Below are 45,032 nucleotides of genomic sequence, written 5' to 3' on the forward strand. Positions count from 1 at the left end.
CGCGTTCATATCTGTCGTTGGTGCGAAGGCAGTTTGGTGATTTGAAGTTGTGGTGCTGATTATAACTAAGGTCTGGATAGGCAGAGGTGAGGTTGGAGTAACGCTTCAGTAATTCGCTAAGCGGGCACGTTCTTAAGTTCGATGATCACGATGATTGAGTTTTACATAACCACTTGAGCTATCGCAGAATCAATGTGACTGCTTAAATACGGCTACCCGCTGATGCCAGATTACAGGGTCGCTGTTTGGGCCAACTGTTGTTCGATTTGAAGCCCAATTGTATTCATGGTCGACCATTTGGCCTGGTTAGCGAACAGTACCATCGCCACCTTACCGTCCGTGGTCCCGATGTATAGACTGTACAGGCTATTGTCAGCCCCGCCAATGCGTAGGGTGCCATCCGGCCGGTAGTAAATGCCACCTGAATAGACGGGTTGTAGATGATCAGCTAATTCTTGGAAGCCCGCCGGAGTAACTACGTGGCCGTTGACTAGGCTGTTGATGAAAGTGTAAAAATCACCAACGCTAGCATACAGATTACCGCAGCCGAGTTCGCTTGAAAGCAGATTGGTCGAAATCGTGCGGGCGATGGTCACGCCATTGCTGTACGTGTACGGTTGCGGATGAACCGCATTTGCCGGGACTTGGTCGTAGATGAACGTATGCTGCAATCCCAGTGGTGCGACAATGCTTGTTTGTAAGTTATCACGATAGGACTTGCCTGTGAGCTGGTCGATGATGCCGGCGAGCAGGGTGAAGTTGGCGTTGGAATAAGACCAGTGATGCTGATTGGTGGAAGTCAAGTGACTCAACGTGAAGGCAATTGCTTGTTGGTCGTTCGTCAACGCTTGACTAGGTACCGGTTCGCCCATCTCAATCCCGGATGTATGGTCAAGTAGTTGCCGAATCGTGATGGATCGTGCGTACGGCACTTGTGGGTAAAACTTGGCTAGCGTCGTGTCCATCGTTAGTTTGCCAGCGTCGATCAACTGTTGAATCATCGCACCAGTCACTGATTTTTCCAGTGATGCCAATGGATATGCCTCGTCAGCGGTATTGGCGATATGTTGGGGCAGGTTGGCTGAACCGAATGGCAAAATGTGCACACCAGCAGGTCCGTTGTTCGTCAGTAGCAACGTGCCCATAAAATGGTTGGCCGTCATCAGTTGGTTGATGGTCTGCAAGGCTTGTTGGGCCGTATACTTGGGTGTCAATACCGGGGTGGCTGCGGATGCCGGTGTACTAGACTTGGACGCGGCGCTACTAGACTGGCTAGTCTGTTGGGACTGGCTGGAAACGCTTGAAGCTACCTGACTGGACGTAGCACTCATCGCCGATTTAGCCGTTGACTGACTCGTGGCTGGCTGCGTTTGAGAGGCAGTGCCGCTCTGACTCGTCAATGTAGCTTGACTAGTGGCATTAGCAGCACTGGTCGTTGACGGGCTTGCAGTGGCGTGACCCGTTTTTGTGAGCGCCACTTGACTCGTCGTTGGCCGGCCACTCGTTATCGGTTCGGCCTGACTAGCGACAGCGTGCTTGACTGGCGATGAACTAGCTTGCTGCACCGGATGAACGACGCTAATTTTATCAGATGCACCGTGCTCGCGATTCGGCAACTGAGCTGGCTTGTCCGCACTGCTAGCTTTCACGACCTTTTTCTGGGATATGGACGTCACAATGGGAACGGCTGCTGTTGACTGCAAAGCTGAGCTAGCCTGAGAAACCGCTGGAACACGGACTGTTTGTGGGCCGGTTGCCGGTGCATTACTAGTCTGAGTCGCGCCGGTTGGTGTGGCAACTGGATGGTTAGTGTGCACAATCGCTGTCGTTGCGTGCTTCGTCGGCGCTGTCGTGACCCGACTCCCCTGAGTGGATGGCGAGTTCGTTTGTTGACTGTTAGGTTGTGCCGCAGTGTGATTCAAACGAGGTGACGCGATGCTTGTCTGTGATTGTGACGTGCGACTAGGTGCGGCGGTCTTAGTTGGCTGCGCATGTGGTGTGACCTTTACACCGGGTGCAGGAATGGTGTGCCTGAGTGCTACTGGAGTCGTGAGATGCGCGTTAGTAGGTACGTGTTGACCTGCTGAAATCCCAGTTGTAGCATGCGGTGTGAGCGTGGTCGGGTTAGAACCGGCCGGCGTCGTAAGCGAACCAGCAGGCGTAATCGGGGTCCAGGCGCGGAATCCGTCTCGACCACTGAGTTGATAATATTGCCCATGGTTGGTCCAAATATGACTGGTGATTCGTAATCGGAGTCGTCTTAATTGTGTGGCTGTCAGTCGTTTAGAAGTGCTCAAGCGGAGATTCTTTGCCGAAATATTGGTCCAAAGTAATGAGCCAACTGGTGGGACAATCGAACCATGAATGGCGCGTTGTCGGGTAATAAACAGCTTCGACTGAATACGAACTGTCACAACTGGTCGCACGACCTGACGACGAACCCAACCTGTGGTATGCCCGCTGACAATGTGGAAATAAGTGCCACCAAAGCCAACGACGGGGTGTTCGAGTTTAAACGTGACGGTGCTCGTAAGGTGGGTGTGGTGGCCGCGTCGTAATTGCCGGCGACTGGTCGGAAGCTGCGGGTACAGCGTGATCGTCTGATGGCGACGGATTTGTCCATATAGCGGGCGAGTTCTTGCACTGGCGATACTAGTGAAACCAACTGAATTTAAGCTAATTAGCGTGAGCATGGTGCTTGTGGCAATACGCGTCTTGAATGTCAAAGTGAAGTCCTCCTGATTACGATTAGATGTGTCAAAGTTGTCCACTAATATAGGCCGTGAATTCCTGATTTGCACGTCTTTTCGTCGGGATGTTATATTTCCTAACCGTAATCAGTTATCCGCGATTGTTCTTTAAATGAACGTTGATGGTTACAAAAACCATCCCACACAAAAACCGGCCAACGCAAAACGCGCGTTGCCCGGTTACAAGTCAGTCAGCCACAACTAATCTCAAACGAACTAGTTGTCTTGACTTTCAGCGTATTTAGTTTTGATGTAATCGGCGGAGACTTGAAGTTTTTGCAGTTCTTCGTCTGTCAAATCAAGTTGGACTTGTTCGACCACGCCGTCACGGCCGACCACGGCTGGATATGACAAGTAGACGCCGTATTCTTCGCGGAAGTTGGAAACGGGGAGTTCGGTTAAGGCGTCGTTTAAGACGGTGTTCGCTAACCGTACCGCTGCCGTGGCAACGCCGTAGCTGGTGTATTTCTTACCATGGAAGACCTTGAAGCCGCCTTCACGTGATTCAGCATCTAGTTGATCCAAATCAAGGCCGCGTTTAGCTGCTAATTCGGTGATTGGGTGACCGAGGACCCGGACCGTCGACCAAGCAGTGAATTGGGAATTGCCGTGTTCGCCGAGGTTGTAGCCATCAACTGAACGAGAATCTAAGTTGAGCGCATGACCCACGGCGCGTTTCATCCGTGCGGAGTCGAGCAACGTTCCCGTTCCGATGACGTGGTTCTTTGGCAAGCCGGTCACTGCTTGGTAGATCGACGTAATCACGTCCACGGGGTTGGTGATGACGACCATGATGCCGTGGAACCCACTGGCCTTGATTTTTGTCGCAACATCCTTGACCTGGGTGCTCGTGAACGGCAATTCCAGAAAACGGTCGTTGGTTGGGGAGTCCTGTAGCTTGATGTTACCGATGGCAGAGATGATGACGTCGGTGTCGACCAGGCTACTGTAATCGTTGACGATGATATTGGTATGGTAAGGCAAGTTAGGCATGGCGTTTTGGAAATCAAGGGCGTCTGATTCAACCTTGCTGGTATTGGTATCAATAAGAACTAAGTCGTCAGCAAAGCCATTGGCGACGATGTAGTGTGCGGCGGTGGAGCCAACGTGGCCCATCCCGATAATAGCGATTTTACGTGACATAATTAAACGCTCCTTTAACAGTTTGTCGTTCATTAATTAAATTACCATTATTCTCATCAATTTTAAATAGATTTTGTGAGAAATTTCGAAATCATATTACTGGGAACTAAAATAGGGTATAATTGACGCATTAATACTGCATTAATAATTGCACCAAGAAGGGGAGGAGCGCGAGTGTTTAAGCGCCTAAAGGAGTCGTCCTTATTATTCTGGTCACTCGAAATTTTAATCGTTGCGACCTTGATCTGGGTCTGCACCAATATTGGCTTTCTATTTCAACCGATCGGCACGTTTTTGAGTGTCGTCTTCATGCCAATCGTGATTTCCGGATTTCTGTTTTACATGCTAAATCCGTTGGTCAAGTTGCTGACCAAGATCCATTATAAGAAGTTTCACATTTCACGGACCGGGGCCGTGGCAATTGTGTTTGTGCTATTATTCGGAATTCTAGCTTGGGGTGCCGTTTCCCTGTTACCACGACTGGTGACGCAGGTTACGCAACTGATTTATAACTTACCAAGCATTGCGACTGAGATGCAAAAAGTCGCCACTAAGATGATCAGTAACAGTTCGGTCTTGCAAAAAATCGACATTACCTCATATACCAAGCAGTTTAATGGCGAAATTAGCAAGTACGCGCAGAACTTCCTGTCCTCGTTGTCAAGCAGTGTCGTCACCGTCATTTCAACGATTACCAGTGTGACTATCATGGCCATCACGATTCCCGTCGTGCTGTTTTACATGTTGAAGGATAGCGAGAAGTTCATTCCGGCCATCAGTCGGTTTTTACCGAAGAAGCAGCGCCCAGAAGTCATTGGCTTGTTACAAAAAATGGGCGATACGATTTCTAGTTACATCAGTGGTCAGGTCATCGAGTGCTTATTCGTTGGGACCTTCACCGCGATTGGTTATATCCTGATTTCACAACCCTATGGCTTATTGCTGGGCGTGATTGCTGGGTTGACCAACATTATTCCGTACGTTGGACCGTACATCGGAATTGCACCGTCACTGATTGTGGCCTTCACGCAATCACCAATGCAAGTCGTTTACGTCGTCATTGTCGTGGTCATCGTGCAACAAGTTGACGGTAATCTGATTTATCCGAACATCATTGGGCGGACGTTGAAGATTCATCCGCTGACGATTATTATTCTTTTGTTAGCGGCCGGCAACATCGCTGGAATCCTTGGTATGATTCTGGCAATCCCGTTCTACGCGGTAGTTCGGACGGTGGTCATTTACTTGTACAACATTGTGGAACTGCGCAATGAGGAGCATCTCCGCAAACAAACGACTGTCTATCAGCCCCAACCGGCGAAGGCGACGCAAGCTAGCATCCCAGCTAATAAAAAGTCATCCAAGTCCTCGAAGTAAGGCGTGGGTATGGCAGGCATGCGCTGGATGGAAGCGACGTGATTTTGAAACGTGGCCGTTAGATGTTCATGATATCCAATGAGCCCAATTGAAACGGTGCGACTTTGAAACGTGGTCACCATGTTCACTGGCATCCAGTGACGATTTTCCATTAGTGCTTGGAAGTGGCACTGTGAGACTAGGCGAGTGACCAGTAGTTGCGTCGATTAAATCAAGTGGCCTCAATATCACCCGTTTCATGAGTATCACAAAAAAATCAGGTTCCCGAGCAAGGTCTCAGGAACCTGATTTTTTAGGATGACCGGTATTGCACCCACAGTGAGCCAATGCCCAGTCAGATTCAGTGGATGAGGTGAGTGGCCATGCCATTGTTAAAGCATCACGCACCAAACACCACCCACATTCAATGTCAGAAAATTAATGGAACACCGCGTTGAGTGCCAGCACACCACCGAGCCCGCAGACCGCGATGATCGTTTCTAGCACGGTCCAGGTCAGTAACGTCTGTTTGACCGTCAAATCGAAGTATTCGCGGAACATCCAGAAGCCCGCATCGTTGACGTGAGAAGCAGCCACACTCCCGGCACCAATCGCAATCACCATCAGCGCGGGATCAATACCGGCTTGCGTCATTAATGGCGCGACTAAGCCCGCAGCGGTCAGGGCCGCAACGGTCGCAGAACCCAGTGAGACCCGCAAGATAACGGCAACAAGCCAACCTAAGATGAGTGGGGAAATACTGCTGCCACTGAAGAGTTGGGCAACGGCTTTACCAACACCACCGTCAATCAAGATTTGTTTGAAGGCGCCACCGCCCCCGATAATCAGGAGGAGCATCGCAATCGACTTGGTCGCGTCTTCAACCGTGGCTGTGATGGCTTTATGGGACTTGTGTTGGTGAATCCCCATTGACCAGAGTGCAAATAATAGCGAAATCAACATGGCGATTCCGGGCGCCCCAATCAACCGCACGATTGAATCGATAGTTGACGGATTTTTAGGTGTGACGCCGTGGTCAACGACAAGTTCATAGACCGTTGTGATCGTCATCAAAATCACCGGGAAGAGGGCGGTTAAGACACTGAGGCCAAAACCAGGCGCTTCGGAGACTTTGAATTTGCGTTCAGAACTACTGAGTGGCATCTTAGGCTTGCCAGCAAAGGCGTCTGGCACCATTTTCTGGGCCCAACGTGAGAACAAGGGACCCGCGATATAGACCGTTGGAATCGCGATGATGATCCCAAATAGCAGCACGTGGCCGACATTGGCGTTTAACGTCGTGGCAATTGCCGTGGGTGCCGGATGTGGTGGTAGGAAGCCGTGGGTCACGGACAACGCTGCCCCCATTGGAATCCCAAGATACAACACTGGCACTTGCGCTTCGATGGCAATCGCAAAGACGATTGGAATCAGCAGGACGATGCCGACTTCAAAGAACAGGGCGATCCCAATGATGAAGGAGGCCACCACGATGGCAATTTGGAGCCGTTTACGACCAAAAATATCGATTAAGGTCGTCGAAATGGTATAAGCACCACCGACGTCAGCGACTAAGCGCCCGAGCATGGCACCGAACCCAAAGACGAGGGCCAGTTCGCCAAGTTGACCACCAATCCCATTTTGAATACTGGTGGCGATCTTCGTCAGCGGCATTCCTAAGCCGATTCCCACCACGACCGCGGTGACGATCAGTGCGATGTAGGTGTTCAGCTTGAATTTAATAATGAGTAATAATAGTAAGATTATTCCAAGTGTTAGAACAACGAATGGCATGGTGTACACTTCCTAACGATTAAGAGTTGCGATTTCGTGATACAGTGGCGCGAGTTGCGCAGTCACGTGGTCGAAAACGACTTGGTGTTGGTGATACAGTTGATGATTGGCTGCGTTGGGTTGATACGTTTCCGTTGCGCCAATCATCGCGTGGATCGCGTTTAAATCATCGATGTGTCCTAGGGCTTTCAGTCCAATCACGGCAGCGGCCAGACAAGAACTTTCGAAGCTGCTTGGAATCGTGATGGGTTGGCCGAGGACATCGGTCAAAATTTGACGCCAGAGACTAGAGCGGGCAAAGCCACCCGTGGCGCGAATCGCATGGACTGGTTCGGCTGCGGCAGTCAGTTGGAGCACGGTGTTCAAATTCATGACGATGCCTTCGAGCACGGCGCGTGCAATGTCGGCCTTTGTCGTGGTCGTCGTCACACCGAGCAGTGAACCGCGCGCATCCGCGTTCCACAGTGGGGCCCGTTCGCCACTCAAATAGGGATGGAATAACAGGCCGTGCGCACCAACGGGAACGGTGGCCGCAAGCGCTGTCAACTGGTCGTAGGGGTCTTGTTGGTGGTCGCGTGCAACTTGCGATTCCGTCGCAAACAATTCATCGCGGACCCAGCGGAAGACTTGACCACCGTTATTGATGGGGCCGCCGACGATCCAGTGATGCGGGGCCACGTAGTAACAGAAGAGCCGGCCTTCAGGGTCTAAGTAAGGTTGTTTCGTCATGACCCGTACGGCGCCGGATGTCCCAATCGTGATTGCGGCCACGCCGGGTTCGTCGGCGCCAACGCCCAAGTTAGAGAGTGCGCCATCGCTAGCCCCCATGATGACTTTGGTGGCCAAACGTAACCCTAGCTCACCAGCAGCAGTCGGCGTCAAGCCGTTGATCACCGCATCCGTATCAACTAACGGTGGGAGTTGGGCCCGCGTCACTTGGGCGTAGTCGAGGGCGGCAGGTTCCCAGTCAAAGTTATACAGGTTGAAGAGGCCGGTCGCGTTGGCCATCGAATAATCCATCTGCAACTGTCCCGTCATTAAGTAGATGATGTATTCTTTGATACCGACCACGTAGCGGGCTTGGTTCAATAAGTCTGGTTGCTGGTTGGCAAACCAGTGTAATTTGACTAGTGGACTCATCGGATGAATCGGGGTCCCGGTCATCTCATAGAGTTGCTGGCCGAGTGGTTGAGCCTTTAAGGCAGCGGCATCTGCGGCTGCGCGATTGTCCGCCCAGGTAATCACACGCGTAAGCGGTTGCTTATTGGCGTCTAATAAAATCAGGCTGTGCATTGCTGAGGAGAAGGCGATTCCTTCAATCTCGTCGGTGGCAATCCCGGCACTTACTTGGTGAATCGTGGCTTGAACGGCCTGCCAGATTTCTTGCGGATCTTCTTCCGCAGTCGTCACGGTATCGTGATAGAGTGGGTAGCCGACGTTTGCGCTGGCAATGACGTGGCCTTGATGGTCATATAAGACCGACTTAGTACTTGTAGTTCCTAAATCAGTTCCGATTAGGTAAGTCATGGTGCAGGTTCCTCCTATTCGTGGTCGACAGCGTGGCCGCCAAATTCGTTGCGTAATGCGGCAACAACTTTACCCGTAAAGGTATCATCCGTGGTAGACCGGTAGCGCATCATCAGTGCCATGGCAATCACCGGCGTGGCCACTTGTTGGTCGAGGGCGGTGTCTAGCGTCCAGCGACCTTCGCCGGATGAATGCATGACCCCTTTGATGTCGTCCAAGTTACCGTCTTTACTGAAGGCGTCTTGAGCGAGTTCCATGAGCCAACTGCGGATGACGGAGCCGTTGTTCCACATCTTGGCGACAGCAGCGTTGTCATAAGTGAATTGACTATGCTGTAAAACATCAAAGCCTTCACCTATTGCTGCCATCATACCATACTCAATCCCATTGTGAACCATCTTCAAGTAGTGACCACTGCCAACTGGGCCGGTGTACAAGTAACCATCGGGTGCTGCGATTGCTTGAAATAGCGGTTCGACGACTTTGAATGTCGCAGGATCGCCACCAATCATAAAGTTACCATTGTGGCGAGCACCAGCTTGACCACCGGAAGTCCCGACATCTAAAAAGTTGATGTGTTGTGCGCCGAGTTGTTCACCGTGGCGGATGCTATCTTGGTAGTGGGAATTGCCACCGTCTAAGACGATATCACCGGCACTCAGGCTATCGGCGAGCTGGCTGATGACACTATCCGTAGCTTTGCCAGCTGGCACCATGATCCAGATCACGCGAGGAGATGGCAGTTGTGCGACTAAATCAGCTAAGTCCGTCGCCGTCGCGATGCCTTGTTGGGCTGCCAGTTGTAAGTTATCGGGGTTAAGGTCCATCCCGACTGCAGTGTGTCCATTGTCTTGCATATTGAGTGCCAAGTTCATGCCCATTTTACCTAAACCAATCAATCCTAATTTCATCATTAAAACCCTCTTTTTTATGAAAATTATTAATCACTTTTTGTATTCGCTTTCATTGTAATAAAACTATTTACAAATTTCAACCATATTTATGTAAAAAGTTTTCAACTAAATGTAAATAAAGGCAACCAGCCCTAATTTGACAGGGCTGGTTGCCAAAATAAAAAATTTATTTAAATGGCGGACCAAGCTGTCGACCCGATACTTGGGAAGAGGGTGACAAGTTGTTCGCGTTGGGCAGGTGTCAGTTGATATTGAATGGCCGGTAGTAACGTGTTGATGGTGTTATCGGCTTGTTCACCCAATTCAGCCGCTGCAATTAAGCGCTGCTGGTCATCAGTCACGACCAGGTTATGTCCCTGGACGTCCCGCGTCGTCTGGCGGAACCAATCATCTTTCAAATCGCTGACGGTCACGTTGACGTCACTCGCATCGGCACTTGGAATCGTCCCAACTTGGGCGAGTCGTGGTGAGGTGAAGACGACAGATGGAATGGCTGGGTATTGAATCGCCGCGTTGGTGTCACCCGTGAATAAGTGGGTCAGGTACTGGGATTCAAAAATCGCGGTTGGCGTCAACTTGGGCTGAGACTTGGCAATCACATCACCAGAGGCATACACACCAGCGACACTGGTTTGTAAGTGATCGTCGACGGTGATACCGGCCTTGGTATAGGTCACGCCGATTTTTTCGAGTCCGAGGTTAGCAGTGTTGGGTTGCCGGCCAGTCGCATCGAGGACCCAGTCAGTCGTCACTTGGTCGTCCGCACTCTTGACAGTTAGCTGGTCGCCCGTTTGCTCGATGGCGGTTGGCACCCAGTCACGCCGAATAGCTAAGCCTTGGTCTTGCAATTCGGCCAATAAACGTTCAACGAATGGTTGGTGGAATTGCCGCAGCGCTTGGTCGCCGCGCATGAGGAGGGTGACCTGGCTACCAGCTGTCAGTGCCATGTTAGCAAATTCCAAGCCGATGTAGCCGGCCCCGATGACCGTAATCCGTTGTGGCAGGTCAGTCAGGTTTAGAAAGTCGTTGCTGTCATGGGCGAGTTCGGTGCCAGGAATGTCCAAACGGTGCGGATGTTGACCGGTCGCAATCACGATCTTGTCTGCGCTGTAAGTTTGGTCGCTGACTTGTAGCGTGTGGGCGTCCACAAATTCGCCGCGACCATGAATCAGCGTCACACCTACTTGCTCCATCAGACCGGCAATCATGTCCGGTAAGCCTTCGATGACGGCCCGTTCGTGCTTGAAATTGGCATTCCAGTCGATTTCAGGGCCACCAGTTAGGCTGTAGCCTTGAAAGTTCGCGACTTGGTTTTTGATAGCCACTGGTTGATCCAAAGTGATTTTGGCGTTGCAGCCCCGGTTCGGGCAGGTCCCACCAATCAAATCAGTTTCGATCACACCGACTTTTTTGCCACGGGCAGCGAGCGGAATCGCACCATCAAAGGTCCCATGTCCACTACCGAGATATAACACATCAAATTGTTCTGCCATACAAAACATCCTCCTCATTAATAGACTGATAGACTGCAAAATTGAACGTTTAAAACAATTACATTGTACACAACTTAATTCGCGAAACCAAACAAAAGGCCATATTATTTTTTTATTTGGCGGACTGAAACCGATTAATATCCGAATAAAACGCCTTTGTAAAGTGAATTTGCGATAAATCCAGCCTGGAACAGGGGTGGTACTGGATTTTTTGGTTAAATATCAGTAAAATATGTAAGGCTATGTTTTTTTACGGTGGAACGGTTGCACCGTGGACGTTGAATATAAAGGTAAGATGAAAGGAATTTTTAATGAATAAGACAGAATTAACCGCCGCGGTCAACACCCGGCGCACCTTTGCGATTATTTCTCACCCGGATGCCGGGAAAACGACGATTACGGAACAGATGTTGTTGTTCGGGGGCGTCGTTCGTCAAGCTGGGACCGTTAAAGCGCGGAAGAGTGGTAATTTCGCCAAGTCTGACTGGATGGAAATCGAAAAGAAGCGGGGTATCTCAGTCACTAGTTCCGTGATGCAATTCGATTATGATGGCAAGCGGATCAATATCCTGGATACCCCAGGGCATGAGGATTTCTCTGAAGATACGTACCGGACCTTGATGGCGGTGGACTCCGCTGTCATGGTGATCGACTCGGCTAAGGGGATCGAACCACAAACCAAGAAGTTGTTCCAAATTTGTAAAATGCGTGGGATTCCGATCTTCACGTTTATGAATAAATTGGACCGTGATGGCCGCGAGCCACTCGACCTGTTGAACGAAGTCGAAGAAGTCTTGGGCATCGAAACGTACCCAATGAACTGGCCAATGGGGATGGGTAAGGGCCTTAAAGGCTTGTATGACCGGTACAATCACCGCGTTGAGCTGTATCATAACGAAGCGAAGGGAGAAACGTTCTTACCGTTGGACGATAACGGCGAACTCGACCCTAGCAACGAACTGACCAAGGACAGCATTTACCGCGATACCTTGGACGAAGTGGAACTCATCAATGAAGCCGGCAATGATTTTGACGAAGCTAAAGTCATGGCTGGTGATATGACACCGGTCTTCTTCGGTTCCGCGTTGACCAATTTCGGGGTCGAAACGTTCCTGAAGACTTATTTACAGTACGCGCCTAAACCAGCGGCGCACAAGACCCGTGACGATGAAGTCGTTGAACCAACCGATGATGAATTTGCGGGCTTTGTCTTCAAGATTCAAGCCAACATGAACCCCAACCACCGGGACCGCATCGCCTTTGTCCGGATCTGCTCAGGCGAATTTGACCGTGGGATGGACGTCGTCTTACAACGGACTGGCAAGAAGATGCGCCTGAACAACTCGACGCAATTCATGGCGGACACGCGTGAGACGGTGGAAACGGCGGTTGCTGGCGATATCGTCGGCCTCTACGATACGGGGAACTTCCAAATCGGTGATACGATCTATGCCGGCAAGCACGCCGTTCAGTTTGAAAAGCTCCCTCAATTTACGCCAGAACTCTTCATGCGCGTCACTGCCAAAAACGTGATGAAGCAGAAGTCCTTCCACAAAGGAATCGAACAACTGGTTCAAGAAGGGGCCGTTCAGCTGTACACCTCGTACTCGACTGGCGACTACATCTTGGGTGCCGTTGGTCAACTGCAGTTTGAAGTGTTCAAGTTCCGGATGCAAAATGAATACAATTCTGAAGTCGTCATGGAACCAATGGGTAGTAAAACGGCGCGTTGGATCGACCCTGACCAGCTGGATGAAAAGATGTCCAGTTCGCGGAACTTACTGGTCAAAGACCGCTCAGGCGCACCGCTATTCCTATTCGAAAACGCCTTTGCCGAACGCTGGTTTGCGGACAAGTATCCGGATGTTAAATTGACGTCCAAGCTTTAATCACAGGTCGTTGGTTTGATGTTGATTGCACTGTTATTATTTGTTAGCTGACAGTAGGCCGTGGTAGAACTTTTAGACCATTTTGACTGTTTGACCGTTTTCGCGCGGGGTACCGTGTTTGTAAATTCTAATAATACAAAAGTAGTGGTATAGAAGTTATCCAATCGGAGCTTCTATACCACTTTTTTATTATCGAAGGTGAAGTGAGCAGTGAATTCATTTGAAACTGCCTGCATTTTACTCGTTGAGTTGTCATGAATCAGGGTTAAGGCATGCCAGGTGGGATTGTTGTTCGTCAGCCGGTGATCCCCTTATTCCGACTTCCGGGGCCGGCTGACAATGCTGGAACAGGGCGGACATCGATTTGAACTCACGCAGAAAACCACTGCGCAATTTCAAATACGAGTCTTCTTCTAGCCCGGGAAACCCACCCGGACAAGAAGAACTTCGCCCTTGAGCATTGTCAGCCAGCCCCTACAGTCGGGAAGCCGTTCGAATGGCGGATGAACGGCCACCTATCTGGGTATAATTGACCACCGAATATTAACTGACTGGTCCTTCAAGCAAATAATTAATCAGTATCGTTAACGCTTTATGGTACTTGAGTATTATTGACTAATTTTAATGGCGATTAGCTTTGAATTCAGCCGATAAAATTACCTTCGTTTATAATTTGAGGCTTTACTAACTCAGACGATCAGAGGAAGTTCTGACAGTTTCCGTGAAGCTCCTGATTCGAAAAACTGAACCATGGGAAAGAAAGTTTAGCGATTGTTAGAAAACAATCTAACAGTTAATGTCAAATTCACTCTATCTCAAGGAACCAACGACTAATCCAACAGAAAGTTGAGTCCGCACATGTCCGCCTTTCGAATACTGTCCCCGGCAGGAAGGTGTTCTGGGCAAGGCCAAGTGGTGAAATTTCACTTAGCAAGCGCCCTTTGCTTGGTTAGTGAAAGACCAGTATTTAAGACGTGGGCTATCGGCTTAAATCTGTGTCCACCGCGTTCCGGCCATTGCCCAGAATGCCTGGAAGCCGGACTAGGAAGCATCCACCACAGCAAGTTTACAGTAACTCGCACTGTTTCCAGCGGGTCTCAGCTGGTAGCACTTGACCTTAGAAAAGGGTATGCCTTAATCATCTTTAATGCCAAGGAATAACTAGCGCAGATTACGTTTTACTGTTAGGTACAGCCTCACAATGATCACGTAAAGTTACCATGTGAACCAACCGTTGCAATCAGCGGCCACACTGGACTTACGCTACAATCAGTGACAATGGATAATGGGGGCGATTAAGATGAAGCGAAGTATGCGGGGCTTATTGGGGTTATTGGTTGGATTGGGATTGTGGGGAACAACGACAGCGCATGCGGCACCGAATCTGGTACGGTGGCCCGTGGTGCAACCGTTGACGGCTCGTACTTGCACGTTGCAGGAGAAGCAGACGAAATTATATCAGTTGAACCATGCCACGATGCATCTGACGGCCGCCGGGACCGCTAAGCTGACGACGGGGTGGATGCGCGTCGGCCAAGTGATGGTGACGCAAAATGGTCGCTTAGTCACGTACTGGCAAGTGCGCAATGCACGTTTGCACCGCGCTGGCTGGGTCTCAGCCGATGCCGTTCATGTGCCCGGTACCTCATCAAAGGACATCGTCACCCCGAAACGAGCGCCGATGCCGGTCAAGACGACGTACCAACGGCGGGTTGCCATTACTACTGCGGGGACGTCCCACTATCTCTCACTGGTGGGTGCCGGTCGGTATACGCAACCGCGGGTGATTTTTCATCCGACGGCGGCCTATCTAGCCACGATGGGTGTGCAAAATAAGCCGGATACCTTGCTGCAGCAAGCCGGTTATCGCGACCACTACCACTTCAAAACGGCGTTGTATTTACCGCAACAACTGGGGACTCGTAACTTGGGTGATCCGCAGAGTGCCGCTTTTTCACTGAATAATCGCTATTTATACGTCATGTATGTCGATGACCAGCAACCGGGGCAAGCGTCACAAGCCGGCTGGGTCGTGCGGTACGACTGGCAACGGCTGCTGGCGCTGGGTGCTGGCCGACCTGGCAAAATGGCGATGTTACGGGTTGCCGCTGCGCACCAGTTTGATGGCAAAATGACGGCGTTTGACCGCCAAGTGTTAGCGGCGATTGAGGTTGGGCCCGAGTTTACTGCCGGACATGCACAGTCATTAGCGCTTAATCCGCGGACGAACGAGCTGTGGTTCATTTCAAACGCCGCACGCAACCAAGATGACACTATCACTCGTTTAAATACGCAGTCGCTCACCCCCGATGCGCGCGTAATCTTTACGACTGGCCGCGGACATCTGGGCGATGAGTTGGCGTTTGATGAAAACGGCACCGCGTATTACTGGACGCATGCTAGCCAGTTGCGGACCAGCAAAGTCGACTTGTATCGCGGGTCGATTGCGACGACGGGTGTACACTTCGAGGCGGCCACAGAAGGACTCGCCAATAATCCCGGCTTTTTTGCCCAATCGACGGGGTATGACGAAGCGACCGGCAAGCTATACTTGGTGGCAGATGAAAGTATCACCTCACTGCCTGTCGTGAAGTGGGGTCGTTGGACAGCGCACCAAGTCGGCGAGGCTAATTTTGCCGGCCAACGTGAATTTGAAGGGCTAGTATTCATGCATGGTGTTGATCAGGGCTTCTTGTTGACTAATCGCGGGACGGAATTGATGCGGATGGTTGTCGACAAGCAGTCTTAACGTATTGTGGGTGCTAATTTGTCATGAATCATGTCCTGGTACAATTGACCATTGAGCACTTGGAAACTGGACCATCAGGCGAGCTTTGGGTATGCTTAATATAATTGGATAGTGTGATTAAAAATAACTAAAATGATTTAGATTTAGAAGGGAAGAGACCGTTATCAAAAAAATAAGCTTTAACCCAAACTTCTTTAAGACATTGCCTTTTTGGCTAGGGATATTAACAGTAGTGGGATTGATCGGTGATCCCATTCTACATTATCATTCATCAACTGGTCCGTGGTTAGCGATAATTATTGCGATTATATTGTTTGTGGCAGCATTTCTACGAAAAAATAAATAAGCGGTCCGCGTTGTGCTAGTTAGCTCTAATTTTGCTCATTGGATGAATAAGCAAACGTTATGTCTGAAGATTAAAAAGGCAACAGTGGTGCACCCCCAAGTTTGGGATGCACCACTGTTGCCTTTTGACGTTGACTTCAGTTCGTATGTTAAGCAAACGGTGGATCCAATTGCGTCAAGTAACGCCCGGGCAAGTAACCTTGGTCTTGCAGGCGATACCAGACGACACCGTTATCGTCCGCTAACCGTTCGATTAAGTTGACTTGATCGCCGTGGGTAACAGTCGCTAAGTAGCGGCCATACGGTTCAATGTACGTATGCACTTGTTTACCAGGAACAAAGCTCACGATCCCAGTTTGCCGGACCGGACGTTGATTCTGCACGCGGTAGCCAGCCGGGAGCTTGAGTAAGAGTTGGTCGCCGGTGGTCAGTTGCAGATGGGTCTCTGGAATCCACTGGTCGTCGCCAATCGCGTACCAGGTCTCATGCGTCACTAAGCGCACGCGCATGTACGTTTTATAAGTGCTACCTGGCTGTAATTTAGTCAGATAGTTGGTGGTCGTTGCGCCTGGATAGGGGTAGACCGCGGTTTCGTGGTTGATTTGAATAAAACCGGTGCTGAGGTCGGTCTGTTGCCAGTTCTCATTTCGATAGAAGAACAGGACGGTCTTCGAAGTCGTCGTGTACTCTCCAGCCACGTCACCCACGGAGCGGAGTAGTTTAAACCCGGCGACGGTCGGTGCGCTGACTTCGTAAGGGGTTCCTAGTTTCCCCCGGTACATGGTCGGCCGACCAATCAGCTCGCGGCGGTCAATATCGTAGGCGTACATCCAGACGGGTTGACCAGCTTGGCGCTCGTAAGTGAGTGTGATGCTGGCCTGTGGTTTGGTGAACCAGCGCGTGAGACCGTCGATGTTAACAAGGTGGTAACCAGCAATACTGACAGCGGGCAAGTGGATTTCTTCACCAATGGTTCCCGCAATCATGTCGGCTGGTTGTAGCGTATTACCGGCTTGGTCTAAATGGTGGACCAAGATCAGTGCTTCGGTTTGGTTGGTCGCCAGAGTGTCTGCGCGCTGTGCGGTGATGGCCTGGGGCGCAGCTTCTTCCGTGGACGCCGCGGTAGTTTCGGTGCTAGCTTCGGTACTATTTAATGCGTGTAGCATCCCTTTTAGCCGGTCAAGAAACGACACGTGACCACTCCTTTCATTAATAAATTAATTATCACTAGTATAACGCATTCACCAGGCTTCTGACACGCCTTAAATAAATTGTAAACTTCCATTTTTCAGAGTCGTGTATACTAAGATTGTATGACGAGGGGGCCTGAAAAATGAATTTGAAACAATTACGCTATTTCTTGGCGGTGGCTGAAGAGGGGCAGATGACGGCAGCGGCCAAACGGTTACACGTCGCTCAACCACCATTGAGTTATCAAATCAAACAACTGGAGCAAGAACTCGGGGTGACGCTATTCAACCGGCTACCTCAGGGCGTGACGGTGACGGCTGCTGGCAAACTATTGGTTGGCTATGCCCAACAACTGACGCAATTGTCAGCGACGGCCGAAAATAAAGTCCGCGCTTTGGCACACGGGATTACTGGGACTATCAATCTCGGAACCGTGTCTTCTTCGGCGGGAGTGATCCCGAATCCGGCGCTGCGCAAGTGGTTACAGCAGCATGCGGACGTGCAGTTGTCCGTGACGGAGGGCAATACTTACGAGCTACTGGATGATTTGCACAAACGATTACTGGACGTGGCGGTGTTACGAACGCCATTCAACGGGCAGCATCTGGTGTGTCGCTACTTTCCGGCGGAGCGCATGGCGGCGGTGTTACCCAAGCAGTATACGCAGTTTACCCATCGGCGCCAGTTACGCTTGAGTGACTTAGCGCCGTTACCATTGATCAAGTATCGCCGTTTTAACGAGCTCTTTCACGTCGCTTTTTTGGAAGCGGGCTTAACGCCGCACTACTTGATGACCTGTGACGATGCGCGGACCGCGATGCATTGGGCCAGTCGCCAGTTAGGCGTTGCCCTGGTCCCACGCTCACTAGCAGAAACTTATGACGGCGGGGACGTGCTGATTCGGTCGTTGGCTGATCACCGGTTCGAAACGCATTTAGCCTTAGTGACGACCAACGAAGCTTTGGAAACGCCGTTAGTGGCCGGCTTTATGGCCCAATTTGAGCAAGCACGACCGTTAGACAACTTTCATTAATTAGCTATCTAAAAATTTAATTGCAATTAAAACAGAGATTGCCGGATTGACGCACTTGATGGCGGTTACAGCCAATTTCTCAGTGAGATGATTTATTTCAATGAAAATGTTGTTAAATGCTGTCATGTCGGTGTTTCAAGCCTGGATATTTAAAAATTAGATATGCCCTTAATTAAATGGTACACTTACTATTGAAATTTAAAGGGTGAAGGTGAGTAGGATGATTTATTCGTTGGCATTAATGCTCGGCGTCGGGGTGATTGCCGGTATTTTTGGGGCCGTCTTAGGGATTGGTGGTGGCATGATCGTCACGCCGATTCTGACGTTAGGCCTGGGATTAGATATTAAATATGCCATTGGCGCAAGTATCATTGCCGTGATTGCGACCAGTTCGGGTTCAACCATCGCTTATTTGCGAGATGAAATGTTGAACTTACGGGTCGCGATGTTTTTGGAAATTGCGACCACGGTCGGTGCCGTCCTTGGTGCCGTGTTGACCGGGGTGCTGCATGCGACCTTCTTGTACTTTTTATTCGGCGCGCTACTCGTTTTTACGACTTACAACATGATTCGCAAGTTGATGAGTAAGACGGGTGAGTTACCGACAGTCAAGGATGATGCCTTGGCAACTAAGTTGAATTTAAATGGCACCTACTATGATAAGGCCCTCAAGCAACAAGTCGACTATCAGGTCGAAAATGTGCCCGGTGGGTTTACAATGATGTTCGGTGCTGGGTTCGCCAGTGGCTTGCTTGGTATCGGGAGTGGGGCGTTTAAAGTCCTCGCCATGGATACCATCATGCACATGCCACTCAAGCCGTCTTCTGCGACCTCTAACCTAATGATGGGGGTCACGGCGGCTGCCAGCGCGATGGTTTACTTCTTTAATGGTTCTATCAAACCAGGGATTGCGGCGCCGTTAGCTATTGGTATCATCGTCGGGGCCTTGATTGGGTCGCGCATCATGACACGGCTGAAACCACGCCTGATCCGAATGATTTTTGTGCCAGTGATGCTCTATCTGGGCATTCAAATGATTGCTAAAGGATTCGGGGTGACCATCTAATGGATAAGCAAAAACCAACGAAAGAACAGGAAATGCACGCCGTTGAAATGATGATTGGTTACATCTTACGAATTGGCGTGATTGTTTCGGCGATTGTGATTATCATCGGCATGCTACTAATGTTGATGACGGGTAATGGCGGCTATGCAAATGGCATGGAGCCCCACACCGTTGCGGCTATTTTAGCTGGCGTAGTGGCCTTGAAACCATATGCCGTCATCATGTTAGGTCTCTTCCTATTGATTTTAACGCCGACATTGCGGGTCGCTGTCTCAATTTACGCGTTTGCCGTTGAACGTGACCGCCTCTATGTCTGGATCACGACCGTTGTATTGGTGATTCTGATCGTTGCGTCAATTATTGGCTATTTGGGAAATTAACTTTGAAAGTCAAAAGCGGCCAGCTGGGATTTGCTCGAAACACTGCGAGTTACTGTAAACTTTCTGTGGTGGCGACGTCCCACGCCGGCTTCCAGGCATTCTGGGCAATGGCCTGAAACATACTAAGCTTAATGGTGGACATGTGAAAGTTGTGTTCCGACAATTGTCATCCAGCCCCGGAAGTCGGACTAGGAGCTCACTAGCTGACGAACAGTAATCCAAACCGGCACAATTTGATTATGATTTATGCCCAATTAACTAGCACAATGTGTACAATTATAATTATTAAGAGAATGCTGATAAAAATCAGCATTCTTTTTTTGATCCAGGGGTTTTAGCTGTTTTGACTAACGCAAAAAAGTCAATTTGAGGGCAATAATTGCCAAATTAGAATTATTTATTAAGAAAATTTGCCGATTGTATTCGCTTGCTAATTCAACGCGCCTGTGCGATGATAAATCCTGATAAGACGGCGTTTCAAAGCGTCTTTATCAATGGGGATAATAGTCAAAAAACAGAACAGTTAAGATAATTATGACGAAATAATGATAAAAATTAGAGTTTAGGATTGATTTTAATTTATTTATAATATACAATTACTTTAACTTTTCGAGGGAAAAGCACACACAAATCATTTTAAGGTTAGGGGTTGGGTTTTATGAATTTTAAAACAGCTGCAAAAGTAACCGTCGTTGCTGGCGCATCCGTCTTATTCTTAGCGGCTTGTGGCTCAAGCAAGAGCTCATCAAGTTCGTCGAAGCAAACGGCCAATTGGACCGAATCAGCAGAATTACCAACGATGGATATTTCTAAATCTACCGATGTCGTTAGTTCTAATGCACTGAATAACACCAACGAAGGGTTGTATCGTTTAGGGAAGAACGGTAAAGTCACTCCCGGAATTGCAAAATCCACTAAAGTTACTAATGGTGGGAAGACATATACGTTCACTTTACGGAAGAACGCAAAATGGAGTAACGGTGATAAAGTTACTGCCAAAGACTTTGTTTATGGTTGGCAACGAACCGTTAATCCTAAGACTGCGTCACAATACGCATACTTATATTCAGGTATCAAAAATGCTGACGCCATTGTCAACGGCAAGAAGCCAGTTTCAAGCTTAGGGATCAAGGCTGATGGCGACTACAAGTTGACCGTTACCTTGGATAAACCAATTGCTTATTTCGACAAGTTAATGGGCTTTGTTAACTTCTTCCCACAAAATGAAAAAGTGGTCAAGAAGTATGGTTCTAAGTATGGGACAAGCAGTAAGGCAATGGTTTATAACGGACCTTACAAGATGACTGGTTGGACTGGGACAAACCTTTCTTGGACCTTGAAGAAGAATAACGATTATTGGGACAAGAAGAACGTCAAGATGGATTCTATCAAGTACCAAGTTGTCAAGGACGCTTCAACTGGTTTGAACTTGTTCAACTCTAACAAGGTCGACTTTACGACACTTTCCAACGAACAAGTTAAGAACTACAAGAATGACAAGAACTACTTAGTTCGGAAGACCGCTTCAACGTTCTACGTTGAATTCAATCGTGATGATAGTAACGCAACCTTGGCAAAGGCCTTCAAGAATAAGAAGATTCGTCAAGCCTTGTCACTCGCTATCAACCGGAAGTCTTACGTTAACAATACGTTAGGTAACGGTTCAACCGTTTCTAAAGGTTATGTTTCTGAAGACTTAGCCGAGAATCCGAAGACGGGTAAAGACTTCACGAGTGATGCCGCCGTTCCATCTGCCGTTGAATACAACTTAACCAAGGCCAAGAAGCTTTGGAAAGAAGGTATGAAGGAAATCGGCGAAAGTAAGTTGAGCATCAAGTTGCTTTCTGATGATACCGATGGCGCCAAGAAGTCAACTGAATTCATTCAAGGGGCTTGGGAGAAATTACCTGGTTTAACTGTTTCTAACCAAAATGTACCGTTCAAGACGCGTCTGCAACGGTCACAAAGTGGAAACTTTGACACGGTTATCTCCGCATGGAACGCTGACTTCACTGACCCAATTTCCTTCTTATCACTCTTTACGTCAGACAACTCATACAACAACGGGAAGTATGACAGTGCTGCATACGACTCAGCTGTGAAGAAGGCTGAAGGCGCAGACTCCAACAACAAGAGTGCACGTTGGGCTGATATGGTTGCGGCTGAAAAGCAATTGATGAATGATCAAGGGGTCATCCCAATTTATCAACAAGCTTCAGCAACGTTGACACGGAGTAATCTCAAGGGCATCATTTACAACACGGCTGGTTCTCAATATAACTTGAAGTACATGTCTGTTAAATAATGATGTAAATCTACAGTAATAAAATGTGTGTGCTTTAACTGAACGAATGTGAAACAAAGGGGTAAGGATTGACACATTGTTAATCCTTACCATTTTGTTTTATAATGAGGGATGTCATTATTTTTTAAGTCGATTTTAATAGAATGCGAGGAATTCTCATGAGAAAGTATCTTTTAAAGCGGATATTTTACTTGTTCCTGACATTATTCATTGTGGCAACCGCCACGTTCTTCTTAATGAAGTTAATGCCTGGGACTCCGCTTCAAAATGAAGCTAAATTGACGCCGAGTGAAAAAGCGTCGATTTTAGCCCAATATGGGTTGGACAAACCCGTTTGGTTGCAGTACTTCATCTACATTGGCGGCATCTTCAAAGGGAGCCTGGGGTTATCCTTCCAGTTCTCTGACCAAGCTGTCAGCTATCTGATTGGTAGTCGGATGGGCCCGTCAATGCAGTTAGGTGGCCAAGCACTGGTCGTTGGGATTATCTTAGGGATTATCCTGGGTGCCGTGGGAGCCATCAAGAAAGATACTTGGGCTGACCGCTTAGCAACGATTTTATCGATTTTAGGCATCGCGGTACCAAGTTTCGTCTTAGCCATCTTGCTACAGTATTACCTGGGCTTAAAAGTCGGTTGGTTCCCAGTTGCTGGTTGGGAAGGATTTGCTTACACAATCTTGCCAACACTGGCGCTGGCCGCAAGCCCGTTGGCCGAAACGGCGCGGTTTATCCGGACCGACATGGTCGATGTACTGAGTTCAGATTATATTGAACTTGCTAAGGCGAAAGGGCTATCGAAGTTTGGCATCGTTTATCACCATGCCTTGCGAAATAGTTTGATTCCAATGGTCACCTTGATTGGACCACTGGCTGCAGCGTTGATGACCGGTTCCATGGTTGTTGAAAACATCTTCTCAGTACCCGGGATTGGGGAACAATTCGTTAAGTCGATTTTGGTTAACGATTACCCAACCATCATGGGTGTGACGATTTTCTACTCAGCACTGCTTTGCTTACTATTATTGTTGACCGATATCGTCTACGGAATTATTGATCCGCGGATTCGTTTAAGTGGAAATGGGGACTAGTTAATGGCAGAAAATCCAAGTAGTATTGAAATTAAGCCCGGCGACTTCGAGCCGTTAGACAAGCAAGCGGGTCCTGATAATGAACGGATCGCAGCGCCTTCACTGACTTTCGGCCAAGACGTTTGGCGGCGGCTGAAGTCGAATAAGACCGCCTTTGTCAGTTTTATCGTGTTAGTGTTCTTGTTCTTAGTGGCTTTCGGTGGTCGAGCAGTGTATCACGTTGACCCGAACGCCCAAGCACCCAAGTACGCTAACTTACCACCGAAGATTCCGGGTGTGAACATTCATGGGTTGAATGGTCACTTGACGCAATCTGGTAAGGATGTCGATGCCTATGCCGCAGCGGGTGCTAAGTCTGATGTGCACTATATCTTAGGGACTGACTATCTAGGTCGGGACTTGCTTGCACGGATTATGTATGGGACGCGGATTTCCCTTGAAATTGCGTTGATTGCCACCTTGATTGACTTGACGATTGGTGTCGGGTTCGGGATACTCTCCGGTTGGAAAGGTGGGCGAGTCGATTTGTTCATGCAACGTGTGATTGAAATCCTCTCGTCCATCCCTCAATTAGTTATCATGGTGTTAATGGCAACGGCCTTCACGAAGACCGGGATGGCATCTATCATCGCAGCGATTGCGATTACCGGGTGGACCACGATGGCCCGTTTGACCCGTGCCCAGACGTTGCAACTGAAGAACCAAGACTTTATTTTGGCGGCGCGGACATTAGGTGAATCGCCAGTCAAAATTGCTTGGAAACACTTGTTACCTAACCTTTCAAGTGTCATCATCATTCAAACGATGTTCACGATTCCAAGTGCGATCTTCTTCGAAGCGTTCTTGAGTTATATCGGGATTGGGATCAGTTCACCACAAGCTTCATTGGGGACGTTGATTTCCGATGGACAGAAGAACTTCCAATTCTTGCCATACCAGATGTGGTACCCAGCCATCGTGCTGATTATCCTGATGCTCGCCTTCAACTTGTTAGGTGACGGGATGCGCGATGCGTTTGATCCAAAGTCGAAACGTTAGGAGGACGGCAGAACTATGGATAAACCGGAAAATGTCATTGAAGTCCGTAACTTGGAAATCAATTTCCACACTTATGCGGGCGAAGTTAAAGCCATCCGTGACGTTAGCTTTGATTTACGTAAGGGTGAAACCTTGGCCATCGTTGGTGAATCAGGGTCTGGTAAGTCAGTGACGACCCGTTCACTGATGGGCTTACTGGCACCGAATGCTGAAATTAAACGTGGATCGATCATGTTCCACGGCGAAGATATTATTAAGAAGTCTGAAAAGGAAATGCAGAATATTCGTGGTAAGGATATTGCCATGATCTTCCAAGATCCGATGACGTCACTAGACCCGACGATGCGGATCGGGATGCAAATCGCCGAACCGTTGATGAAACATAAAGGGTTGAAGAAAAAAGAAGCCATTGCGCAAGCTTTGGAAATGTTAAAGCTGGTTGGGATCACTAATCCTGAAGGCCGAATCAATGATTATCCTTACCAATTCTCTGGTGGGATGCGGCAACGAATCGTGATTGCGATCGCGTTGGTCTGCTACCCGGAAGTGCTGATTGCCGACGAACCAACCACTGCGTTGGACGTGACGATTCAAGCACAGATTCTGGATTTGATGAAGGACTTACAGAACCGTATCGATACTTCCATCATTTTCATCACTCATGATTTGGGTGTCGTGGCTGGGATGGCTGACCGAGTGGCCGTTATGTACGCGGGTAAAATCGTGGAATACGGCACGGTCGATGAAATCTTCTTCAATCCCCAACATCCATATACGTGGGGCTTATTGAACTCGATGCCGACGTTGGATACTGAAAGTGGTTCATTGTCTGCTATTCCAGGGACGCCACCTGATTTACTGGAACCACCAGTCGGGGACGCCTTTGCAGCGCGGAGTGACTACGCCATGAAGATCGATACTGAAAAGGAACCACCGTTCTTCAAAGTATCAGATACGCACTATGCGGCGACCTGGTTGCTTCATCCAGACGCACCTAAAGTCACACCACCGGCCGAAATCGTCCGGCGGCAACAAAAGTTTGCGGCGATGCAAAAGCCACAACCACCAATTCCAGATCCTGCAGCAAAGGAGTAAGTAGACATGCCTGAAGAACGTAAGAAAATTCTAGAAGTTCGCCATTTAAAGCAATACTTTAATGTCGGCAAAAAAGATGAAGTCCGGGCCGTTGACGACGTCTCCTTTGACATTTATGAAGGTGAAACGTTCGGTCTAGTTGGTGAATCCGGTTCAGGGAAGACCACGACCGGCCGCTCAATCATTCATCTATATGAACCGACTGATGGTGAAATCATTTTTAATGGGAAAGACGTCTCTAAATTACGCACGAAAAAAGAACGGCATGAATTTCGGCGTGAGATCCAGATGATTTTCCAAGATCCATACGCGTCACTGAATCCACGGATGAAGGTCAAGGATATTGTCGCTGAAGGCATCGATATTCACGGCTTAGCCAAGGATGACGACGACCGGACCAAGCAGGTGGAAGACTTGCTGGAAACGGTTGGTCTGAACAAGGACCATTCTAGCCGGTATCCACATGAATTCTCTGGTGGGCAACGGCAACGGATCGGGATTGCCCGGGCGCTGGCCGTTGAACCCAAATTCATCATCGCTGACGAACCAATCTCAGCACTGGACGTTTCGATTCAAGCCCAAGTGGTTAACTTGATGAAGGAACTCCAATTAAAGCAGAACTTGACGTATCTGTTCATCGCCCATGACTTGTCAATGGTCAAGTACATCAGTGACCGCATCGGCGTTATGCACTACGGGAAGATTCTAGAAATTGGTCCAGCTGATGAAGTTTATAATCATCCGCTACACAAGTACACTGAAAGTCTGATTTCAGCGGTACCCGTGCCAGACCCTGAGTTCGAACGTAACCGTAAGCAAGTGCCTTACGATGAGACGACCGAACACGATGGCAAGAAGCGTCGGATGGTTGAAATTGCCCCAGGACACTTTGTCCGGGCAACTGAAGATGAGGTGCCAATCTACACCAAGCGAGCAATTGACGCTGGTTTGATTACGGAATTCTCTGAATAGACACATTGAAACGGACGGCGAGCAAGGATGCTTCGCCGTCCGTTTTAGTTGCCATCTGATAAGCTTATTAATTAACAACCATTATAATTAACTCATGTTAACTTGAAATATAAATTTAATGTTTTTGCGATATTAATGCTGAGTGGCGTATAATGCTTGTATTGACAAGGGATAGCGGGGTCCCTTGCCGGATTCAACGGTTACCTGCAGTAAAAGTTATTTGTGTAAAACTTGTAATTATGTAATAATAATAACGTTAATAAAGCTTGTTAACGAACTATTCATCTTAATAATTGATTCGCACCATTTTTAAAAAAATAGTGCGAAACAGTTCTTATCATGTCAGTCTTTATGATACGTTTCGTTTAAACAAAAAAATAACAGTATCCACCGTGACCTCAATTAATTCAACGATGTACACGCAATATTCTTTTAAAAATCATGCGAGTAGGTTTTGATTTCTTTGGATAGTTGATGAGAAAGAGTGAAATTCAGGAAGGATGCTGTTAGTATGCAACAACCAATTAACTATATTATGAATATTATGCACCTGGAACGTGACCTTAAGCGGCTCACGTCTAATTGGTCGTCGATGACGGGATTGAGCTTAAACGAATTGCGAATCTTAGTTTACGTCGAACAGCGCCCAGGAATCCAAATCGGCGATGTCGCCACTGCTTTGAATGTGGCCAAAGCGTCATTAGCTCAAAATATTGGGACGTTGATTACCCAAGGTTGGTTGAAGAGCCAGCCAATCAAGCAAGATCGGCGGCTACGTGTTTTAACGTTGACGAAGACTGGTCAGGAGCGGATGAAGGCAGTTGATGAACAGTTGACCCAGTCACTGGATTCAGCACCAGCAACTCAATTAGCGAGTCAATTATCAACGCTGCAGCCCTAAGGCGGGGGCCAATGCGGCTAATTAAGCGAATATGAAAATAAAGTGCGGGACAAAGGGTTGATTCTCTTTGGCCCGCGTTTTTACGTTGAGCAATATTGACCTGGGGATGAGCATAATCCGTTAAAAATAGCAGGGGTTAGTTTAAGCTAGGTTAAGCAATTTGAACTGAATAAAATTAATTGAGGTGTAAGCGAGCGTATGCATTATAATGTAGAACCACTGCGGACGTCCCAGGAAATCGATGATTTTTTATGGGCCGTCTCGCAAGCGCGTTATGGGGAACGCAATCGGATGATCGTGCTAGTCGGCATCAATACCGGTCTGCGGATGAGTGATATTTTGAGGTTAACAGTCGGCCAAGTTCGGGGCAAAGAACGAGTCATGATCATTGAACAGAAAACTGGCAAGAAACGCTGGTTATTTTTGAAGAATCTCAAGTCAGAATTATTACATTTCACCCAGTACCGAGCTCCCAGTGAGCCACTGTTCTGTAGTGGTCGAGGTGGGGCGCTAACTGTCAACAGCGTCTACCGCATCTTTCAGACCGCCAGTGATTTTCTCGAACGAGATGACATCGGCACCCACACATTACGTAAGACGTTTGGTTATCATTATTATCAACAAACTCATGACATTGCCAGTTTGATGATGATTTTTAACCATTCCAGTGAGCAGGTCACCAAGCGCTATATTGGTATCGAGCGTGATAATATGGAACAACAGTTGTGGGACTTTCGGTTAGGGGTATAGGTAGTGTTGGCTAAAGGCTTGTCGGATGGGTTGTTTCGAAAAAGATGAATACGGGGGCCGAATAATGATCATGTATGTTGAATCAAATCTATTTGACAGTCCTGCTCAAGTGCTAGTGAATCCTGTCAATACCGTTGGCGTGATGGGAAAAGGGTTGAAATAGAATAATTTCGAATGAATACTTGGAATACACATTGTATTGGTTAATTTGTCATGGATCATGATTAAATCGTACTGTTTTGGATTGCTGTTCGTCAGCCGATGCGCGGCATAGTCCGACTTCCGGGGCCGGCTGACAATTGCTGGAGCGCAGCCGACATCGATTTGAACTCACGCAGAAGCCCACTGCGCAATTTCAAATACGAGTCTTATTCTAAGCCGGAGGAAGACCACTTCCAGCTAAGAATAATTTGGCTACTGAGCATTGTCAGCCGGTCCCTCCAGTCGGGAAGCCGTTCGAATGGCAGATGAACGGCCACCTATCTGGGCGCAATTGATCGCTGAACGTTAGATTACCTGAATGTTTTTCAATAATTCCAACGGACACTAGTCTTGAATTTAGTCCCCGAATTTAGTCAATAAACTCACCTGTGCATACAATTCGGGACTTTGCTATCTCGGGCGACTAGAGAAAAATCTCACATTTTCCGTGAGGACGCGTGTTGGGAGCATTAAATCATGGGTCAGTAAGCTTGGTTATTGCTAGAACTAGTCTGACAGTTGAATGTCAAAATGGCCCTGCAACGTGGAAACAACGACAATCCAAAAAAAGTTGGGTTCACACATGTCTGCCTTTCGAATAGGATCCCGGCTGGAAGGTATTTTGGACAAGGCCAAGTGGTGAAATTTCACTTAGCAAGCGTTTTCGGCTTGGTTAGTGAAAGACCAGTATTTAAGACGTGGGTTTCGGCTTAAATCATGTCCACCACGTTCCGGCCATTGCCCAGAATGCCTGGAAGCCGGCCTAGGACGTCTCCACAACAGCAAGTTTACGCTAAGTCGCACTGTTTCCAGCGGGTCTCAGCTGGCAGTTCTTGAACTTATAAAATGGCATGATTTAACCATCTTTAAGGCTAAAGAATAACTAGCACAACGCGTATTGAATATTAGATTTCTGTCCTTCAGGCAATTTTTTAACCGATATGATGATATTTTACAGCATCTACACGCACAACGTGTTTGCAAAATAAAAAAGGTAGGTCAATGCCGGACATAAATCCGGGCATTAACCTACCTTTTTAAAGCTTCAATTATTCAGCCTTAGTCTCTGCAGCTAAGACGATCTTGCCGTCTTCAACCTTAGCGACCATGTTTTTAACATCGCCGTGATCCAAATAGAAGTCAGCGATGCGGTCTTCAATCTGTTCTTGAATGACACGCCGAAGTGGACGAGCACCCATTTGTGGGTTGTAGCCCAATTCAACGAGTTTTTCTTCAACTGGTTCAGTAACATGAACGTGCAACCCTTGGTTAGCGAGCATGCCATTGACGTCTTCAATCATCAAGCCAACGATCTTCATCAAGTTTTCCTTGGAAAGGGCGTTGAATTGAATGATGTCGTCGAACCGGTTCAGGAATTCAGGCTTGAAGTAATCCGTTAACCGACTAGTAATGTCGTGCGTCTTACCTTCAGCCGCAGCACCGAACCCGACGTTAGCTTCACTGTCACCAGTACCGGCGTTAGACGTCATGATGATGATGGTATCCTTGAAGCTGACGGTCCGACCTTGAGAATCGGTCAAACGACCATCGTCAAGAATTTGCAGGAACATGTGCATGACGTCAGGATGAGCCTTTTCAACTTCGTCTAGTAAGACCAAGCTGTATGGGTGACGCCGAACTTGTTCAGTAAGCTGACCGGCTTCTTCATACCCAACATAGCCAGGCGGTGAACCAATCAACTTAGCCACTGAATGTGGTTCCATGTATTCACTCATGTCAAAGCGAATCATGGCATCCTCTGAACCAAATAGTTCCTTCGCTAATTGCTTAGCAAGTTCCGTCTTACCAACACCAGTAGGGCCGACGAACATAAACGAACCGATTGGCCGACCAGTGCCGTTCAAACCGATCCGGTTACGACGAATCGCGCGGGCAACGGCGTCAACTGCCTGGTCTTGACCAATGACGTTACTCTTCAAGTCAGGGGCCAAGGTCTTCATTTGCGCTTGTTCCTTAGCTTGTAAGTCACCGACTGGAATACTCGTCTTTTCTTCAACGATTTGTTCCATATCTTTGACGGTCACAGTGGCCGTGTCGTTGTTAGGCTGGTCTGCATTTTCGTCAGGCTTAGCCTTTTCCAACTTAGCGACTTGATCACGATAGTAAGCAGCTTTTTCGTAGTCTTCCTTCTTCAAGGCATCCTGCTTTTGCTTCTCCGCTTCGTCGATCTTTTCCTGAATCGTCTTAGGATCGACCGTCTTCAAAGTCAAGTTCTTACGTGAACCAGCTTCATCGAGTAAGTCGATGGCCTTGTCAGGTAAGAACCGGTCTTGAATGTAACGGTTCGATAACTTGACCGCAGCGACGATTGCATCTTCGTCGTACTTCACGTGATGGTAATCTTCGTACTTCTCTTGAATACCCTTGAGAATCTTGATGGATTCCTCGACGCTTGGTTCGTTGACCGTCACTGGTTGGAACCGACGGGCGAGGGCGGCATCCTTTTCGATGTCCCGGTATTCATTTAAGGTGGTTGCCCCAACTAATTGGAAATCACCACGGGCAAGGGCCGGCTTCAAAACGTTGCCAGCGTCCATACCGCCTTCAGCATTGCCGGCACCCATGATTTCATGGATTTCGTCAATGAAGAGGACGATGTTCGGATTGCTCTGAACTTCCTTCATTAATTGTTGCATCCGTTGTTCGAACTGGCCGCGAATCCCGGTTCCTTGAACAAGGGAAGCCACGTCCAAACGAATGATTTCTTTATCTAACAGTTTTTGTGGAACTTGACCAGCAACGATTTTCTGTGCTAAGCCTTCCACGACCGCCGTCTTACCAACCCCGGCTTCACCAATCAAAACAGGATTGTTCTTCGTCCGGCGATTCAAGATCTCGATAACACGGTTGATCTCGTTATCGCGACCGATGACCGGGTCGATTTTACCCTGCTTGGCTTGCGCCGTTAAGTTGAAGCCATATTGGCCAAGGAGGCCACCGCCGTTGTTATTGCCACGACGATTGCCGCCACCATTAGGACCAGCTGGCTGGGTCGGTGGGGTCTGTTGCTGCCGGTAAGCGTTATTGGAATCAACGCCGCCCTGCATTGCACGGAAAATGTCGTCAAGACCACCAAAACCGAATGGATCTTGTGCCATATCAGCACCTCCAACTCCGTTATTTGGTTGCTGTTCCTGATTCTTTAGCAGTTGATAGCAATTTTGACAAAGATTGATTTGTCGCCGCTGACCGTTGACGCTCGTATATAAATGGATCGTCGCTTCGTTCTTATGGCAATTGTCACAAAGCATTATGCTGTCACACACCTTTCGCATCAGAAATATAACTAAACCACTAGGGCTATAGTTAAAGGTTCAAGGATTTGTTTGACCTTTGTTGACCTTTGACTATTAGTATAGCGAATTTACGGACCGTTGCAAGCGAAAAGTCTCAAAATCAAAACTGGAAATTGTCTGACCAACTTGCGGCAGGTTGTATTAATTTAGTTATTTCCGAATAGTCTGGATAGTTGCAACTCATGGCTTGTCATGTAACCGGATTCGTTGTATATTAATTATCTGGCTAGTAACAGTCCGGATGCAACCGTCTGTCCATATTATAGTACAAAGCGGTTTTTTTGCATGGATTGCGCCTGACCAGTTTTGATGTTTTGAGCACGGCTTTTCATTAGCAGCCGTCAGCTGTTAGTGAGCGGCGGAAGGTCGGGTCTGAAACGTCAAAAGGATGGTGCAGCGATGGCTCAACCAGACTTTGAGGAGGTGGCAATGAATTGGCAACGGATTATACCCAATTAATGGAAGCGTTACGCACGGGTGAACAGGAAACGTTCACCGTGACGCCGGAAGAATTCATGGCTTTTCACGATGCGTATATGAAGTATGAGTATCGGAAGAGAGTGATTGGAACGGCGGACCTCGATGGCCGCATTGTTTACCATTTTGAGAAGGATGGTACAGCAACCAATTAATAGGCCTAGCTTGAATGAAAGGGCTTGTATTTTAATTGGATAATTGCTATCATCATTATTAAGGGCTCCTGAGTAGACGTGTTGGCGGCAACTCGAATTCACTCGGAACCAATTTTAAATTTATCTATCTTGAAGGAGATCGAATAGTTATGGAAAAGAAAGAATTTCACGTAATCGCAGACACTGGTATCCACGCACGTCCAGCTACTTTATTGGTACAATCAGCAAGTAAGTTCAACTCAGAAATTACGTTGCAATACCAAGACAAGTCAGTTAACTTGAAGTCCATCATGGGTGTTATGTCACTCGGTGTTGGTAAAGATGCTGACGTTACCATTTCTGCAGAAGGTGCCGACGAAGCCGACGCTATTGCAGCTTTAACTGAAACGATGAAGAAAGAAGGATTATCTGAATAATGGCTGAAAAGGTACTAAAAGGAATTGCGGCCAGTGATGGTATCGCAATTGCTAAGGCCTATATGCTAGTTGATCCAGATTTATCATTCGAAAAAACAACGGTCTCCGATACGGATGCTGAAGTTGCACGGTTACATGATGCTTTTGATGCTTCCAAGGCAGAACTAAAGGTCATTAAAGACAAAGCGGTTGAAAACTTGGGTGAAGAAGAAGCAGAAGTTTTTGAAGCTCATATCACCATTTTGTCTGACCCAGAAATGCTTGGACAAATTGAAGGTAAAATCAAGGATGATAAAGTCAATGCCGAAGAAGCCTTGAAGGAAGTTACGGATACTTTCATTTCAATGTTCGAAGCAATGACGGATAATGCATATATGCAAGAACGAGCCGGTGATATTCGCGACGTGACGAAGCGGGTCTTAAGTCACTTGTTAGGGGTTACCTTACCAAGTCCAGCTTTGATTGACTCCGAAGTTATCGTGGTTGCCCACGATTTAACACCTAGTGATACTGCTCAACTTGATCGTAAGTATGTTAAGGGCTTCATTACTGATATTGGTGGTCGGACGAGTCACTCCGCTATCATGTCACGGACGCTTGAAATTCCAGCGGTCGTTGGTTCCGAATCAGCCACAGCTGATATCAAGGCGGGCGACACGGTCGTCTTAGATGGAATCAACGGTGATGCTTTGGTTGAACCAACCGACGCTGAAGTAACGGATTACGAACAAAAGGCGAAGGACTTCGTGGCGCAAAAAGCTGAATGGGCTAAGTTGAAGAATGAAGCTACTGTTTCTAAAGACGGTAAGCACTTCGAATTAGCTTCAAACATCGGGACTCCAGACGATATGGATGGGGTTTTGGATGCTGGCTCAGAAGCCATTGGGTTATTCCGGTCAGAATTCTTGTACATGAATAGTTCAGAATTACCTGACGAAGAGACGCAATTCCAAGCTTACAAGAAGGTTGTCGAAGGCATGAACGGCAAACCCGTGATTGTCCGGACCATGGATATCGGTGGCGATAAGGAATTACCTTACTTGCCATTACCTGATGAAATGAACCCATTCTTGGGTTACCGGGCAATTCGGATTTCGCTTGATCGTGATGACATTTTCCGGACCCAGTTACGCGCGTTATTACGGGCGTCCCACTATGGTCAATTACGGATTATGTTCCCAATGATTGCCACTCTTGATGAATTCCGCAAGGCCAAGGCCATCTTCGAAGAAGAAAAGGCTAAGTTGGTCGCTGCTGGGACACCAGTTGCAGATGACATCAAACTTGGGATTATGATCGAAATCCCTGCTGCCGCAATTTTGGCTGACCAATTTGCTAAGGAAGTTGACTTCTTTAGTATTGGGACCAACGACTTGATCCAATATTCCTTTGCTGCTGACCGTGGTAACGAACAAGTTTCATACTTGTATCAACCATACAACCCATCGTTGTTACGTTTGATCAAGCATGTGATTGACGCTGCTCACGCTAACGGTCGCTTCACAGGGATGTGTGGTGAAGTTGCTGGGGACCAAATCGCGGTACCATTACTGATGGGCTTAGGCTTGGATGAATTCTCAATGAGTTCAACTTCCGTGCTTAAGACGCGTTCATTGATGAAGAAACTTGATACTAAGGAAATGGCTAAATTAGCTGATAAGGCACTTAACGAGTGTGTTACCAACGAAGAAGTCAAAGAATTAGTTGAAAAGAACGTCTTTGATAAGTAATCAATATTAAGCGATTCAGGAAAGAGTAAATCTGCGGATTTGCTCTTTTTTTGCATTTTCGGGCTGGCTTGCATTATTAGAGATGAAAGTGATAGTAGGAAGCTAGTTATTTTAAACTTGGAGACGTCATGGGCTAGTATGCTGATGTTGCAAGCCTGTCAGTGTATGGAAGCTGGAGTGGTATGATTGCCAATTATTTAAACGATTACTGCTTTCCAACCGGATTTGAAATTTAGACACGGCTTTGGTAAAATTCTAGCTCAGACGCAAATTATAATGGCGTATAAGTATATAAGTCGGATAGTAGTAGACGATGTGCCAACACGGGGGACTGAGACAATTGAGTATGCTGGATAGTATCGATGAATGATGCCTAAATCAATATCGTGGCGCAATAGCCACATTTCTAGATGAATACCACTAAGGTCATTAGGAATTTAGGCAATATGCTATTGTGATTTGTCTATTTAGTGGCTAATTCAATGGCAAACGTTAAGTCGGATTTGCGCTGAATGCTGCGTCACTCATAATTTCTGTAGGCCTATTTGGAATTGACTGAATTTTTTTCTTCAAAACGATACATCCGTATCCGTGGTGGCTGTTTGATGATGGCCTAGTTTTTCGTACCTGCTTAAGCAGACGATTTTTGAAAGCATAAATGCTAGGCTCAATAATCTGTGACGCCAATTTTGTTTTTCCTGCTGAAATTAGAGGTGGGTTCATCAGAATGAGACACCTTTTACGGTTAGTTCGCACAGACAGATGAATGCATGAATATGGACATGAATATTATTGATAATTTTAGAGATGGCTAAAATATGAAGCATCATCAACATCAATCAATCTGGATATTACATATTTCAGAAAATAACGATCATTCTAGTTATAGTTGGGTGCACCTATGTCTGCCTTTCGAATACTGTCCCGGCTGGAAGGTTTTCTGGGCAAGGCCAAGTGGTGAAATTTCACTTAGCAAGCGTTTTTTGCTTGGTTAGTGAAAGACCAGTATTTAAGACGTGGGTTGTCGGCTTAAATCTGTGTCCACCACGTTCCGGCCATTGCCCAGAATGCCTGGAAGCCGATGTAGGACGCGCCTCGTTCAGCAGTTTTACGCTAATTCGCACTATTTCCAGCGGTTCTCAGCTGGTCGCTTTTGACGTTGAATTTAACCTAAATACATTACGCCAATCAAAGTACAATCAACCCATGTGCACAAATTGTGCACATGGGTGGCAATATACATATCAGTATGAAAGACCGAGTGACAGGGGTCGTATTTGCGGGTCAAGATAGACTAGAACAATGGAAAGTCAATAAGCCCATGTATTTCAGCCTTAGCTAATGATTTTTAGCAAGCATTTGAGCTGTTCAGTGCCTGTCCGAACTCTTAATTTATATTAAGATTATTTGCAACTCGGATATTTAACCAATATAATGTTTATAATATAGCCATTGAGTCGTTTTCGTGGGGGCCGCAACAAACAGGTCCCATAACGGATAAGCAACATTAATCAGCGGTACTGTTGATTAATGAAATAAGGGGAGAATCTACGTGAATATCGGGATATTTACAGACACATACTATCCACAGGTGAGTGGGGTCGCAACGTCCATTAAGGTGTTACGCAATCAACTCGAACGGGCTGGTCATCAAGTCTATATCTTTACGACCACGGATCCCCATGTTGATAAGAATATTTATGAGCGGAATATCTTTCGATTTACCAGTATTCCGTTCGTTTCGTTTACCGATCGCCGGATTGCCGTCCGTGGGTTGTTTAAAGCCTACCAGGTGGCCAAGGACTTAGGCCTAGATATCGTGCATACTCAGACGGAGTTCTCGATGGGCATGATTGGTAAATTTGTTGCCAAACAATTAAAAGTGCCATGTATTCATACGTACCATACGATGTATGAAGATTATTTACATTATATTGCGAACGGAAAACTATTGAAACCATACCACGTGAAGGAAGCTACGCGCGCCTATTGTTACCATCTTAATGGAATTGTCGCGCCAAGTGACCGGGTCGCCAAGACGTTGACTGGTTACGGCGTCAAAGCGCCAATTCGGATTATTCCAACTGGTATCGACATCAACCAGTATGAACAACAGTCGACGGCTGATTATCGTAAACAACTGGGCTATCAACCGGATACGCCGGTGCTGCTATCGTTGAGTCGGTTGGCGTACGAGAAAAACATTCACGAAGTCATCGCGGCCTTACCAGCGATTTTAGACCAGGTGCCCGCCGCCCAATTACTGATTGTCGGTGATGGGCCAGCGCGTGAAACACTGGAAAATCAGGTGGAAGCAGCTGGTTTGAGTGACCACGTCCAATTTACGGGTGAAATCGATAATGATGCTGTTTATAACTACTATCAGATGGCAGATTTATTTGTTTCGGCTTCGAATTCGGAGTCGCAAGGGTTGACGTATATTGAGGCAATGGCGGCGGGTTTGAAGACCGTCGTGGCATCCAGTCCATATACGGACCAATTATTAGACGATCCGTCATTGGGGACGACGTTTACGAGTGAAGCTGGCCTGGTCAAGGACGTGGTGCGCTATTTGCAACAACCGACGACTTTCGATGATCCCAAACCCCGGCAAAAGAAACTGTATCAGATTTCGGCCGAGTATTTTGGCAAGCAAGTCATCAACTATTACCAGGATGTGCAACTGGCTTATTCGGAATCAACGGATAAATCAGCCAATATCAGCAATTAACGAGTGGGACCATGGGTGTTGAATTGCTGTGTCACATGTAAGGGGACGAATTATGTTAGACATTACCATGTTTTCAAAGGCCGATTCAGTTAAAGGCCAAGGCGTTGGTAGCGCCTATCTTGAATTGATGCGGTTACTGCAGACGCATTGGCAAGATGAGTTCAATATTAAGGTCAATCGGTACGGGCGTTCTGCGATCTCGCATTATCATACGGTCAACCCGATGTTTTACTTGTCGACATTTATGCCGAATCGGGGGCGCAAGATTGGTTACGTCCACTTTTTGCCAGAGACGTTGGAAGGTAGCTTGAAGTTGCCGTGCCCGTTTCAAGTGATTTTTAACCGCTACTTGATTTCTTTCTACAAACGGATGGATCACATTGTCGTGGTTAATCCGACGTTTATTCCGAAGCTGGAAGCGTACCATATCAAACGTGCGGATGTGACTTACATTCCGAACTTTGTTAGCAAACGCGAATTTTATGAAATGACCAAGTCCAAACAGTTGCGGTTGCGTCAGCAGTACGGTTATGATCAACACAAGTTCATGATTATTGGAACAGGGCAGATTCAGGATCGGAAAGGTGTGCCCGACTTCATCACCTTAGCGAAGCGCAATTCGGATATTCAGTTCGTCTGGGCCGGGGGCTTTTCGTTCGGTCGGATTACGGATGGGTATCAGGATTTAAAACAAGTCGTTGATAATCCACCGGCTAATCTATCGTTTCCAGGGATCGTGGCCCGGGAGAAGCTGGTCGACTACTATAATATGGCCGACTTATTCTTGTTGCCATCGTATAACGAATTGTTTCCGATGTCGGTGCTCGAGGCGTTTAGCTGTGGGACACCGGTACTATTGCGCGACTTAGATTTATACCGCGCCATTATTGACGGCTACTATCAAGCTGCGACAGACGTCGATGACATGCAAAAACAAATCGACCATCTGCGTAATAATCCTGCCGGGATGCAATTTTTACATGACAAAGCTGTCTTAGCCGCTCAGGATTACTCTGAGGAACGGCTAGCAAGCGTCTGGCATGATTTTTATTTGCAACAGGCAAAAGAGGGGTAGTCAATGACAAGAAAAAATATCTGGTCATTACTTATCATGGTTGCACTGGGTGTTGGGATCTCTTGGTACTCATTGCGTAACGTGAAATTGAGCAATCTGATGGATGATATCGTCACCTTGAATTGGTGGTGGCTACTCGTTGCGCTCGGTTGTGTTGGCCTCTACTTCGGGTTAGAGGCTGTCGTGGTTCAAAAGTTCGTTCGGCACCGTTATCGGTACTATACGTTTCGAAATGCCTTACGGGTGCCCTTAGCGGAACAGCTCTTTAACGGCATCACACCCTTTTCGTCGGGTGGTCAGCCGGCGCAAATCTTCGTGATGGCCCAGTCGGGTATCGATGCCGGCCGAGCGAGTTCAGTCGCGTTGATGAAGTTTGTCGTCTTTCAGGCAATGGTCGTCTTAAATTTTCTATTTTCAATGTTAATTGGGTTTCATTACTTGGCCGAAAAGTTGAGTTACTTGTCGTTGTACGTGTTACTCGGCTTTTTGATTCACTTTGGGGTGATCGTTGGCCTGTTACTGGTGATGTACTGGTATAATTTCACCAAACGCGCCGTTAAAATCGTTCTGATCCCAGTGGGCTGGTTTATGAAAGCCGAGCGTTTTGCCAAGTTTGAGCAAAATATCAGCGATAAAATCGATTCATTCTATGAAGAAAGTTTACGGATGACGAAGGATTGGCGGATGTTATTAGAAGTCAGTATTGTGACTTTCTTGCAACTATTCTTCTACTACCTGATCCCGTACTTTATTATGCGGGCGATGGGCGTGGATGACGTCAATCTGATTATGGTTACCAGTCTCAACGTACTGATTTTCTTAGTGACATCACTGTTCCCGATTCCTGGGGGCGCTGGTGGGGCCGAATTTGGGTTCACCGCGTTGTTTGCCAAGTTCATTCCGACGCACAGTAAGTTGATCTTAGCGATGCTGATCTGGCGTATTTTGACCTATTATCTCGGGTTATTCCTAGGAATGATTGCGATGGCGATGCACCCGGAGAAAGCCGAAGAAATTCCGATGACTGAAGATAGCCAGGAGACAGAACTGTGACTTTAATGGGCCGGGCCAAGAATCCGACCCATTTTTCGCGGTTAACGATATGTAATTAAAGGAAGGTACTATGTTAAAGTTAATCAAACACCGGCTAGCGACGGGGCTCGTGCTAGCTGCCGGCATGGTCGGCTTACTAATGGGGACGCCAGCGGTTCATGCGGCCAATAAAGCTGATGAAGTCAAAGCGGCTTATATTATGGATGCACAAAGTGGTCAGGTCGTGTATGCGCAAAATGCCGACCAGAAGTTACCGATTGCGTCGTTGAGCAAGTTGATGACGCTTTATTTGGTAGAATCAGCGATTCAGCGTGGTCAAATCAAATGGACAGATACGGTGCCCATTGACAAAAACGTTCGTAAAATGGCAACGAGTGCCACGCTCTCAGTGATGCCCATGCCGGCCAAGGAACATTTTACGGTGAAAGAACTGTTTGCTGCGACCTTAGTCGGCTCCTCGAATAGTGGTGCAATTGCCCTCGGGGAATACGTCGCCGGTAGTAACGCCAAATTTATTAAGTTAATGAACCAACAAGCCGCCAAGTGGCAGTTAGATGCGCATTTTATCAGTGCGTCCGGACTAGATAATACTGACTTGACCAACTATGACTTGAAAATCGCGGGCACTGGCGAGCAGGGCCAAAACATGGTCTCAGCCCGGGCGGTGACGACGATTGCGCGGCACCTGATCAATGATTATCCGGATGTCATCAAAGTTGCTGACCAACGTTCTGTGAAAATTCACAAGTACACGGTCCCGACCTCGGTTCAAATCTTGAAGGGTGAGAAGTATTATGACTACCGGGTGCCGGTTGACGGTTTGAAGACGGGTTACACCAACCAAGCCGGTGCTTGTCTCGTGGCGACCTTCCGTCAAAATGGTCGGCGGATGATTGCGACCACGTTGGGCGGCGCCTGGAAGTTTACCGCCAATAATAACCTGCGCTTGATGTTGAAGCAGACCGAACGCTATCAACAAGTCGCACCGAAAACGATCCAGTATCAGATTCCGGGAACGACGACCAAGCTGCAACTGGAGACGGACAGTCAGACGACTATGTGGCAGAATACGGACCATCCGATGACCCAGACGAAGATCGAACTCTGGCCGTTGCATCGGACGAAGCCTAACTATTTAGCCGCAGGGACGGCTGTCTTGAAATTGCGATTGACGGACCCATTATCGGGAACCGTCCATAACGTCATTTATCGCACACCTAAGGCTTTAACGATGCTCGGCCCAGTCCAATGGGCGACGCAAGTTAAGAAGTCGACCACGGTCAGTGCAGCCGCTTTTGCGATGGCGAAGTAGGACCGCACACCAACCAGTTGAATTGAATACAAACGCCCCGTTAACGAGTGAAAAATTCGTTAACGGGGCGTTTTTTAATGGTGTTAGTTAATTTGGTAGAACGTGTGCTAAATTCCGCGGTTAGTCTACGCGATTAGCAGGCGTTTGCATGTAGGCCGTGAGTCGGTCCATCGCGAGTTGTAGCTTTTCCATGCTGGCAGCGTAGCTCAGGCGAACATAGCCTTCGCCTTCAGCGCCAAACCCAGTCCCAGGGATAATCGCTAATTGATTCTTACGTGCTAGGTCCTTGCAGAAGGCCATTGAATCTTGTTCGAAGCCGGCTGGAATCTTAGCAAAGATGTAGAAGGCACCCGTTGGCCGGGCAATCTTGAAACCAAGCTTGGACATCGTTTGATAGACAAAGTCTCGCCGTGCTTGGTATTCCTTGCGCATTGGTAAGGCGTCATCGATCCCATTAGTCAGGGCTTCGACGCCGGCCTTTTGAGCAATGGTGGTGGCGGCGGTGACATAGTATTGGTGGACTTTCTTCAATTGGGCCGTCATTTCTTTGGAGGCAAATAGGAACCCAATCCGCCAACCAGTCATCGCGTGTGATTTGGATAAGCCGTTGATCAAAATGACTTCATTGGGGATGTACTTGGCAATCGAGACGTGGTCACTTCCGTAAGTGAGTTCGCTATAGATTTCATCTGAAACGACCCAGAGATTATGACGTTGGAAGCATTCGGCTAAGGCCTTGACTTCATCGGCGACGTAAGTGACACCAGTCGGGTTGTTTGGATAGTTGAGAATAATGCCCTTGAAGTGTTCGTCAGGATGGGCGGCAATGAAGTCATCGACCATCTTAGGTGTGATAATGAAGTCATTAACGCCGGTGTCCATGAAGAGTGGCCGAGCGTGGGCTTCCTGGATAATTGGAATGTAGGCTGGGAAGATCGGTGATGGCACGATGATGGCGTCGCCAGGATTGCAGATTGTCGTCAGCGCAGTTGCAATCGCTTCAGTGGCCCCCACGGTGACTAAGACTTGGTCTTCCGCGTCGTAGTGCACGCCGTACTTGGTTGCTTGAAAATTTGCGGCTGCTTGGCGTAGTTCGAGCAGGCCGGCCATCCCAGTGTAGTGAGAGAAGTTGTCGTCGATCGCCTTCTTAGCGGCTGCTTTGACGTGTTCTGGTGTGTTGAAGTCGGGTTCGCCCAAGGTCAACTTGACCATGTCAGGAATCGCGCTCACTTCTTCGTCGAATTGGCGGATAGTTGAAACTTGAATCTGACTGATCGTCTCATTGAGATCGTCTCTAAATAGTGTCATATGTCCAAACTCCTTTAAATTTATAAGTTGTTCTAATTTTAGCACAACTTCTCACCGTCTTAGCATCAAGTTAGGGTATAATTATAAGTGTGAAATTTTGTGGTAAAAATGGGCTTTCTACTAAAAAAACGTGTTATTAGTCCTATTTTTTGCTAGAATGTAAACAAAACTTGAAGGAGCGAGATTAGTATAATGGATAAATCTGAACTATCAGCAATTCTCAAACGATTAGAAGCCATGCGGACGACTGATGCGACCGAAGTGCAGTCACGGCGGTTCGAAAAGGAAGGCGTTCAACGTGGACAGGTAGCGTACGATCCCGCAACCTCGACGTATACGTTACAAGAATTCAATCCAGACCAAACGTTTGAATTCGATAACATCGACCTAGTTGCCATCGAACTTTACGACTTGTTAACGGACAACTAGTATTCCCCCAAAATCCAGATAGATTTTTGATAGATCCATATTATGACGCGTTGTAATGTTGAAGAATTTTTGAAGAAATCTTCAAGATATTGCTAACTAGTACGCAACCGTTATAATATGGATTTGTTAATAGCAATAACGGAGGAAGAAATTACCATGCCTAAATTTATAAAAAACACGGTTGGGAAAGTCAACACAACGTTGGGCTTTTACCTCCTGACCGTGGTCTTATTTTGGCTAAAGACATATATCGCTTATAAGAGTGAGTTTACTTTAGGGGTTAAGGGACCCGTTCAGGAATTTATCCTGTTTCTGAATCCATTTCCGACAGCCATCGTGTTGCTCGGTATTGCCTTGTATTTCCGGGGCCGTTTAAAATATTGGATCATGATGATCATCGACGCCATTCAGACGACGTGGTTATTTGCCAATATTTTATACTACCGGGAATTCTCTGATTTTATGTCGGCAGGGGTAATTAAGAGTTCTGGTGCTGCAAGTAATAACCTTGGGAAGAGTTTAGGGCAGATTATTCATGGCACCGACTTTTTGGTCTATGCGGATGTTGTGTTGTTGATCCTCCTATTGGCTTTCAAGGTGATTCGAATCGATCCGCGGCCATTTAAGATTCGATATGCGGCGACGTTGACGATGATTGGGGTCGCATTATTCGCAGTGGACCTCGGCATGTCCGAACACGACCGTTCAGATTTATTGACGCGGACGTTTGACAACAACTACATCGTGAAGTATCTCGGCCTGAACACATATGCGGGTTATAGTTTCTATCAGACTGAAAAGGAAAGTGCAACCCGCGCCCAGGCAAGTAGTAGTGATATGAAGAGTGTCTTGGCCTACCTGAAGAAGAATCAGGCCGGTGAGAACGTTAAGTACTTTGGTAAGGCCAAAGGAAAGAACGTCTTCGTGATTCACTTGGAAAGTTTCCAGCAATTTTTGATTGATTATAAGGTCGATGGCAAGGAAGTCACGCCGAACCTGAACAAGTTCTATCACGATAAGAGCACGCTGAGTTTTGATAACTTCTATCACCAAGTGGCACAGGGGAAGACTTCTGATGCGGAAATGATGATGGAAAACTCCCTGTTTGGGTTACCGACCGGTTCGGCAATGACCCAGTACGGGACTTCGAACACCTTCCAGGCAGCACCGGCAATCTTAGCGCAAAAGGGCTACACAACCGCAGCCTTCCATGGTGACGTGGCTAGTTTCTGGAACCGGGATAACACCTACAAGTCATGGGGCTATGATTATTTCTTCTATTCTTCCTACTATAAGGAGAAGGCAGATTATAACATCGGCTATGGCTTGAAGGATAAGATCTTCTTCAAGGACTCCGTGAAGTACCTCGAACAGTTACCACAACCGTTTTACGCTAAGCTGATTACGTTGACCAACCACTATCCATATGGATTGGATAAGAAGAACCAGTCGATCGACAAGACCAAGACGGGTGACTCGACCGTGGATGGCTATGTTCAAACGGCCCACTATTTGGATCAGGCCTTTGCTGAATTTATCAGTTACTTGAAGAAGGCGGGTCTCTATAAGAACAGTATGATCGTGCTCTATGGTGACCACTATGGGATTTCAAATAACCATAAGGCGGCGATTGCACAATTACTCGGCAAGAAGTCCGTCACGAGCTTCGACTTAGCACAGTTCCAGAAGGTCCCATTCATGATTCACTCAGAAGGTATCAAGGGTGGCGTCAACCACACGTATGGTGGCGAAATCGATGCCTTGCCAACGATTTTTGATTTGTTGGGTATCAAGAACAAGGGTCACATCCAGTTCGGAACTGACCTGTTGTCGAAGCAGCATAACCAGACGGTCGCGTTCCGTAATGGGGACTTTGTCTCACCAACCTACACCAAAATCAGTGGGACAGTCTATGATTCGAAGACGGGTAAGAAGTTAACGAATATGACGACTAAGCAGAAGGACACCGTCAAGCAGATGCAGAACCACGTGACGACGGAACTCTCCTTGTCCGACCGTGTCATTCAAGGTGACTTGTTGCGCTTCTATACACCTAAGGGCTTCAAGAAGGTCGATAAGTCCAAGTATAGCTACAAGATCACGAAGACCCTCAAATCGTTGAAAGAGATTCAGGCTGAGAAGAATACCAGTCTATTGTCCAAACGTAAGGGTAAGTCTTCTGAGAGCTTGTATAAGACGGATGCACCCGAATTATCCAGCTCAAGTGACAGTAGTAGCTCAAGCAGTAGTAGTTCAGATTAAATCAGTTGTAATTTAGAGGAACGATGCCAGATGATGGTGTTGTTCCTTTTTTTTATTGTCATTATGGTTATCTGAGTGAAGTGCAGTTTAGAAGTGACGTCTCTATAAACATTAGTCTATCAATTCTAGACAGTGTGATAAGAGGTTAGCTTGACTGAGATGGTGGGTGGCGTTTATGGATTCGGATGGGACTGCTGGTGCTTTTGAAGCTGCTAGTATTGCCGGAGCGGCTGAGCGACGGATGGTTGTTCCGACTGTTTGATCGGTGGCGATATATGAACTTGAAGCATTAACAAGCAGGGTGACGGTTGATTGGCGTTTTGAGTCATGATTGCTCAGGTACAAATAAAATATTCACTTTTGAATCAGTGCCAGGTCATTGAAAAATGGCGCTTGAAAATTATTCAGTGTTTACGATAAAAATGTCTTGCTATCTTGATTGAAACCCCGTAAAATATAACCTATTGCGACAACAAATGGTGTTCAAAACTTTTCTGAAATTAATTCATAAAAAGGGTTGACCCGGGTCGTTATTCTTGGTATTATATTTCTTGTCGTTAAGAGCGATATGCAACATTACTCATTATTGTGAATATTCTGATTGATGTGAGCCATTACATTGAATAGTTATTCAAAATAATTTATAAAAAAATGTTGACAGGCTGTTCTGATGATGATAAACTTTAATAGTTGCGTTGAGGTAATCAACGAACGATTTAGACCTTTGAAAACTGAACAAAGTTTCGACGAATCAAATGTGTAGGGTCTCTTGAATTTGAATCAAGAG

The 45,032-nt window shown here is 47.4% G+C and carries 31 protein-coding genes; 22 read left to right on the top strand and 9 right to left on the bottom strand.

Annotation, left to right across the window (positions count from 1 at the left end; translation table 11 throughout):
• Window positions 1-230: 230 nt before the first annotated feature.
• Together KGF70_RS08990 and KGF70_RS08995 are read right to left on the bottom strand one after the other, a co-directional pair.
• Window positions 231-2,726 carry a serine hydrolase gene (locus KGF70_RS08990; protein WP_216786434.1) on the bottom strand — a complete coding sequence of 832 codons (2,496 nt, stop codon included), beginning with the start codon at window positions 2,724-2,726 and terminating at the stop codon, window positions 231-233.
• Window positions 2,727-2,966: 240 nt separating this feature from the next.
• The gene (locus tag KGF70_RS08995) at window positions 2,967-3,893 is read right to left on the bottom strand and encodes an L-lactate dehydrogenase (RefSeq protein ID WP_216768528.1); all 927 of its coding nucleotides are present in this window, start codon (window positions 3,891-3,893) and stop codon (window positions 2,967-2,969) included.
• A gap of 174 nt (window positions 3,894-4,067) precedes the next feature.
• Here KGF70_RS08995 and KGF70_RS09000 point away from each other — a divergent pair, with 174 nt between their 5' ends.
• Window positions 4,068-5,270: an AI-2E family transporter gene (locus tag KGF70_RS09000; RefSeq protein ID WP_216768529.1), complete on the top strand. Its 1,203-nt coding sequence runs from the start codon at window positions 4,068-4,070 to the stop codon at window positions 5,268-5,270.
• A 417-nt stretch (window positions 5,271-5,687) separates the two neighbouring features.
• On the opposite strand, the gene KGF70_RS09005 is transcribed toward KGF70_RS09000, so the two are convergent.
• The 4 genes from KGF70_RS09005 to KGF70_RS09020 all read right to left on the bottom strand — a co-directional run bounded on the left by KGF70_RS09005 (window position 5,688) and on the right by KGF70_RS09020 (window position 10,977).
• On the bottom strand, window positions 5,688-7,043 hold the full coding sequence (locus tag KGF70_RS09005; protein ID WP_216768530.1) for a gluconate:H+ symporter: 1,356 nt from the start codon (window positions 7,041-7,043) through the stop codon (window positions 5,688-5,690).
• 12 nt (window positions 7,044-7,055) lie between these two features.
• Window positions 7,056-8,570 carry a gluconokinase gene (locus tag KGF70_RS09010; protein ID WP_065674612.1) on the bottom strand — a complete coding sequence of 505 codons (1,515 nt, stop codon included), beginning with the start codon at window positions 8,568-8,570 and terminating at the stop codon, window positions 7,056-7,058.
• Between the two features lie 14 nt (window positions 8,571-8,584).
• On the bottom strand, window positions 8,585-9,481 hold the full coding sequence (gene gnd / locus KGF70_RS09015; protein ID WP_088769769.1) for a phosphogluconate dehydrogenase (NAD(+)-dependent, decarboxylating): 897 nt from the start codon (window positions 9,479-9,481) through the stop codon (window positions 8,585-8,587).
• Window positions 9,482-9,654: 173 nt separating this feature from the next.
• Complete coding sequence (locus tag KGF70_RS09020) at window positions 9,655-10,977, bottom strand: NAD(P)/FAD-dependent oxidoreductase (protein WP_216768531.1); 1,323 nt, start codon at window positions 10,975-10,977, stop codon at window positions 9,655-9,657.
• A 311-nt stretch (window positions 10,978-11,288) separates the two neighbouring features.
• Here KGF70_RS09020 and KGF70_RS09025 point away from each other — a divergent pair, with 311 nt between their 5' ends.
• Together KGF70_RS09025 and KGF70_RS09030 are read left to right on the top strand one after the other, a co-directional pair.
• The gene (locus tag KGF70_RS09025) at window positions 11,289-12,866 is read left to right on the top strand and encodes a peptide chain release factor 3 (protein WP_050340357.1); all 1,578 of its coding nucleotides are present in this window, start codon (window positions 11,289-11,291) and stop codon (window positions 12,864-12,866) included.
• A gap of 1,300 nt (window positions 12,867-14,166) precedes the next feature.
• The gene (locus KGF70_RS09030; protein WP_216768532.1) at window positions 14,167-15,615 is read left to right on the top strand and encodes a hypothetical protein; all 1,449 of its coding nucleotides are present in this window, start codon (window positions 14,167-14,169) and stop codon (window positions 15,613-15,615) included.
• A 494-nt stretch (window positions 15,616-16,109) separates the two neighbouring features.
• On the opposite strand, the gene KGF70_RS09035 is transcribed toward KGF70_RS09030, so the two are convergent.
• Window positions 16,110-17,153 carry a MucBP domain-containing protein gene (locus KGF70_RS09035; RefSeq protein ID WP_216768533.1) on the bottom strand — a complete coding sequence of 348 codons (1,044 nt, stop codon included), beginning with the start codon at window positions 17,151-17,153 and terminating at the stop codon, window positions 16,110-16,112.
• A 140-nt stretch (window positions 17,154-17,293) separates the two neighbouring features.
• On the opposite strand from KGF70_RS09035, the gene KGF70_RS09040 reads away from it, so the two are divergent.
• The 10 genes from KGF70_RS09040 to KGF70_RS09085 all read left to right on the top strand — a co-directional run bounded on the left by KGF70_RS09040 (window position 17,294) and on the right by KGF70_RS09085 (window position 27,779).
• On the top strand, window positions 17,294-18,184 hold the full coding sequence (locus tag KGF70_RS09040) for a LysR family transcriptional regulator (RefSeq protein WP_105922623.1): 891 nt from the start codon (window positions 17,294-17,296) through the stop codon (window positions 18,182-18,184).
• 220 nt (window positions 18,185-18,404) lie between these two features.
• A complete protein-coding gene (locus KGF70_RS09045) occupies window positions 18,405-19,250 on the top strand; it encodes a sulfite exporter TauE/SafE family protein (RefSeq protein WP_003638271.1) in 846 nt (281 codons plus the stop codon).
• Complete coding sequence (locus KGF70_RS09050) at window positions 19,250-19,630, top strand: DUF1634 domain-containing protein (RefSeq protein WP_050340353.1); 381 nt, start codon at window positions 19,250-19,252, stop codon at window positions 19,628-19,630. The genes KGF70_RS09045 and KGF70_RS09050 overlap by 1 nt, the downstream gene beginning before the upstream one ends.
• A gap of 658 nt (window positions 19,631-20,288) precedes the next feature.
• Entirely contained in the window at window positions 20,289-21,935 is a 1,647-nt protein-coding gene (locus KGF70_RS09055) for a peptide ABC transporter substrate-binding protein (protein ID WP_050340352.1), read from the top strand.
• A gap of 158 nt (window positions 21,936-22,093) precedes the next feature.
• Entirely contained in the window at window positions 22,094-23,023 is a 930-nt protein-coding gene (gene opp3b, locus KGF70_RS09060; protein WP_003638274.1) for an oligopeptide ABC transporter permease, read from the top strand.
• A gap of 3 nt (window positions 23,024-23,026) precedes the next feature.
• A complete protein-coding gene (locus tag KGF70_RS09065) occupies window positions 23,027-24,061 on the top strand; it encodes an ABC transporter permease (RefSeq protein ID WP_088769764.1) in 1,035 nt (344 codons plus the stop codon).
• Between the two features lie 15 nt (window positions 24,062-24,076).
• Window positions 24,077-25,156: an ABC transporter ATP-binding protein gene (locus tag KGF70_RS09070; RefSeq protein WP_003638276.1), complete on the top strand. Its 1,080-nt coding sequence runs from the start codon at window positions 24,077-24,079 to the stop codon at window positions 25,154-25,156.
• A gap of 6 nt (window positions 25,157-25,162) precedes the next feature.
• Window positions 25,163-26,128: an ABC transporter ATP-binding protein gene (locus KGF70_RS09075; RefSeq protein WP_050340350.1), complete on the top strand. Its 966-nt coding sequence runs from the start codon at window positions 25,163-25,165 to the stop codon at window positions 26,126-26,128.
• A 511-nt stretch (window positions 26,129-26,639) separates the two neighbouring features.
• Complete coding sequence (locus tag KGF70_RS09080) at window positions 26,640-27,029, top strand: MarR family winged helix-turn-helix transcriptional regulator (RefSeq protein ID WP_003638278.1); 390 nt, start codon at window positions 26,640-26,642, stop codon at window positions 27,027-27,029.
• Between the two features lie 198 nt (window positions 27,030-27,227).
• On the top strand, window positions 27,228-27,779 hold the full coding sequence (locus KGF70_RS09085; RefSeq protein ID WP_216768534.1) for a tyrosine-type recombinase/integrase: 552 nt from the start codon (window positions 27,228-27,230) through the stop codon (window positions 27,777-27,779).
• A gap of 1,250 nt (window positions 27,780-29,029) precedes the next feature.
• On the opposite strand, the gene KGF70_RS09090 is transcribed toward KGF70_RS09085, so the two are convergent.
• Window positions 29,030-31,252 (bottom strand): ATP-dependent Clp protease ATP-binding subunit, encoded by a 2,223-nt coding sequence (locus KGF70_RS09090; RefSeq protein WP_216768536.1) that lies wholly within the window; start codon window positions 31,250-31,252, stop codon window positions 29,030-29,032.
• A 479-nt stretch (window positions 31,253-31,731) separates the two neighbouring features.
• Between KGF70_RS09090 and KGF70_RS09095 the strand changes: the two genes are divergently transcribed.
• The 7 genes from KGF70_RS09095 to KGF70_RS09125 all read left to right on the top strand — a co-directional run bounded on the left by KGF70_RS09095 (window position 31,732) and on the right by KGF70_RS09125 (window position 40,246).
• Window positions 31,732-31,929 carry a hypothetical protein gene (locus KGF70_RS09095; RefSeq protein ID WP_088769761.1) on the top strand — a complete coding sequence of 66 codons (198 nt, stop codon included), beginning with the start codon at window positions 31,732-31,734 and terminating at the stop codon, window positions 31,927-31,929.
• 149 nt (window positions 31,930-32,078) lie between these two features.
• Window positions 32,079-32,345 (top strand): phosphocarrier protein HPr, encoded by a 267-nt coding sequence (locus KGF70_RS09100; RefSeq protein WP_003638282.1) that lies wholly within the window; start codon window positions 32,079-32,081, stop codon window positions 32,343-32,345.
• Window positions 32,345-34,075 (top strand): phosphoenolpyruvate--protein phosphotransferase, encoded by a 1,731-nt coding sequence (gene ptsP / locus KGF70_RS09105; RefSeq protein ID WP_003638283.1) that lies wholly within the window; start codon window positions 32,345-32,347, stop codon window positions 34,073-34,075. Before KGF70_RS09100 ends, ptsP begins: the two co-directional genes overlap by 1 nt.
• Before the next feature lie 1,552 nt (window positions 34,076-35,627).
• The gene (locus tag KGF70_RS09110; RefSeq protein ID WP_216768538.1) at window positions 35,628-36,806 is read left to right on the top strand and encodes a glycosyltransferase family 4 protein; all 1,179 of its coding nucleotides are present in this window, start codon (window positions 35,628-35,630) and stop codon (window positions 36,804-36,806) included.
• Between the two features lie 52 nt (window positions 36,807-36,858).
• On the top strand, window positions 36,859-37,881 hold the full coding sequence (locus KGF70_RS09115; RefSeq protein WP_216768539.1) for a glycosyltransferase family 4 protein: 1,023 nt from the start codon (window positions 36,859-36,861) through the stop codon (window positions 37,879-37,881).
• Window positions 37,882-37,884: 3 nt separating this feature from the next.
• Window positions 37,885-38,934, top strand: coding sequence for a lysylphosphatidylglycerol synthase transmembrane domain-containing protein (locus KGF70_RS09120; protein WP_216768540.1), 1,050 nt, complete (start codon window positions 37,885-37,887; stop codon window positions 38,932-38,934).
• A 70-nt stretch (window positions 38,935-39,004) separates the two neighbouring features.
• A complete protein-coding gene (locus tag KGF70_RS09125) occupies window positions 39,005-40,246 on the top strand; it encodes a D-alanyl-D-alanine carboxypeptidase family protein (protein WP_088769758.1) in 1,242 nt (413 codons plus the stop codon).
• A 120-nt stretch (window positions 40,247-40,366) separates the two neighbouring features.
• Here KGF70_RS09125 and KGF70_RS09130 read toward each other — a convergent pair whose 3' ends face one another.
• Window positions 40,367-41,554, bottom strand: a complete 1,188-nt coding sequence (locus tag KGF70_RS09130) for a pyridoxal phosphate-dependent aminotransferase (protein WP_216768541.1) — start codon at window positions 41,552-41,554, stop codon at window positions 40,367-40,369.
• Between the two features lie 192 nt (window positions 41,555-41,746).
• Between KGF70_RS09130 and KGF70_RS09135 the strand changes: the two genes are divergently transcribed.
• Together KGF70_RS09135 and KGF70_RS09140 are read left to right on the top strand one after the other, a co-directional pair.
• Entirely contained in the window at window positions 41,747-41,983 is a 237-nt protein-coding gene (locus KGF70_RS09135; RefSeq protein WP_003638289.1) for a YkuJ family protein, read from the top strand.
• A gap of 156 nt (window positions 41,984-42,139) precedes the next feature.
• Window positions 42,140-44,245 (top strand): LTA synthase family protein, encoded by a 2,106-nt coding sequence (locus KGF70_RS09140; protein WP_216768542.1) that lies wholly within the window; start codon window positions 42,140-42,142, stop codon window positions 44,243-44,245.
• Window positions 44,246-45,032 lie beyond the last annotated feature (787 nt).

The sequence above is a fragment of the Lactiplantibacillus sp. 7.2.4 genome, from assembly GCF_018991185.1.
GTDB classification, from domain to species: Bacteria; Bacillota; Bacilli; order Lactobacillales; family Lactobacillaceae; genus Lactiplantibacillus; species Lactiplantibacillus pentosus.

Excerpts from the sequence above, each read along its gene's own strand:
- KGF70_RS09020 (WP_216768531.1), bottom strand. The coding sequence starts at position 10,977 with ATGGCAGAACAATTTGATGTGTTATATCTCGGTAGTGGACATGGGACC.
- KGF70_RS09080 (WP_003638278.1), top strand. The coding sequence starts at position 26,640 with ATGCAACAACCAATTAACTATATTATGAATATTATGCACCTGGAACGT.
- KGF70_RS09070 (WP_003638276.1), top strand. The coding sequence starts at position 24,077 with ATGGATAAACCGGAAAATGTCATTGAAGTCCGTAACTTGGAAATCAAT.
- KGF70_RS09025 (WP_050340357.1), top strand. The coding sequence starts at position 11,289 with ATGAATAAGACAGAATTAACCGCCGCGGTCAACACCCGGCGCACCTTT.
- KGF70_RS09120 (WP_216768540.1), top strand. The coding sequence starts at position 37,885 with ATGACAAGAAAAAATATCTGGTCATTACTTATCATGGTTGCACTGGGT.
- KGF70_RS09050 (WP_050340353.1), top strand. The coding sequence starts at position 19,250 with ATGGATAAGCAAAAACCAACGAAAGAACAGGAAATGCACGCCGTTGAA.
- KGF70_RS09085 (WP_216768534.1), top strand. The coding sequence starts at position 27,228 with ATGCATTATAATGTAGAACCACTGCGGACGTCCCAGGAAATCGATGAT.
- KGF70_RS09005 (WP_216768530.1), bottom strand. The coding sequence starts at position 7,043 with ATGCCATTCGTTGTTCTAACACTTGGAATAATCTTACTATTATTACTC.
- KGF70_RS08995 (WP_216768528.1), bottom strand. The coding sequence starts at position 3,893 with ATGTCACGTAAAATCGCTATTATCGGGATGGGCCACGTTGGCTCCACC.
- KGF70_RS09125 (WP_088769758.1), top strand. The coding sequence starts at position 39,005 with ATGTTAAAGTTAATCAAACACCGGCTAGCGACGGGGCTCGTGCTAGCT.
- KGF70_RS09010 (WP_065674612.1), bottom strand. The coding sequence starts at position 8,570 with ATGACTTACCTAATCGGAACTGATTTAGGAACTACAAGTACTAAGTCG.
- KGF70_RS09100 (WP_003638282.1), top strand. The coding sequence starts at position 32,079 with ATGGAAAAGAAAGAATTTCACGTAATCGCAGACACTGGTATCCACGCA.
- KGF70_RS09090 (WP_216768536.1), bottom strand. The coding sequence starts at position 31,252 with ATGCTTTGTGACAATTGCCATAAGAACGAAGCGACGATCCATTTATAT.
- KGF70_RS09140 (WP_216768542.1), top strand. The coding sequence starts at position 42,140 with ATGCCTAAATTTATAAAAAACACGGTTGGGAAAGTCAACACAACGTTG.
- KGF70_RS09115 (WP_216768539.1), top strand. The coding sequence starts at position 36,859 with ATGTTAGACATTACCATGTTTTCAAAGGCCGATTCAGTTAAAGGCCAA.
- KGF70_RS09045 (WP_003638271.1), top strand. The coding sequence starts at position 18,405 with ATGATTTATTCGTTGGCATTAATGCTCGGCGTCGGGGTGATTGCCGGT.
- KGF70_RS09030 (WP_216768532.1), top strand. The coding sequence starts at position 14,167 with ATGAAGCGAAGTATGCGGGGCTTATTGGGGTTATTGGTTGGATTGGGA.
- ptsP (WP_003638283.1), top strand. The coding sequence starts at position 32,345 with ATGGCTGAAAAGGTACTAAAAGGAATTGCGGCCAGTGATGGTATCGCA.
- opp3b (WP_003638274.1), top strand. The coding sequence starts at position 22,094 with ATGAGAAAGTATCTTTTAAAGCGGATATTTTACTTGTTCCTGACATTA.
- KGF70_RS09075 (WP_050340350.1), top strand. The coding sequence starts at position 25,163 with ATGCCTGAAGAACGTAAGAAAATTCTAGAAGTTCGCCATTTAAAGCAA.
- KGF70_RS09065 (WP_088769764.1), top strand. The coding sequence starts at position 23,027 with ATGGCAGAAAATCCAAGTAGTATTGAAATTAAGCCCGGCGACTTCGAG.
- gnd (WP_088769769.1), bottom strand. The coding sequence starts at position 9,481 with ATGAAATTAGGATTGATTGGTTTAGGTAAAATGGGCATGAACTTGGCA.
- KGF70_RS09040 (WP_105922623.1), top strand. The coding sequence starts at position 17,294 with ATGAATTTGAAACAATTACGCTATTTCTTGGCGGTGGCTGAAGAGGGG.
- KGF70_RS09055 (WP_050340352.1), top strand. The coding sequence starts at position 20,289 with ATGAATTTTAAAACAGCTGCAAAAGTAACCGTCGTTGCTGGCGCATCC.
- KGF70_RS09130 (WP_216768541.1), bottom strand. The coding sequence starts at position 41,554 with ATGACACTATTTAGAGACGATCTCAATGAGACGATCAGTCAGATTCAA.
- KGF70_RS09135 (WP_003638289.1), top strand. The coding sequence starts at position 41,747 with ATGGATAAATCTGAACTATCAGCAATTCTCAAACGATTAGAAGCCATG.